45 protein-coding genes and 1 riboswitch (1 of these 46 only partly in view) are annotated in these 51254 nt (G+C 73.1%); of the genes, 14 read left to right on the top strand and 31 right to left on the bottom strand.

Annotated features, from left to right (window positions below; translation table 11 throughout):
* Positions 1–166 precede the first annotated feature (166 nt).
* Positions 167–1102, top strand: a complete 936-nt coding sequence (locus CCO04_RS14920) for an alpha/beta fold hydrolase (protein ID WP_215814905.1) — start codon at positions 167–169, stop codon at positions 1100–1102.
* The gene (locus tag CCO04_RS14915; RefSeq protein WP_215814904.1) at positions 1099–2277 is read left to right on the top strand and encodes a sorbosone dehydrogenase family protein; all 1179 of its coding nucleotides are present in this window, start codon (positions 1099–1101) and stop codon (positions 2275–2277) included. Before CCO04_RS14920 ends, CCO04_RS14915 begins: the two co-directional genes overlap by 4 nt.
* Here the strand turns inward: CCO04_RS14915 and CCO04_RS14910 are convergent.
* The 6 genes from CCO04_RS14910 to CCO04_RS14885 all read right to left on the bottom strand — a co-directional run bounded on the left by CCO04_RS14910 (position 2264) and on the right by CCO04_RS14885 (position 9387).
* Positions 2264–3073 (bottom strand): ECF transporter S component, encoded by an 810-nt coding sequence (locus tag CCO04_RS14910; RefSeq protein WP_374197008.1) that lies wholly within the window; start codon positions 3071–3073, stop codon positions 2264–2266. The two genes, CCO04_RS14915 and CCO04_RS14910, sit on opposite strands and share 14 nt — an antisense overlap.
* Positions 3070–4674 (bottom strand): ABC transporter ATP-binding protein, encoded by a 1605-nt coding sequence (locus tag CCO04_RS14905; protein ID WP_215814903.1) that lies wholly within the window; start codon positions 4672–4674, stop codon positions 3070–3072. The genes CCO04_RS14910 and CCO04_RS14905 overlap by 4 nt, the downstream gene beginning before the upstream one ends.
* Positions 4671–5771 carry an energy-coupling factor transporter transmembrane component T gene (locus CCO04_RS14900; protein WP_215814902.1) on the bottom strand — a complete coding sequence of 367 codons (1101 nt, stop codon included), beginning with the start codon at positions 5769–5771 and terminating at the stop codon, positions 4671–4673. Before CCO04_RS14900 ends, CCO04_RS14905 begins: the two co-directional genes overlap by 4 nt.
* A gap of 17 nt (positions 5772–5788) precedes the next feature.
* Complete coding sequence (locus CCO04_RS14895) at positions 5789–6655, bottom strand: hypothetical protein (protein ID WP_215814901.1); 867 nt, start codon at positions 6653–6655, stop codon at positions 5789–5791.
* A gap of 1 nt (position 6656) precedes the next feature.
* Positions 6657–8189, bottom strand: coding sequence for a hypothetical protein (locus tag CCO04_RS14890; protein WP_215814900.1), 1533 nt, complete (start codon positions 8187–8189; stop codon positions 6657–6659).
* A 94-nt stretch (positions 8190–8283) separates the two neighbouring features.
* Positions 8284–8357, bottom strand: a riboswitch (cobalamin riboswitch).
* Between the two features lie 97 nt (positions 8358–8454).
* A complete protein-coding gene (locus CCO04_RS14885; protein ID WP_215814899.1) occupies positions 8455–9387 on the bottom strand; it encodes a hypothetical protein in 933 nt (310 codons plus the stop codon).
* Positions 9388–9564: 177 nt separating this feature from the next.
* On the opposite strand from CCO04_RS14885, the gene CCO04_RS14880 reads away from it, so the two are divergent.
* A complete protein-coding gene (locus CCO04_RS14880) occupies positions 9565–10134 on the top strand; it encodes an SH3 domain-containing protein (protein WP_215814898.1) in 570 nt (189 codons plus the stop codon).
* A 65-nt stretch (positions 10135–10199) separates the two neighbouring features.
* On the opposite strand, the gene gatB is transcribed toward CCO04_RS14880, so the two are convergent.
* Genes gatB through gatC form a run of 3 tightly spaced genes read right to left on the bottom strand, consistent with a single transcriptional unit; the run spans position 10200 to position 13506 of the window.
* Positions 10200–11693, bottom strand: coding sequence for an Asp-tRNA(Asn)/Glu-tRNA(Gln) amidotransferase subunit GatB (gene gatB, locus CCO04_RS14875; protein WP_215814897.1), 1494 nt, complete (start codon positions 11691–11693; stop codon positions 10200–10202).
* Positions 11690–13210 (bottom strand): Asp-tRNA(Asn)/Glu-tRNA(Gln) amidotransferase subunit GatA, encoded by a 1521-nt coding sequence (gene gatA / locus CCO04_RS14870; protein WP_215814896.1) that lies wholly within the window; start codon positions 13208–13210, stop codon positions 11690–11692. Before gatA ends, gatB begins: the two co-directional genes overlap by 4 nt.
* Positions 13207–13506, bottom strand: a complete 300-nt coding sequence (gene gatC / locus CCO04_RS14865) for an Asp-tRNA(Asn)/Glu-tRNA(Gln) amidotransferase subunit GatC (protein WP_215814895.1) — start codon at positions 13504–13506, stop codon at positions 13207–13209. The genes gatA and gatC overlap by 4 nt, the downstream gene beginning before the upstream one ends.
* Before the next feature lie 43 nt (positions 13507–13549).
* Here gatC and CCO04_RS14860 point away from each other — a divergent pair, with 43 nt between their 5' ends.
* Positions 13550–14011 (top strand): hypothetical protein, encoded by a 462-nt coding sequence (locus CCO04_RS14860; RefSeq protein WP_215814894.1) that lies wholly within the window; start codon positions 13550–13552, stop codon positions 14009–14011.
* On the opposite strand, the gene CCO04_RS29830 is transcribed toward CCO04_RS14860, so the two are convergent.
* Genes CCO04_RS29830 through ligA form a run of 3 tightly spaced genes read right to left on the bottom strand, consistent with a single transcriptional unit; the run spans position 14001 to position 19278 of the window.
* Complete coding sequence (locus CCO04_RS29830; RefSeq protein WP_215814893.1) at positions 14001–16109, bottom strand: protein kinase; 2109 nt, start codon at positions 16107–16109, stop codon at positions 14001–14003. The two genes, CCO04_RS14860 and CCO04_RS29830, sit on opposite strands and share 11 nt — an antisense overlap.
* Before the next feature lie 21 nt (positions 16110–16130).
* Positions 16131–17153, bottom strand: a complete 1023-nt coding sequence (locus CCO04_RS14850) for a S9 family peptidase (RefSeq protein WP_215814892.1) — start codon at positions 17151–17153, stop codon at positions 16131–16133.
* 4 nt (positions 17154–17157) lie between these two features.
* Positions 17158–19278, bottom strand: coding sequence for an NAD-dependent DNA ligase LigA (ligA, locus tag CCO04_RS14845; protein ID WP_374197007.1), 2121 nt, complete (start codon positions 19276–19278; stop codon positions 17158–17160).
* 126 nt (positions 19279–19404) lie between these two features.
* Here ligA and CCO04_RS14840 point away from each other — a divergent pair, with 126 nt between their 5' ends.
* Entirely contained in the window at positions 19405–20007 is a 603-nt protein-coding gene (locus tag CCO04_RS14840) for a TetR/AcrR family transcriptional regulator (protein ID WP_215814890.1), read from the top strand.
* 28 nt (positions 20008–20035) lie between these two features.
* On the top strand, positions 20036–21616 hold the full coding sequence (locus CCO04_RS14835) for an MFS transporter (RefSeq protein WP_308281229.1): 1581 nt from the start codon (positions 20036–20038) through the stop codon (positions 21614–21616).
* A gap of 3 nt (positions 21617–21619) precedes the next feature.
* Here CCO04_RS14835 and CCO04_RS14830 read toward each other — a convergent pair whose 3' ends face one another.
* The 3 genes from CCO04_RS14830 to CCO04_RS14820 are packed head-to-tail and all read right to left on the bottom strand — an operon-like array spanning position 21620 to position 24933.
* On the bottom strand, positions 21620–22627 hold the full coding sequence (locus tag CCO04_RS14830; RefSeq protein WP_215814889.1) for a methionine synthase: 1008 nt from the start codon (positions 22625–22627) through the stop codon (positions 21620–21622).
* On the bottom strand, positions 22624–23739 hold the full coding sequence (gene mnmA / locus CCO04_RS14825; protein WP_215814888.1) for a tRNA 2-thiouridine(34) synthase MnmA: 1116 nt from the start codon (positions 23737–23739) through the stop codon (positions 22624–22626). Before mnmA ends, CCO04_RS14830 begins: the two co-directional genes overlap by 4 nt.
* 18 nt (positions 23740–23757) lie before the next feature.
* Positions 23758–24933, bottom strand: coding sequence for a cysteine desulfurase family protein (locus tag CCO04_RS14820; protein WP_215814887.1), 1176 nt, complete (start codon positions 24931–24933; stop codon positions 23758–23760).
* A 61-nt stretch (positions 24934–24994) separates the two neighbouring features.
* Between CCO04_RS14820 and ppk2 the strand changes: the two genes are divergently transcribed.
* Complete coding sequence (ppk2, locus tag CCO04_RS14815) at positions 24995–25885, top strand: polyphosphate kinase 2 (protein ID WP_215814886.1); 891 nt, start codon at positions 24995–24997, stop codon at positions 25883–25885.
* A gap of 18 nt (positions 25886–25903) precedes the next feature.
* On the opposite strand, the gene proB is transcribed toward ppk2, so the two are convergent.
* The 7 genes from proB to CCO04_RS14780 all read right to left on the bottom strand — a co-directional run bounded on the left by proB (position 25904) and on the right by CCO04_RS14780 (position 34924).
* Positions 25904–27019: a glutamate 5-kinase gene (gene proB, locus CCO04_RS14810; RefSeq protein ID WP_215814885.1), complete on the bottom strand. Its 1116-nt coding sequence runs from the start codon at positions 27017–27019 to the stop codon at positions 25904–25906.
* The gene (obgE, locus tag CCO04_RS14805; RefSeq protein ID WP_215814884.1) at positions 27012–28571 is read right to left on the bottom strand and encodes a GTPase ObgE; all 1560 of its coding nucleotides are present in this window, start codon (positions 28569–28571) and stop codon (positions 27012–27014) included. Before obgE ends, proB begins: the two co-directional genes overlap by 8 nt.
* A gap of 85 nt (positions 28572–28656) precedes the next feature.
* Entirely contained in the window at positions 28657–28911 is a 255-nt protein-coding gene (gene rpmA, locus CCO04_RS14800) for a 50S ribosomal protein L27 (protein ID WP_215814883.1), read from the bottom strand.
* A 34-nt stretch (positions 28912–28945) separates the two neighbouring features.
* Positions 28946–29248 carry a 50S ribosomal protein L21 gene (rplU, locus tag CCO04_RS14795; RefSeq protein ID WP_215814882.1) on the bottom strand — a complete coding sequence of 101 codons (303 nt, stop codon included), beginning with the start codon at positions 29246–29248 and terminating at the stop codon, positions 28946–28948.
* 187 nt (positions 29249–29435) lie between these two features.
* Entirely contained in the window at positions 29436–32651 is a 3216-nt protein-coding gene (locus tag CCO04_RS14790) for an Rne/Rng family ribonuclease (protein ID WP_215814881.1), read from the bottom strand.
* 301 nt (positions 32652–32952) lie between these two features.
* Positions 32953–33672: a TIGR03936 family radical SAM-associated protein gene (locus CCO04_RS14785; protein WP_215814880.1), complete on the bottom strand. Its 720-nt coding sequence runs from the start codon at positions 33670–33672 to the stop codon at positions 32953–32955.
* A 16-nt stretch (positions 33673–33688) separates the two neighbouring features.
* A complete protein-coding gene (locus CCO04_RS14780; protein ID WP_308281226.1) occupies positions 33689–34924 on the bottom strand; it encodes a winged helix DNA-binding domain-containing protein in 1236 nt (411 codons plus the stop codon).
* A 31-nt stretch (positions 34925–34955) separates the two neighbouring features.
* On the opposite strand from CCO04_RS14780, the gene CCO04_RS14775 reads away from it, so the two are divergent.
* The 3 genes from CCO04_RS14775 to CCO04_RS14765 are packed head-to-tail and all read left to right on the top strand — an operon-like array spanning position 34956 to position 37091.
* A complete protein-coding gene (locus CCO04_RS14775; RefSeq protein WP_215814879.1) occupies positions 34956–35654 on the top strand; it encodes a DUF4190 domain-containing protein in 699 nt (232 codons plus the stop codon).
* Between the two features lie 4 nt (positions 35655–35658).
* Positions 35659–36348 (top strand): hypothetical protein, encoded by a 690-nt coding sequence (locus tag CCO04_RS14770; protein ID WP_215814878.1) that lies wholly within the window; start codon positions 35659–35661, stop codon positions 36346–36348.
* On the top strand, positions 36345–37091 hold the full coding sequence (locus tag CCO04_RS14765) for a hypothetical protein (RefSeq protein ID WP_215814877.1): 747 nt from the start codon (positions 36345–36347) through the stop codon (positions 37089–37091). Before CCO04_RS14770 ends, CCO04_RS14765 begins: the two co-directional genes overlap by 4 nt.
* 8 nt (positions 37092–37099) lie before the next feature.
* Here the strand turns inward: CCO04_RS14765 and CCO04_RS14760 are convergent, their stop codons facing one another.
* The 3 genes from CCO04_RS14760 to CCO04_RS14750 form a co-directional block, all read right to left on the bottom strand.
* A complete protein-coding gene (locus CCO04_RS14760) occupies positions 37100–37639 on the bottom strand; it encodes an ATP-binding protein (RefSeq protein ID WP_215814876.1) in 540 nt (179 codons plus the stop codon).
* A gap of 53 nt (positions 37640–37692) precedes the next feature.
* Positions 37693–38922 carry a glycoside hydrolase family 16 protein gene (locus CCO04_RS14755; protein WP_215814875.1) on the bottom strand — a complete coding sequence of 410 codons (1230 nt, stop codon included), beginning with the start codon at positions 38920–38922 and terminating at the stop codon, positions 37693–37695.
* 152 nt (positions 38923–39074) lie between these two features.
* A complete protein-coding gene (locus CCO04_RS14750; RefSeq protein ID WP_215814874.1) occupies positions 39075–39326 on the bottom strand; it encodes a hypothetical protein in 252 nt (83 codons plus the stop codon).
* Positions 39327–39460: 134 nt separating this feature from the next.
* Between CCO04_RS14750 and CCO04_RS14745 the strand changes: the two genes are divergently transcribed.
* Positions 39461–41761: a zinc-dependent metalloprotease family protein gene (locus CCO04_RS14745; RefSeq protein WP_215814873.1), complete on the top strand. Its 2301-nt coding sequence runs from the start codon at positions 39461–39463 to the stop codon at positions 41759–41761.
* 21 nt (positions 41762–41782) lie between these two features.
* Here CCO04_RS14745 and CCO04_RS14740 read toward each other — a convergent pair whose 3' ends face one another.
* A complete protein-coding gene (locus CCO04_RS14740) occupies positions 41783–43735 on the bottom strand; it encodes a TIGR03960 family B12-binding radical SAM protein (RefSeq protein ID WP_215814872.1) in 1953 nt (650 codons plus the stop codon).
* A gap of 71 nt (positions 43736–43806) precedes the next feature.
* On the opposite strand from CCO04_RS14740, the gene CCO04_RS14735 reads away from it, so the two are divergent.
* Genes CCO04_RS14735 through CCO04_RS14725 form a run of 3 tightly spaced genes read left to right on the top strand, consistent with a single transcriptional unit; the run spans position 43807 to position 46730 of the window.
* Positions 43807–44925 carry a calcium:proton antiporter gene (locus CCO04_RS14735; RefSeq protein ID WP_215814871.1) on the top strand — a complete coding sequence of 373 codons (1119 nt, stop codon included), beginning with the start codon at positions 43807–43809 and terminating at the stop codon, positions 44923–44925.
* Positions 44922–45812, top strand: coding sequence for a hypothetical protein (locus tag CCO04_RS14730; RefSeq protein WP_215814870.1), 891 nt, complete (start codon positions 44922–44924; stop codon positions 45810–45812). Before CCO04_RS14735 ends, CCO04_RS14730 begins: the two co-directional genes overlap by 4 nt.
* A 24-nt stretch (positions 45813–45836) precedes the next feature.
* Positions 45837–46730, top strand: coding sequence for a hypothetical protein (locus CCO04_RS14725; RefSeq protein WP_215814869.1), 894 nt, complete (start codon positions 45837–45839; stop codon positions 46728–46730).
* Between the two features lie 31 nt (positions 46731–46761).
* Here CCO04_RS14725 and CCO04_RS14720 read toward each other — a convergent pair whose 3' ends face one another.
* The 5 genes from CCO04_RS14720 to mrdA all read right to left on the bottom strand — a co-directional run.
* On the bottom strand, positions 46762–48405 hold the full coding sequence (locus CCO04_RS14720) for a copper resistance protein CopC (RefSeq protein WP_215814868.1): 1644 nt from the start codon (positions 48403–48405) through the stop codon (positions 46762–46764).
* Positions 48406–48414: 9 nt separating this feature from the next.
* The gene (locus CCO04_RS14715) at positions 48415–49155 is read right to left on the bottom strand and encodes a YcnI family protein (protein WP_215814867.1); all 741 of its coding nucleotides are present in this window, start codon (positions 49153–49155) and stop codon (positions 48415–48417) included.
* Positions 49156–49229: 74 nt separating this feature from the next.
* On the bottom strand, positions 49230–49775 hold the full coding sequence (locus tag CCO04_RS14710) for a hypothetical protein (RefSeq protein WP_215814866.1): 546 nt from the start codon (positions 49773–49775) through the stop codon (positions 49230–49232).
* A 61-nt stretch (positions 49776–49836) separates the two neighbouring features.
* The gene (gene rodA, locus CCO04_RS14705) at positions 49837–51060 is read right to left on the bottom strand and encodes a rod shape-determining protein RodA (RefSeq protein ID WP_257751962.1); all 1224 of its coding nucleotides are present in this window, start codon (positions 51058–51060) and stop codon (positions 49837–49839) included.
* On the bottom strand, positions 51057–51254 hold the 3' portion of the coding sequence (gene mrdA / locus CCO04_RS14700; RefSeq protein WP_215814865.1) for a penicillin-binding protein 2. Its footprint extends 1932 nt past the window's final position; only the last 198 of its 2130 coding nucleotides appear in the window; its start codon lies beyond the right edge, outside the window; its stop codon occupies positions 51057–51059. The genes rodA and mrdA overlap by 4 nt, the downstream gene beginning before the upstream one ends.

Genomic DNA, 51254 nt, shown 5'->3' with positions numbered 1-51254 from the left:
CTCGCGGTCGTCGGGGAGTCCCTCGCCCCCGTCCAGTGGGCCGCCATCGCCTGCGTCGTCGTGGCCAGCGTCGGCGCCACCCGGGCGACCCGCCGGATGGTCCATCCGGACGCCGCAGCGGGGTGAGTACGCCGGTCCGGCGTCCGCGTCGTGCAGAATCGACGCCATGTCGACCTCCGCTCCCCGGCCCGAGCAGCGCGTCCGGCCCGCGTCGATCGCGTTCCGCGACATCCTGTCGGACGACGGGACGCACGTGCGCGCCTGGACCAACGACCCCGACGGGGTGATCGACGGGCCCACCGTCGTCCTCTGCAACGGCCTGGGCACCAACCCCTACCTCTGGCCGTGGCTGCTCGACCCCGAGTGCGGCGTCCGGGTGGTCTCGTGGAACCACCGCGGCGTCGGCGGCTCCGAGCGGCCCGCCGACAAGCGGCACGTCGAGATCGAGCACTTCGTCCAGGACGGCCTGTCCGTGATGGACCACTTCGGCATCGACAGCGCCGTCCTCATGGGCTGGTCGATGGGCGTCAACACCGCCTTCGAGCTGACCTACCGCCACCCCGAGCGGGTGCGCGGCATCTTCGCGATGTGCGGGGTCCCCGGCGACACCTTCGCCACCATGCTCGGCCCGCTCCACCTGCCGCGGCTGCTCGCCCGCGCCGTCACCGTCAACGCCTGCCGCGTCGCCAAGCACACCGGCTGGGCGGTCAACCCGATCGTGCGCAACCTCCCGATGACCCCGGCCGTGGTCCGGCTGCTCGGGCGGACCGGCTTCATGTTCCCGATGGCCGATCCCGAGGCCGCCGCGGTCGGCCTCCAGGAGTTCCTCACCACGCCCGTCGACTGGTACGCCCACCTGGCGATCAGCACCTCGCGCCACCCGCGGGTCCGGCTGAGCAAGATCCAGGTCCCCACGATGTTCGTCTCCGCGACGTACGACGTCCTGGCCGGTGCCCGCGACATGGCCAGCGCCGCGCGCCGGCTCACCGACAACGGCCAGGACAGCGCCTACGTCGAGCTGCGCGGCTCCCACTTCGTCCAGCTCGAGCAGCCCGACCGGGTGCACCGGCTGCTGCTCGAGTTCCTGGAGCACGTCGCGTGACCCGCCGCCCCCGTACCGCCGCCGGGATCGCCGGCGCCGCCGTCCTCGCCCTCGTCGCCGCCGGCTGCAGCCAGGGCGGCAACGAGAGCAAGGTCGACGTCGTCAGCACCGCGAGCGCCGCCCCGACCGGCTCGGTCGTCGACGGCAAGGTGATCTTCACCGTCGACGGCGTCCCCGACGTGGTCGCGACCGTGGCCAGCGGCCTGGACACCCCGTGGGGCCTGGACTTCCTGCCCGACGGGCGTGCGATCGTCACCGAGCGCACCGGCCGGGTCCTGCTCGTCACCGCGCCCGAGGTGAGCGACGGCGAGCCGACCGACCAGGAGGGCGAGGTCGTCGAGGCCGGCCGGATCGCCGAGGCCCAGGCCTCCGGTGAGGCCGGCCTGCTCGGCGTCGCCGTGTCCCCCACCTTCGCCGAGGACGGGCTCGTCTACCTCTACGTCTGCACCGAGGACGACAACCGCGTCGTGCGCGCCACCCTCGACGGCGACCGGCTCGGCACCCCCGAGCCCGTCCTCACCGGCATCCCGACCGGCACCCGCCACGACGGCGGCCGGCTCGCGTTCGGCAGCGACGGCTACCTCTACGTGTCGACCGGCGAGACCGGCGACACCGACCTCGCGCGCGACAAGAAGTCCCTGGCCGGCAAGATCCTGCGGATCACCCCCGACGGTGAGCCCGCCCCCGACAACCCGTTCGGCGACGCGGTGTGGTCGTGGGGCCACCGCAACGTCGAGGGCCTCGCCTTCGACGACCAGGGCTCGCTGTGGGCCTCGGAGTTCGGCGACCAGACCTCCGACGAGCTCAACCGGATCCTCCCCGGCGCCGACTACGGCTGGCCGCTCGCCGAGGGCGACGAGGGCCCCGACCGGTTCACCCGGCCGGCGCTGACCTGGCTCACCGACGAGGCCTCCCCCGCCGGACTGGCGTTCTCCGGCGGCTACCTGTGGATGGCCGCGCTGCGCGGCGAGCGGCTGTGGCGGATCAAGGTCGCCGGCGGCGAGGCGAGCGAGCCGACGGCCTACTTCACCGGCAAGGGCGACGAGGCGTCGTACGGGCGGCTGCGGACGGTCGTCCGGGCCCCCGACGGACGGCTCTGGCTCACCACCAGCAACCGCGACGGCCGGGGCGACCCGGGCGCCGACGACGACCGCATCCTGCTCATCGAGCCGTAGCGGCGGGCCCCTCGACCCGGGCCCGCCGGGCCGCGCGGCGCAGCGTGGTGAGCACCGCCGGGCCGAGCAGCGCGAGCGCGAGCGCGTTGGTGATCGCCCGGCCGGTGTCCCAGCCGCCGGTCGAGGTCAGCAGCGTGTAGACCACGAAGTGGTGCAGGTTGTCGAGCAGCGGCGCCCCGGGGACGTACGACAGCTCGGTCGAGTCCTGCCCCGGCACCTGTACGCCGGCCATGAACGGCCAGCCCTGGAGGTTCATCAGCAGGCCGTAGAGGTAGGCCGCGACGATGCCGTAGACCACGAGCATCGCGATCTCGCGGCGTCCGGTGACGCGCCGCGGGAGCAGGCCCGCGCCCATGCCGACCCAGGCCGCGACGAGCATCTGGAACGGCAGCCAGGGCCCCACCCCGGCGGTCATCAGGGCCGAGGCGAACAGGGACGTGCAGCCGAGCACGAACCCGAAGCCGGCGCCGAACACCCGGCCCCCGAGGATCAGCAGGAAGAAGACCAGCTCGAGGCCCGCCGTACCGGCGCTGAGGAGGCGGAGCACGGCGTTGACCGCGCTGAGGACGCCGAGGATGGCGAGCACCCGGGCGTCCATGCCGCCCTCGCTGAGCTCGGCCAGGACGACGGCGAGGATCACCGGCAGCAGTCCGAGGAAGAGGAACGGCGGGTCGACCCGCTGGGCGCTCGGGTCGACGTCGAGGAGCAGCGGCCACGACAGCATGAGCAGGCCGATCACCGACGTGACGCCGAGGACCAGCGTGGAGCGCAGGCTGAGCGGGACCGCGGTGCTCACAGCGCGGCCGCCACGTCGTCGACGCTGAGCCAGCCCGGGCCCAGCACCTTGGTCACCTGGGGCGCGAACGACGGCGACTCCGCGACCCCGCGGGCGACCGGGCCAGCCGAGACGACCTCGCCCTCGGCGAGCACGACCAGGTCGTCGGCCACCTGGGCGACGAACTCGACGTCGTGGGTGGCGACGAGGACGGCGCGCTCGTGGCCGGGCTCGCGGGCCAGGTCGCGCAGCAGCCCGGCGAGGGCATGCTTGGCCGGGTAGTCCAGGCCGCGGGTCGGCTCGTCGAGCAGCAGCACCGGCGGCCGCGCGGTGAGCACGATCGAGACCGCCAGCGCGAGGCGCTGGCCCTCGGAGAGGTCCCGCGGGTGCTGCTCGGGATCGATGCCGGGAGCGAGCCGGTCGAGCAGGCCCGCGCAGGTGCCCGTGGGCTGGCGCGCGGAGGCGTCGGCGGCGGCGCACTCCTCGGCGACGGTCTCGAGGTAGAGCAGGTCGGCCGGGCTCTGCGGGACCAGCCCGGTCGTCGCCCGGCGCTGCTCCGGCTTGAGGCTCGCCGGCGCCTGGCCGGCGACCTCGACGCTGCCGCCCGTCGGCGTGTGCCGGCCCTGCAGCGTCCACATCAGCGTGGACTTGCCCGCGCCGTTGCGGCCCATCAGCGCGGTGACGGTGCCGGGGCGCAGGGTGAGGTCGACCTCGCGGACGGCGGCGGTCCGGCCGTGCGCGACCACGAGACGCCGTACGTCGACGAGGGGGTCGGCGCCGTCGCCGGGCCGCGGACGCGTCGGGGGCTCGCCGAGACGCTCGCGCAGCGCGGGCGCCCGGCGCCGGGCGTCACGGACGGTGAGCGGCAGCGGGTCCCAGCCGGCCAGCCGGCCCAGCTCGACGATCGGCGGCGCGATCGGCGCCGCACGCAGCACCTCGGCCGGGTCGCCCACCTCGACCGTGCCGCCGCGGCGCAGCAGGCACAGCCGGTCGGCGAACGGCACCACCCGCTCGAGCCGGTGCTCGGCGACGAGCACCGAGACCCCCAGGTCGTGGACCAGCCGGGTCAGCGTGGCCAGGACGTCCTCGGCCGCCGTGGGGTCGAGCGCCGAGGTCGGCTCGTCGAGCACGAGCAGCCGCGGGTGCGCGGTGAGCACCGAGCCGATCGCCACCCGCTGCTGCTGGCCGCCCGAGAGCGTGCGCAGGTCGCGGTGGCGCAGGTCGGCGATGCCGAGCAGGTCGAGGGTCTCCTCGACCCGGCGGCGCATCGTCGCGGCCGGGAGGCCGAGCTGCTCCATGCCGAAGGCGAGCTCCTCCTCGACCGTGTCGGTGACGAACCAGGCTGCGGGGTTCTGGCCGACGTACCCGATCGCGTGGGCCCGCTCGCGGGCCGGGAGGTCCACGATGCTCACGCCGTCGAGGAGCACGTCGCCGGTCAGCGTCCCCCCGGTGTAGGACGGCACGAGACCCGCGACCGCGCCCAGCAGGGTCGACTTGCCGACGCCGGTGGGGCCGGCCAGCACGACCAGCTCGCCGTTGTCGATGGTGAGGTCCACGGCGTCGAGGACCGCGGGGGCCGGCGGGTCGTCGTACCGGAAGGTGAGGGCGCGCAGCTCGATCATCCGACCGGCACCGCCTCACGCCGCGCCACGGTCAGCGGCAGCGGCGCCGCCCACACCGGCACCACCGCGACGAGCGCGGCCACGACGGCCAGCAGGGACAGGCCGGGCGCGGTCAGGACACCGGGGTGCGCGACCTGGGGATCCCAGCGCTGGACGGCCCACATCCCCGCACCTGCGGCGATCCCGGACGCCGCGACGAGCACCTCGGGCAGTCGCCAGCGGTCCGGGCGGTAGCGCGTGCGCCCCACCCGGCGCCCCGCGAGCACGAACCCACCGAGCGCGACGAGCATGCCCAGCGCCAGCATCGGCACCGCCAGCACGCGCGGCGCCGAGCTGTCGAGGAAGGCGTAGACACCCACGCACACCCCCACCAGACCGGCCAGGATCAGCGCCCCGGTCGCCCGCCGCTGCCCCGGCGTCAGGTCACCGGTGCGGCCGTAGCCGCGCGCGTCCATGCCGGCGGCCAGCGCGAGCGAGCGGTCGAAGGAGTCCTCGAGGATCGGCACCAGCAGCCGTCGTACGCCACGGATGCGGCGGAACCGCCCCTCCGGCCCACCCCGCAACTGCTGCGCGGCCCGCACCCGCCGCGCGCTGTCGGCCAGCTGGGGGACGACGCTGATCGCGACCGTCATCGCCGTCCCGATCTCGTAGAGGGCGGGCGGCAGCGACTTCATCAGCCGCTTGGGGTTGGCCAGCGCATTGGCGGAGCCCACCGCGATCAGCAGCGTCGCCAGCCGCAGCCCCTCGTAGGTCGCCGCCAGCAGCTCCTCCCGCGTGAACGGCCCCAGCAGCGAGATCCCCGCCGCCCAGTCCGGCAGCGGGATCGACGGCAACGTGAACAGCACGTGCCCGGGCACATCGCCGCCGAGCACGATCCGGAACACGATCCGGACCACCAGCGTGATCGCCCCGAGCCAGACGTAGAGCCGGAACGACCGCGCCCAGGGCTGGTCGGAGCGGCAGGTGAGGACAACGAGGGTCATCGTGGCGAGGAGGCCGAGGAGCAGCAGCGGGTTCGTCGTGCAGGAGGACGCCACGGCCAGCCCCACCGCCCACGTCCACCACGCCACGGGATGCAGGTCCCGCGACAGCCTCATCGCCGTACCGCCACGGGTCAGCCCCGGCGGCGCAGGATCGGCACGGCCGCGGCGCCACCCAGCACGACGACCGCGAGGACCGCCCCGAGCCAGACGGGGAAACCGCCGCCGTCCCCGGAGTCAACCGTGTCCGCTGATGCGTCGTCCGGGCCGGAGGTGATGTCGTCGACCGACGGGACGTCGGTCTGGCCCGGGTCGGTCGGCACGGGCGCGTCGGTCGCCGGGCTCGACGCCGACGCCGAGGACGTCGGAGCGGTCGGCGTCGCGGACGACGACGGCGTCGCGGTGCTGCTGCTGGTCGCCGTCGGCGTGCTCGCGCCGCTCGGGGTGGGCGTGGCCCTGGTGCCCGGCTTGGTGGGCTTGGGAGCAGGCTTGGGCGTCGGCTTCTTGGACGGTCGGGGCGGCGCCGGTGCGGTGCGCTTGGGATCGGCGTTCGGCGGGGCGGCCTGGCCGGCACCCTCGTGCCACGCGAAGGCGACCACGCCGCCCTCGGGCACGCGGAGGCTGCCCGCGCCCCGGGTGGCGTAGGTCCAGCGGCTGGACGTGCCGTCGGACCACCACAGGCTCCAGTACGCGTCGGTGCGCGCGCAGTCACCGTCGGCCGGGCGGCCGTTGATCTTGCACACGAAACCGGTCATCCCCGGCGCCGAGCTGTACTCCAGGCGGTAGCCCGCGTCCGCGAAGTTGTTGACCGCAGGGATGCCGCCGTCGCGGTCGCAGCCCGCGCTGATACCGCCGCCGAGGGCGTTCGGATCGACGACGACGCTGATCCCCGACGTCCCGGCGCAGGCGGCCGCCGACGCGGGCGACGCCGGGAGCAGCGCGAAGGTGGCCGCGACGAGAACCGTCGCGGCCACCGCGCGCAGGGAGGCGGTGAGCCGCATGTCAGACGACCCGGACCGTGGCCTTGCCCTTGCGGTTGGCGAACTGCCCGACCGCGGTGACCTTGGCCTTGCCCTTCTTCTTGCCGACCTTGACCTGGACCTTGAGCTTGCCGGCCGCGGTCGCCGTGCGGACGACCTTCTTGGTGCCGACGGTGACGGTCACCCGCTCACCGGCCGCGAGGCCGCTGACGGTGACGGTGACGGTGAGCTTCTTGCGCGCCTTGACGCGAGCCGGGTGCTTGACCTTGAGCGTGGCCGCACCGAGCGCCTTGACCGTGACGGAAGCGTTGCCGCCGGCGTAGCGGACGGTCGCGACGTTGTTACGCGTCACGGCCGGGAGCGCCACGGTGAGGTTGCCGCCGCCGACGGTCCACTGGGTCCCGCCGATGCCGGTGAGGCATGCCGTCTGGCCCGAGCGCAGGCCGGCGACCTTCAACGTGGCGGGCTTGCCCGCGGCGACATAGCCGGTCGGGCCGGTGACCGCGGCGGTCGTGGCCGGTCGCGCCGCGAGGTGCTTGAGCGAACGCAGCGCCTGCGACCCGCTGAGGATCCACATGCCGCGATCGGCCGCCGTGATGCCGTCGGCGATGCCGTCCTTGATGCTGGCGTCGTCGTAGGCGAGCGCCCCTGCCTCGCCCGGGATCGGGCCCGACGCGCACTCGGGGATGGCGACGACCTGGTGGTCGGCCACCCACGCGGCAGCCTTGGCCGCGGAGGCCGTCTCACCGACCACACCGAGAGCCCATCCCGCCATACCGGTGCTGTTGGCGTTGGGGTTGCCGAAGTTGGAGAAGCTGCCGTCGGCGGCCTGCTGGGCCTTGAGGTACGCGACCGCGGACGTCAGCTCGGCCTGGATACCGGTGACGTCACGCTGGTTCCACAGGGCCACGATGACGAGCGCGGTCGTGTCCGGGTCGGCAGCGCAGGTAGCGCCGCTGCCGAATCCCCAGCCACCGGTGGGGCACTTGAGGCTGTTGATCAGGTAGTCCGTCGCATCGGCGGCGGTCGCGTCGTGACCGACGGCGTCGAGGGCCAGGGACGCCCAGACCTGCTCGTAGGCGTTGACGCCGGCGAAGAGCGCGCCGTCGCCGCCGAGCGCGTCCTCGACGCGAGCCGTCAGGTCGATTCCCGCGGGAGGGGTCGCGCCGACGGTCGCGTAGAAGTAGGCAGCCTTGGCCGCCTCGTCCGCCTTCGCGGGCACTGCGGTCGCACCGACGTACGCCTCGAGGTTGGCATCCACTCCGTCCGTGACGGTGCCGATGACGGCCGACGCGGGGTCGGTCTCCTCGAGGGAGAGGCCGAGGTCGATGGTCGAACCGATGTCGGTCGCCTGCTGGCCCTGCCAGTCGAGGTAGGTGAACGCACCGTTGGCGTCGAGCTGCGCGGCCAGCCAGGACGCGGCGGCCGCCGCCTCCGGGTTGACCGGGGCCGCGTGCGCCTGCGGCGCCGGCCCCCCGACGAGCAGACCGGTCGCGACGAGCGCGCCGCCGGTGGCGGCTGCGGCCGCACGGCGAGCCAGGGTTCGGATGAGCATGGGTTGCCTTCCCGCTGCACAGCGGGCAGTCCCAGGAGGCCTGTGACCCCGCTGCTTTCCACGACAGCGTTGTGTGTCAGGACGCCCCGTGCCAGGTACTCCGGCTCGCCGCTCCCCCGAGGGGCGGCCTACGGCTGCGGGTCAGCGCCGGACTCGGACCGGCTTCCCCCGCCACGGGCGTGTTCTTGATGTGTCCGGGGCAGCGTACCTCCGTACGACGCCCCCGACCGCATCCGACCGCTCCCACCCGGGCGGGGTACGACGCTCAGACCCCGAGGTTGACGAGCAGGTTCGTGAAGTGGGTGGGTGCGGCGTCCGGGACGCCGCTCTGGAGCACCCAGTTGGTGGTCACGCAGGCGGTCTTGGTCGCCTTGACGGTGATGGTCAGGTTGCGCTTGCCGGCCTTGGCCAGGGTCGGGGTGCGGTAGGTCCCGGCGAGGACGGCGGCGGTGATGTCGGTCCGGCCGTCCTTGACGGCCAGGGTGTAGCCGCAGGCGGCGTCGGCCATCGAGAAGGCGACGGCGGCCGGGGTGGCGGTGTTGTTCTGGAGGGTCGCGGTGAAGGTCGCGGTGCCGTTGGCGGCGAGCGTCGGGGCGGTGAGGACCTGGTACTCCTGGCCGTTGCCGACGGTGGGCTGGCCGCCCTGCTTGACGACGAGGTCGGCGGCGGTGGTACCGGTGGCGGGTGCGGCCTGCTCGGCGTCGAGGTAGACGTAGTCGAGGATCGCGCCGTCGGTGCTGTAGAGCAGGACCACCGAGTTGTGCCGGTACGCCGGGTCCCCGGTCGGGACGGTGATCTTCACGGTGAGCGTGTGGCCGGCCTTGCTGGCCAGGGCCTTGGTCACGAAGCCGCCGGTGGAGGCGGCGAGCGGCGTGACGTTGAGGGTGCCGTCGAAGGTCTGGGCCTTGGCGGTGGTGAGGTCCTTGACCAGGACCCGGTACTGCGCGAGGTCGACGCCGCTGTTGCGGACCTGGACGCTGAACGACAGGGTCGCGCCCTCCTTGCCGACCTGGCTGACGAGCGGGGCGCGGGTGAAGGCGGAGCTCGCCGGGCCGCGGACGAGCAGCTCGCCGGCGTGGCTCGGTGCGGCGATCACGGCGTGGGCCGGAGCGGCCCCCGTGACGAGCCCGGTCAACAGCAGAGCGGCGGTCGCGAGGACCACCGGAACGAGTCGGCGCAGCGTACGGAACAGCCCCATGTGTCACTCCCCATGAACGGCGGACCACCACGGCGGCGGACCCGTCGGGCGCGACCCTAGACCGGACCGGTCCTGGTGCACATGACCCGAAAGGACTGTTCGCGGCGCAACTTTCCGCGCGAGCCGCGCATCACAGCAGGCGAACAGCTTCGTCGTTCCTCTCGGAAAGGACCCACCATGTCCGCACCCGCACGCACCCTCGGCCGCTCGCTGGCCGCCCTGCTCCTCGCCGCCGGCGCCGGCGTCCTCGCCCTGCCCGGCACCGCCGACGCCGCGCCCGCCACGACCCAGGCCCAGGGCCGGGTCGTCGCCCGGACCGGTCTGGTCGAGCGCACCGCCCCCAGCAGCCACGCCGCGACGACGGGGCGCAGCCACCGCCGGGGCGCCGTCCTCACCCTCGAGTGCAAGCTCAACGGGACGGCGGTCGACGGCAACGGCCGCTGGTACAAGATCCGTGGCCGCGACGGCTGGGTCAGTGCCCGCTACGTCGCCAACATCGGCGCCGCGCCCGTCGACTGCACGGCCGGCGACTGGGCCTACGAGGTCAGCGTCGGGACCGTCATCCGACAGGGTCCGAGCACGAAGGACCGCCGGATCGGCAGCTTGGCCCGCGGAACCGAGGTGGACACCCGCTGGATCGCCCGCCGCGGCGGCGCGGTCGCCGGCCACCGGGGCTGGGTCGCGGTCAACACCCCCAGCGGCAACCGCGGCTGGATCTCGCTCACCAACCTCCGCAAGGTCGCCTGAGAAAGACGAACCGCCCGCCCCGCGCGACGAGCGCGGGGCGGGCGGTGCGGCGAGGGAACGGACCCTCAGGACAGCTTCTCGAGCACCAGCTCGCGCACGCGGCCGGCGTCGGCCTGGCCGCGCATCTCCTTCATCACCGCGCCGATGAGAGCGCCCGCCGCGGCGAGCTTGCCGTCGCGGATCTTGTCGGCGATGTCGGGGTTCTCGGCGATCGCCTTGTCGACGGCCGCGGAGAGCGCACCCTCGTCGGAGACGACGGCGAGCCCGCGGGCCGCGATGATCTCCTCGGGCGTGCCCTCGCCGGCGAGCAGGCCGTCGAAGACCTGGCGGGCCAGCTTATCGTTGATCGTCTTGGCCTCGACGAGCGCCTGGACGGCGGCGACCTGGGCCGGGGTGACCGCGAGCTCGCCGAGCTCGACACCGGCGTCGTTGGCCCGGCGGGCCAGCTCGGTCAGCCACCACTTGCGCGCGGCCTGGGGCGCGGCGCCGGCGGCGACGGTCTCCTCGACGAGGGCGAGCGCGCCCGCACCGATCGTGTCGCGCATCTCGAGGTCGGTGAAGCCCCACTCGCCCTGGAGCCGGGTCCGCTTGGCGGCGGGGTTCTCCGGCAGGGTGGCGCGCAGCTCCTCGACCCACTCCCGCGAGGGGGCGACCGGCACCAGGTCCGGCTCGGGGAAGTAGCGGTAGTCCTCGGCGTCGGACTTCTCGCGACCCGACGACGTGGTGCCGTCGTTCTCGTGGAAGTGCCGGGTCTCCTGGAGCACCGACCCGCCCGCCCCGAGGATGCCGGCGTGCCGGGACATCTCGTAGCGGACCGCGCGCTCGACCGAGCGCAGCGAGTTGACGTTCTTGGTCTCCGACCGGGTGCCCAGCGCCGTCGAGCCCTTCGGCGCGAGCGAGAGGTTCACGTCGGCCCGGATCGAGCCCTGGTCCATCCGGGCGTCGGAGACGCCGAGGGCGACGATCAGGTCGCGGATCGCGGAGACGTAGGCCTTGGCGACCAGCGGCGCCTTGTCGCCCGTACCGAGGATCGGCTTGGTGACGATCTCGATCAGGGGGATCCCGGCCCGGTTGTAGTCGACCAGCGAGTAGTCCGCGCCGTGGATGCGGCCGTCGGAGCCGCCGACGTGGCTGGACTTGCCGGTGTCCTCCTCCATGTGGGCGCGCTCGATCTCGATGCGGAAGGTCTCGCCCTCCACGTCGACGTCGAGGTAGCCCTCGAAGGCGATCGGCTCGTCGTACTGGGAGGTCTGGAAGTTCTTCGGCATGTCCGGGTAGAAGTAGTTCTTCCGGGCGAACCGGCACCACTCGGCGATCTCGCAGTTGAGCGCCAGACCGATCCGGATGGCCGACTCGACGGCCTTGCCGTTGACGACCGGCATCGCGCCGGGGAGGCCCAGGCAGGTCGGGCAGACCTGGGTGTTGGGCTCACCGCCGAACACGGCCGGGCAGCCGCAGAACATCTTGGTGTTGGTGTTGAGCTCGACGTGGATCTCGAGGCCGAGCGCCGGGTCGTAGCTCGCCACGACCTCGTCGAAGTCGATCAGGACGTCGCTCATGCCTGCACCTCCGGCAGCTTGTCGAGGATCGGACCGCCCCAGCGCAGCGTGAGCGCTGCCTCGACGGCCGCACCGACCCGGTAGAGCCGGTCGTCGGCGAGGGCCGGGGCGAGCACCTGGAGGCCGACCGGGAGGCCGTCCTCGGCGGCGAGACCGGCCGGCACCGAGATGCCGGGGACGCCGGCCAGGTTGGCCGGGATCGTGGCGAGGTCCTGGAGGTACATCGCCAGCGGGTCGTCCAGCTTGTCGCCCAGGGGGAACGCGGTGGTCGGCGCGGTCGGCGAGACCAGCACGTCGACGTTCTCGAAGGCGGCCGCGAAGTCGCGCGAGATGAGCGTGCGGACCTTCTGGGCCTGGCCGTAGTAGGCGTCGTAGTAGCCGCTCGACAGCGCGTAGGTGCCGATCATGATGCGGCGCTTGACCTCGTCGCCGAAGCCCGCGTCGCGCGAGGCCTTCATGACCGCCTCGGCGCTGGGGTCGCCCTCGGGTACGACGCGCAGGCCGTAGCGCATGGCGTCGAACTTGGCGAGGTTGGAGGAGCACTCCGCCGGCAGGATCAGGTAGTAGGTCGCCATCGCGTGCACGAACGCCGGGCACGAGATCTCGGTGACCTCGGCCCCCATCTCCCTGAGCAGGTCGACGGACTCGGCGAACCGCTCCATCACGCCCGGCTGCCAGCCGTCGCCGGCCAGCTCCTTGATGACCCCCACGCGCAGGCCCGCGAGGTTGCCCTGGGCGCCCTCGCGTGCCGCGGCGACGTAGGAGCCGACGGGGGTGTCGACCGAGGTCGAGTCGAGCGGGTCATGCCCGCCGATCAGCTCGTGCAGCAGCGCGGAGTCGAGGACGGTCCGGGTGACCGGGCCGACCTGGTCGAGGCTGTTGGCGAGCGCGACGAGGCCGTAGCGCGAGACGCCGCCGTAGGTCGGCTTCACGCCGACCGTGCCGGTGACCGCGCCGGGCTGGCGGATCGAGCCGCCGGTGTCGGTACCGAGGGCCAGCGGCGCCTCGAAGGCCGCCACCGCCGCGGCCGAGCCGCCGCCGGAGCCGCCCGGGATCCGGGTCTGGTCCCACGGGTTGCGTGTCGGGCCGTACGCCGAGTGCTCGGTCGAGGAGCCCATCGCGAACTCGTCCATGTTGGTCTTGCCGAGGATCGGCAGACCGGCGTCCTTGATCTTGCGGACCACCGTCGCGTCGTACGGCGGGACCCAGCCCTCGAGGATCCGCGAGCCGCACGTCGTGGGCAGGCCCTGCGTGGCCAGCACGTCCTTGACCGCGATCGGTACGCCGTCGAGCAGGTGCCGTGCCTGACCCGCGGCCCGCCGCGCGTCGGACTCGGCCGCCTGCGCCAGCGCGCCCTCGGCGTCGACGTGGAGGAAGGCGTGCACGCCGGCCTCGGCCGAGCCGTCGACGGCCGCGATCCGGTCGAGGTGCGCCCGGGTGACCTCGACGGAGGTCGTCTCACCGCTGGCCAGCGCGTCGGCCAGCTCGGCGGCGGTCTTCTTGATCAGCTCACTCACTGCTCGTCCCCCAGGATCCGCGGGACCCGGAACCGCTGCTCCTCGGCCTCCGGCGCGCCGGACAGCGCCTGCTCGGCGGTGAGGCCGGGCACGACGACGTCCTCGCGGAAGACGTTGGTCAGCGGGATCGGGTGCGAGGTCGGCGGCACGTCGTCGCCGGCCACACCGCTGATGGAAGCGACCGCCTCGAGGATCACGTTGAGCTGGGGCGCCAGGTGGTCCAGCTCGGCGTCGTCGAGGTCGATCCGGGCGAGATCGGCCAGGTGGGCCACCTCGTCGCGGGTGAGTTGAGACATGCCCGCGATTCTAGGTGGAGATGCGGTCCCTAGACTGCGCCGGGTGCACGCCCCTGTCCCCCACCCGCGCCGGCTCCCCCAGCGCGTGGTCGTGGCCGCGGCCCCGGGCGAGCAGCTGAGCGCCTACCTGGACCGGCTCGCGGAGGTCCTCGACCTGCCGCTGGTGCCCCTCGCGGACCTCGCCGGTCCGGCCGAGGTGGACCGGCTGGCGGCGTTCGACGGCTGGGTCACCACGGGCGAGGAGGCGTGGGCGCGCCCGGCGCTGCTGGAGCGCGCGGACCTCGTCGCGCTCGTCGACCTGGTCGGCCCGGAGACCTTCACCGGCCGGGTACGACGCACGCTGCGCCGGCTCCGTACCGACGCCCGCGAGCGGGACCGTGAGCGCGAGCGGGAGACCGACCTGGCCTGGGTCGAGGGGCTGGCGCTGACCCACCCGGGGCTGGCCGTCGTCCGGCTGCCCGACCCGGCGGCCGCCGAGACCTGGCTGCGCGCGCTCAGCGCGTGATGCCGACCAGGGTCGCGTTCTCCGCGCCCGGCACGGTCGGCGCCGCCGCGCCGTCGGTCGGCACCGCCTCGACCCGCCCGTCGGCGTAGGCCCACAGCCGGACCTGGCCGTCGTCGCGGTCGAGGACGACGAGGCCGGTGCTGCCCTTGCCCTGGACGTCGCCGGCGACCAGGGCCAGCCGGGTCAGCGGCCGGTCGATCCGGGCGGCCTGCGTGCCGTCGCCGGGAGCCTGGAACCCGGTGCCGTCGGACAGCAGCGGCACGAGCTCGGTGCCGCCGTCGACGCTGCGCGCCACCAGGATGTCGGCCCGGTCGTCCCCGTCGAGGTAGCCCACGACGTAGCGGCTGTCGGCGAACGCCCAGTCCGGCCGGTCGATCCACTTGACCGGGTCCGCGAATCCACCGCCGCTCTTCTCGGCCAGGAACACCTGGACGTCCACCCGCTGCTGGTCCGGTGTCCCCATCTCGATCAGGTCGGCCCGGCCGTCCCCGTCGACATCGCCGGCGCCGAGCCGCATCCGGGTGGGATCCCAGTGGGCCCGGGTGACCCAGAGCGCCGGCGCCCGGAACCCGTCGTCCTCGGCGAGCAGCACGTCGACCCGGATCCCGTCGCTGTCGCCCTGGAGCACGGCGAGGTCGGTGCTCCCGCTGTGGTCGAAGTCCCCCGAGGTCACCGTGAACCGCTCGGGCAGGTCGAGACCGCCGATCCACCGCTGCGGCGCCGCGAACCCGGAGCCGGTCGAGAGCGCGACCCGGACCTCGCCCTGGGCCTGGTCCACGATCGCCAGGTCGATGCGCCCGTCGCCGTTGACGTCGCCGCGCACCACCTTGTCCCCCTCGTACGCCGTCCCGGCCCACTCCTGGGGAGCCGCGAGGCGGCCGCCGCCCTCGGAGAGCAGGACCTGGGCGGTGCCTCCGGTCAGCACGATGAGGTCGTCGCCGTGCGCCTTGTCGACGTTCGATCCGGTCACCGGCCGGCCCGACGTGCTCGCCCCGGGATCACGCGCCACCGGGTCGTTCCCGGTGCCGTCGCCCCGGTTGCCCAGGTAGACGCCCACGCCGATCCCCACGGCGACCACCGCGAGCGCGGCCAGCCCGGCGAGCAGCGGCGTCCGGCGCGACCGTGATCCTGACCGCGGCTCGCCCTCGGGGTCCTCCCGGGTGAGCACGGGCGTCGCCCCCGCGACCGGCAGCGGCGACGGGGCCGACGGGGCAGGCGGAGGCGGCGGGGCGTCCACCGGCGCCGTCGCCGGCGCCGGGACCGGGGTGGCCGCCGCGGCCAGGCTCCGCAGCTCGGCCGCGGCCTGCGCGGCACTCGCCGGCCGTAGGGCCGGGTCCTTGGCCATCGCCCGGCGCAGGAACTCGTTGATCCGGTCGTCGGCGCCCCGGCCTCCCGGCAGCTGCGGGACCGGCGCCTCCTCGTGCTGCTGGGCGAGCTGCACCAGCCCGCCCTCGTACGGCGCCCGCCCGGTCAGCAGGAACCACAGCAGGCAGCCGAGCGCGTAGATGTCGCTGGCCGGCGTCGCGGGTGCGCCGCGGAAGCGCTCCGGCGCGAGGTAGGCGTAGGTGCCGGCGACCACGCCGCTGCTGGTCAGCGAGGAGTCGTCGTCCCGGGCGATCCCGAAGTCGCAGAGGTAGGCGTGGACCTGCCCCTGGCCCGGCCGGAGCAGCACGTTGTGCGGCTTGACGTCGCGGTGCACGACGCCGACGGCGTGGGCGTCGGCGAGCGCGGCCGCCACCTGGCTCGCGATCCCGAGCGCCACCTCGGGCGCGGGCACGCCCTTGGCCGCGACCCGGGCCGCGAGGTCGCCGCCGGGCACGAACTGGGTGGCGAGGTAGAGGCAGCCGTCCTGCTCGCCGTGGCTGTAGACCTGGATGATGTGCGGGCTGTCGCTGCGCGCCAGCACCGTGGCCTCGCGGGCGAACCGGGCCCGGAACTCGGGCTCCTCGGCCAGCTGGATCGCCAGCACCTTGAGCGCGACCCGGCGGCCCAGGCCCTCCTCGAGCGCCTCGAAGACGATGCCCATGCCGCCCGCACCGAGCTCGCGGGTGATCCGGTAGGGGCCGAGGCGGTCGCCGACGCCCGGGATACGAGGCACGGGAACCACCCTAGTGGCGCTTCAGCCCGCCGACAGGTGCCTTCGGAGGAACCGATCGGTGCGGGTCATCGACAGCGCCCACTGCGGACCGAAGGCGTGCTGCTCGCCCGGATAGGTCCGCAGCGTCACGTCGACCCCGGCCGCCCGCAGCGACCGGGCGGTCGCGCGGCTCCAGGCGATCGGGCAGGTGGCGTCGGCGGTCCCGTGGTGGATGAGGACCGGCTCGGTGATGTCCGTGAAGTAGGTCCGGGCGCTGATCCCCCGCCAGAACGCCGGGGCCTCGCGCGGCGCGCCGTAGCGGCGCAGGATCCGGCGCGCCGCGTCCCCGCGACCTGCGTCGCCCCGGATGAAGTGGTCGAAGTTGTCGACGGCGTCCGAGCTCACGGGCGCGAACACCACCGCCGCGTCGACCAGTCCGGGCCGGACGGCGAGCGCGTTGTAGACGATCCCGCCGCCCATCGAGCGACCCACGAGCGCGACCCGCTCGTCGTCGACCGGTCCGGCCCAGGACCGCAGGGCCGCGACCGCGTTGACGACGTCCTCGGTGTAGCCCATCCGCATGTCGAGGCCGCCGCTGCGGTCGGGGCTGGAGCCCGCGTGGCCGCGGTAGTCGACGTGCAGCGCGACGTACCCCCGGTCGCCGAACCACGCCCGCTCCCGCGTCATCCCCTGGCCGTTGACGTAGACGGCGGGGTCGATGTAGCCGTGCGCCAGGACGACCGCCGGGAACGGCCCCGCGCCCTCCGGTACGGCGAGCCGCCCCGAGATCGTGAGGCCGCCGCTGCGGTAGGTGACGGCGTACTGCCGGTGCTGGGGCGTCCGCGCCACCTCGGCACCCAGCCGCAGCCCGCCCCCGCGCAGGTCCGCGGCGCGCAGCGCCGGGAGCGAGACCGGGTGCGGCGGGTCCACCGCGGGCGCCGTCGCGGAGGCGCTCGGCGTCGCGCTCGTCACCGGCGTCGTCGTCGACGCGCCCCTCGGCTCGTCGGCCCCCGAGCACGCCGCACCCAGCAGCGCCACCAGGACCAGCGGGATCCACCGCCTCATGGGCTCATTCTGCCTCGGGCGGCAGACCCTCCGGGCCCTGGTCGAGCAGCACCTTGAAGAGGTCCTCGGTCAGCACCCGGACGCCGAGCTGCTCGGCCTTCTCGGCCTTGGACCCGGCGTTCTCGCCGACCACGACGTAGTCGGTCTTCTTCGACACCGACCCCGCGGCCTTGCCGCCGCGCGACAGGATCGCCTCCTTGGCCGAGTCCCGGGAGAACTCCTCGAGCGAGCCGGTGACCACGATGGTCAGGCCCTCGAGCGTGCGGGCCACGGACTCGTCGCGCTCGTCGGCCATCGCCACCCCGTCGCGCTCCCACGCGTCGACGATCGCGGTGTGCCACGGGACGCCGAACCACTCGATGACCGCGGCGGCGATGGTCGGGCCGACGCCCTCGGCGGCGGCGAGCGCCTCCTCGGTGGCCTCGCGGATCGCGGTCATCGAGCCGAACTCGGTGGCCAGCGCACGGGCCGCGGTGGGGCCGACGTGGCGGATCGAGAGCGCCACGAGCACCCGCCAGAGCGGGACCTTGGCCTTGCGCTCGCCGAGGTTGTCGAGGAGCTTGCGGCCGTTGGCCGAGAGCTGAAGGCCCTCCTCGTCCTTCTTGGGCGCGCGGGTGAAGAGCGCGGTGGAGCGCAGCTGGTCCTCGGTGAGCGAGAAGATGTCGCCCTCGTTGGTGATCGCGCCCGACTCGAGCAGCGCGACGGCCGCCTCGTACCCGAGGCCCTCGATGTCGAAGGCACCGCGCCCGGCGACGTGGAAGACCCGCTCGCGCACCTGGGCCGGGCAGTGCTCGTGGTTGGGGCAGCGGCGGTCCTTGTCGCCCTCCTTCTGCTCGACCAGGGTCGTGCCGCAGGAGGGGCAGTCGGTCGGCATCACCCAGGCCGGCAGGCCCTCGGGGCGCAGCGCGAGCACCGGCCCGACGATCTCGGGGATGACGTCGCCGGCCTTGCGCAGGATCACGGTGTCACCGGGGCGGACGTCCTTGCGGGCCACCTCGTAGCCGTTGTGCAGCGTGGCCATCTCGACCGTGGAGCCGGCCACCTTGACCGGCCGCATCACGCCGTACGGCGTCACCCGGCCGGTGCGCCCGGTGTTGACCTCGATGCCGAGCAGCTCGGTGTTGACCTCCTCGGGCGGGTACTTGTAGGCGATCGCCCAGCGCGGTGCCCGGCTGGTCGAGCCGAGCCGGCGCTGCAGCGCGACGTCGTCGACCTTGACCACGACACCGTCGATCTCGTAGGGCACCAGGCTGTGCCGCTTCTCGCCCGCGTTGGCGATGTAGCCCTCGACGTCGGCCAGCGCCGGCAGCACCTTGACCTGCTCGGAGACCGGCAGCCCCCAGGCCGCGAGGGCGCGGTAGGCCTCGGACTGCGCGCTCGGCTCGAAGCCCTCGCGCGCGCCGATGCCGTGGCAGACCATGCCGAGTGCGCGGGTCGCGGTGACCCGCGGGTCCTTCTGGCGCAGCGAGCCGGCCGCGGCGTTGCGCGGGTTGGCGAAGGCGGGCTTGCCGGCCTCGATCATCGCCACGTTGAGCGCCTCGAAGGCCTCGACGGGCAGGAACACCTCGCCGCGCACCTCGACCAGCGCCGGCACCGGGAACTCGTCGGTCCCGCTCAGCCGGTGCGGCACCGAGGCGATCGTCTTGACGTTGGGGGTCACGTCCTCGCCGGTGCGCCCGTCGCCGCGGGTCAGCGCCCGCACCAGCCGGCCCTGCTCGTAGAGCAGGTTGATCGCCAGGCCGTCGACCTTGAGCTCGCACAGCAGCGCCGGCTCGCTGATCCCGTCCCGGCCGAGCCGGGCGTACCAGGCCCCCAGCTCCTCGTAGGAGAAGGCGTTGTCGAGGCTCTCCATCCGCTGCAGGTGGTCGACCGCGGTGAACTCCGTCGACACCGCGCCCCCGACCTTCTGGGTCGGCGAGTCGGGGGTGCGCAGCTCGGCGTACTGCTCCTCGAGCTCCTCGAGCCGCCGCATCCGCGCGTCGAAGTCGGCGTCGGAGAGCGTCGGGTCGTCGAGCACGTAGTAGCGCCAGCGCGCCTCCTCGATCTCGTCGGTGATCGTGGCGTGCTCCTCCCGGGCCTCGGGCGGTACGACGGGGAGGTCGGCGGCGTCGCTCATGGCGCGCATTCTTCCGCGTCGCGCCGACACTGTCGCGGGCGGCTCGCGGCGTCACGCCGTCCCGCTGCCGGTGTCGCGCGGATCACAGCGGTCTCCTGGTTGCCATGATTGAAACGAAACCGTACCGTTTCATCCATGGTCCCTCGACTCAGCCGCCGTGAGGCGACGACCCGTCCCCGCGTCGAGGGCAACCGCGAGCAGGAGATCCTCGACGCGACCCTCGCGGTCCTCGTCGACATGGGGTACGACCGGCTCACCATGGACGCCGTGGCCACCAAGGCCAAGGCGTCCAAGGCCACGCTCTACCGCCGTTGGGAGGGCAAGGCCGCCCTGGTGATCGATGCGCTCATGTCGCAGAAGACACCGCTCGAGGTCCCGACCGACACCGGCAGCCTGCGCGGTGACCTGCTGGCCGTCTTCTGCGGTTCCGGTGGCCTGACCGACGACCACCAGACCTCGATCCTCGGCAGCGTCGTCACGGCCATCGGCCGTGACGCCGAGTTCGCGGCCGCCTTCCGCGAGCGCTTCGTCGGCCCCAAGGTCGACGTGGCCCGCCAGATCTACCAGCGCGCGCACGATCGGGGCGAGCTGCGCGACGACCTCGACCTGGAGATCCTCTCCGCCGCCCTCCCGGGCATCGTCCTGCACCGCATGTTCCTGCTCGGCGAGCCCGCTACCCCTGACCTGATCGCCCGCGTCGTCGACCAGGTGATCCTCCCTGCCGCCACCCGCGGCTGAATCTCTCCTCACACCCGAAGGAACCCTCGTGACCGACATCAAGTCCTCGGACGCGCCGGATGACATGTCGGCGTCGCAACCCGACGCCGTCGACGGCCCGTCCTCCCCCGGCCACCTCGGCTGGGCGCTCGTGCTGATCTGCATGGCGCAGCTGATGGTGGTGCTCGACAGCACCATCGCCAACATCGCCCTGCCCTACATCGGCACCGACCTGAAGATCGACCCGTCCAACCTGTCCTGGGTCGTCACCGGGTACGCCCTGGCCTTCGGCGGCCTGCTCCTGCTCGGCGGCCGGCTGGGCGACCTCTTCGGCCGCCGCCGCGTCTTCATGGCCGGCGTCGCGCTGTTCGCGATCGCCTCCGCCCTGGGCGGTGTCGCCCAGAACGAGGCGATGCTGCTCGGCTCCCGTGGCCTCCAGGGCCTCGGTGCGGCGCTCGCCTCGCCGACCGCGCTCGCGCTCATCACCACGACCTTCCCGGCCGGTCCCCAGCGCAACCGCGCGTTCTCGGTCTTCGCCGCCATGTCCGGCATCGGTGCCGCGATCGGCCTGGTCCTCGGTGGCTGGCTGACCGACCTCGACCCCGCCTGGGGCTGGCGCCTGACCTTCCTGATCAACGTCCCGATCGGCCTCCTCGCGGCGTACTTCGCCCCGAAGCTGCTGCCCGACACCGACCACCACGCCGGTTCGCTCGACCTGCCCGGCGCCATCCTCGGCACCGGCGGTCTGCTGGCCCTGGTCTACGGCATCACCCGCACCAGCAACGTCGACCCCGACACGATCACCGCGCTCAACCCGCACGGCACCAGCTACGGCTGGGGTGACCCGGTCGCCGTCACCGCGATGGTGCTGGGCGTCCTCGCCCTGGTCGCGTTCATCTTCGTCGAGCGCCGCGTCTCCAACCCGCTGATGCCGCTGTCGATCTTCGCCAACCGCAACCGCGCGGTCGCCTTCGTCTCGATGATGATCACGCCCGCGGCGATGTTCGCGATGTTCTTCTTCCTCTCGCTCTACGTCCAGAACGTGATGGGCTACTCCCCGCTCAAGACCGGCTTCGCCTTCCTGCCCTTCGCGGTCGGCATGGTCTTCGGTGCGACGGCGTCGTCCAAGCTCGTCGCCAAGGTCGACCCGCGCGTCCTGGCCGGCACCGGCACGATCCTCGCCGGCATCGCGCTGTTCTTCTTCTCCCGGATCGAGTTCGGCAGCGAGAACTACTGGACCGACATCGCGCCGTTCGTCGTCCTCATGTCGATCGGCATGGGCCTGACCTTCGTCCCGATGACGCTGGTCGCCGTCCACGGCGTCCGCACCCAGGACGCCGGTATCGGCTCCGGTGTCCTCAACACCATGCAGCAGGTCGGTGGCGCGCTCGGTCTCGCCACGCTCTCGGCGGTCGCGTCGCACTTCACCACCGAGAAGCTCGCCGACCTCGCGACCGGCAACCCGACCAACCCGGCCAACGGCCTGATCGCGTTCGCCGACGGTGCCACGCACGCCTTCCTCGTCGGCGCGTTCATGATCTGGACCGCGTCGCTGATCGTGTGGCTGCTGCTCAGCGTCAAGCACACCGAGCTCGCCACGGACGCGCCCGAGGGCGTCCACGTCGGCTGAGGTCTAGCCGCCCAGCGAACGGGCCACCGAGCGAACGAGCTCGGTGGCCCGTCGTGCGTCCCGGGCGGTGCTCCCCGCCAGTCCGCAGGCGGGCGTGACGACCAGCCCGCCGCCGACGACCTCCGGGTCGAGGCCGAGCATGTCGAGCCAGCGCAGCACCCGCTCGACGACCTCCTTGTCGCCGGGCAGCTCCCCCGCCGTCGGTACGACGCCCAGCGCGATCGTGTCGCCCGCCTCGAGCGCCTCGGCGGCCGCGTCGTGCCCGTCGGCGTCGAGGAGCGCGAGGTCGAGCATCACGCCGCGCGCCCCGGCCCCCCGCAGCAGCCCGATCGGTACGCCGGGCGCGCAGCAGTGCACCCACGGCTCCGCACCGGCGTCACGGATCGCGTCGAGCACCCAGCCCAGCGCCTCGCTGGCCTCGGGCGGGTGGATCATCCGGTGCTTGCCGAAGCCCGACGCCGTCGGGATCGCGGCGGCCAGCACGGCCGGGAGCGCCGGCTCGTCGAGCTGGACCACGAGCGACGCGGCCGCGGGCAGCCGGCGGCGCAGGTCCGCGACGTGGTCGGTGACCGCGACGGCCAGGGCCTGGGCGAGCTCGCGGCGCGCGCCGTGGTCGGCGAGCAGCTTGTCGCCGCGCGGGCGCTCGACCGTGGCGGCCAGCGTCCAGGGGCCGGTCAGCTGGGTCTTGAAGGCGCCGGTGTGGCCGGCCGCCTGCTCCTCGACGGCGTCGAGGTCCTGGGCCAGCAGGCTGCGGGCGCGCCGCTGGTCGAGGGGCGGGGCTCCGGCCGAGCCGGTCAGCCGCCAGCCGGCGGGCTGGAGGTCGGCGTCGAGCTCGGCGACCAGGCCGAGGGTGCGGCCGATCATGCCGGCCGGGGCGCCGCGGCCGGGCACCTCGGGCACGTAGCCGATCCCGTGCTCGTCGGCGGCCACCTCGCCCAGGACGACGGCCAGCGCCTCGTCGAGGTCGCGCTGCTCGGTGCCCGGGAACGAACCGATCCCGGTCGCCCTCACGTGCCGACCCGGTGGGTCGCGGTGATGGTGGCGGAGCCGACGACCCGGGTGCCGTCGTACACGACGACGGCCTGGCCGGGGGCGATCCCCTCGGCGTGGTCGAGCAGGTCGACGACGAGCCCGTCCTCCCCCACCCGGACCACGGCCCGGTGCTCCGCGCCGTGCGCCCGCAGCTGCACGCTCACCGCTTCGCCCGCCAGGACCGTGCCGGCCGGGAGCGCGGCACCGCACCAGCGGACCCGGTCCCCGCGCACCTGGTCGACCGCGAGCCGCTCGCGCGGACCCACCGTGACCGTGCCCGAGACCGGCTCGATGTCGAGCACGTAGCGCGCCCGTCCGTCGGGCGCGGGGTGCCCGAGCCGCAGTCCCTTGCGCTGCCCGATCGTGTAGGCATAGGTGCCGGCGTGGTGACCCACGACCTCGCCGGTCTCGTCGTCGCGGATCTCGCCGCCCTGGTTGGGCGCGCGGTCGCCGAGCTTCTCGCGCAGCCAGCCGGCGTTGTCGCCGTCGGCGACGAAGCAGATGTCGTGGCTGTCGGGCTTGTCCGCGACGAGCAGCCCGCGCGCGGCGGCCTCGGCGCGCACCTGCGGCTTCGCGGTGTCGCCGAGCGGGAACAGCGAGTGGCGCAGCTGCTGCTCGTCGAGGACGCCGAGCACGTAGGACTGGTCCTTGGCCGCGTCGACCGCGCGGTGCAGCTCGATCGCGCCGTCGGACGACGTACGGACGGTCGCGTAGTGGCCGGTCGCGACGGCGTCGAAGCCCAGCGCCAGCGCCTTGTCGAGGACGGCGGCGAACTTGATCTTCTCGTTGCAGCGCAGGCACGGGTTGGGGGTCTGCCCGGCGGCGTAGGTGTCCATGAAGTCCTCGACCACATCGGTGTGGAAGCGGTCGGAGAGGTCCCAGACGTAGAACGGGATGCCGATCACGTCGGCCGCACGGCGGGCGTCGTTGGCGTCCTCGATGGTGCAGCAGCCCCGGGCGCCGGTGCGGTAGGACTTCGGGTTGCGCGAGAGTGCGAGGTGGATGCCGGTCACCTCGTGGCCGGCCTCGGCGGCGCGCGCGGCGGCGACGGCGGAGTCCACTCCCCCGGACATGGCGGCGACGACCTTCACCGGATCACCTGCCCGAGGTCAGACATGGGCCGCACGCGCGCGCTCGACGCACGGGCCGATCGCCTCGGCGACGGCCGCGACGTCGGCCTCGGTGCTGGTGTGGCCCAGGCTGAACCGCAGCGAGCTGCGCGCCTCGTCGCTGGAGCGGCCCATCCCGAGCAGCACGTGCGAGGGCTGCGGGACGCCGGCCGAGCAGGCCGAGCCGGTCGAGCACTCGATGCCACGGGCGTCGAGGAGCATGAGCAGCGAGTCGCCCTCGCAGCCGGGGAAGCTCAGGTGGACGTTGCCGGGCAGCCGGTCGACGGGGTCGCCGTTGAGGACGGCGTCCGGCACCGCCCGTCGTACGGCGGCCACGAGGTCGTCACGCAGACCCGCGAGCCGCGCGGCGTGGTCGGCCTGCTGCTTGACCGCGAGCTCGACCGCGGCCGCGAAGCCGGCGATCGCCGGGACGTCGAGGGTGCCGCTGCGCACGTCACGCTCCTGGCCGCCGCCGTGCAGCTGGGGGGTCAGCGCCACCTCACGCCGTACGACGAGCGCGCCGACGCCCTGGGGCCCGCCGACCTTGTGCCCCGACAGCGAGAGCGCGTCGACGCCCGAGGCGGCGAAGTCGACCGGCGTCGCCCCGACCGCCTGGACGGCGTCGGTGTGCACCGGGATGCCGTGCTCGGCGGCGATCGCGACCACCTGGTCGAGCGGCTGGAGCGTGCCGACCTCGTTGTTGGCCCACATCACCGTGATCAGGGCGACCGAGGCCGGGTCGCGCTCGACCGAGGCGCGCAGCGCGTCGACGCGCAGCCGTCCGTCGTCGTCGACCGGCAGCAGCTCGACGTCGGCGCCCTCGTGCTCGGCGAGCCACTCCAGCGGGTCGAGCACGGCGTGGTGCTCGACCGCGGTCGAGAGCACCCGGGTGCGCCGCGGGTCGCCGTCGCGCCGGGACCAGAACAGCCCCTTGACGGCCAGGTTGTCGGCCTCGGTGCCGCCGGAGGTGAAGACCACCTCGCCGGGCCGGCAGCCGAGCGCCTGGGCGACGGTCTCGCGGGACTCCTCGATCACGCGGCGCGCGCGACGTCCGGAGGCGTGCAGCGAGCTGGCGTTGCCGACCTCACGCAGGTGGGCGGTCATCGCCTCCACCGCGACGTCGGTCATCGGCGTCGTCGCGGCGTGGTCGAGGTAGACCGTGCGAACGTCGTTCATGGCGTCTCCAAGGTTAGAGGACGGACACCTCCCGTTCACGCGGGCTCCCTAGCCTCCGACCATGCTTCACGACGTCCGGGCCTACATCGACCGTCTCGGCATCGACGGGCACACCATCGGCGACGACCACGACGACGACCCGGTGCTCATCGACCCGCACGGCAAGGCCGTCGACACCTGGCGCGAGAACTACCCCTACGACGAGCGGCTGCCCCGCGCGGAGTACGACGAGCAGAAGTACCTGCTGCAGGTCGAGCTGCTCAAGTTCCAGGCCTGGGCGCAGGCCACCGGCACCCAGCACGTCATCGTCTTCGAGGGCCGCGACGCCGCCGGCAAGGGCGGCACGATCAAGCGGTTCATGGAGCACCTCAACCCCCGCCACGCCCGTGTCGTCGCGCTGACCAAGCCGAGCGACCGCGAGCAGGGACAGTGGTACTTCCAGCGCTACGTCCAGCAGCTGCCCACCGCCGGCGAGATCGCCCTGTTCGACCGCAGCTGGTACAACCGCGCGGTCGTCGAGCGGGTGATGGACTTCTGCACCGACGAGCAGTACGACACCTTCATGAGGCACGTGCCGTACTTCGAGGAGATGCTCGTCGAGTCCGGCATCACCCTCACCAAGTTCTGGTTCTCGGTGACCCGCTCCGAGCAGCGCACCCGGTTCATCATCCGCCAGGTCGACCCGGTGCGGCAGTGGAAGCTCTCCCCCATGGACCTGGAGTCGCTCGACCGCTGGGCGGCCTACACGGCCGCCAAGGAGGCGATGTTCCGGCGCACCGACACCGACGTCGTGCCCTGGACCACCATCAAGTCCAACGACAAGAAGCGCGCCCGGATCAACGCGATGCGCCACTTCCTCGCCCGCTTCGAGTACGACGGCAAGGACCACGCCGTGGTCGGCCGGCCCGACCCGCTCATCGTGCAGCGCGGGATCGACGCCGTCGGCGACTGAGTCGCGGTCAGCGCTCGCTCAGAGCACGACGAGGTCGTCGCGGTGGATGATCTCGCGCTCGTACGCCGCACCGAGCTCGCGCTTGAGCTCGCGCGAGGAGCGGCCCAGCAGGTTCGGCACCTCGGCGGCGTCGAAGTTGACCAGGCCGCGGCCCACGACGGTGCCGTCGGGGTCGAGCAGGTTGACCGGGTCACCGGCCGCGAAGTCGCCCTGGACGCCGGTGACGCCCGCGGCGAGCAGCGACGCGCGCCGCTCGACGACCGCCCGCACCGCGCCGGCGTCGAGCACCAGCGCCCCCTTGGCCTCGGTCGCGTGGCGCAGCCACAGCAGCCGGGTGGGCCGGCGCTTGCCGGTGGGGTGGAAGAGCGTGCCCACGGGCTCGCCCGCGAGCGCCGCGCCGGCCTGGTCGGCCGAGGTGAGGACGACGGGGATGCCGGAGCCGGTGGCGATCGCGGCCGCGTCGACCTTGGTCACCATCCCACCGGTGCCGACGCCGGCCGACCCGGCGGAGCCCACGACGACGTCGGCGAGGTCGGCGTCGGTGCGCACGTCGGTGACCAGCCGGGCACCGGGGCGGCTCGGCGGGCCGTCGTACAGGCCGTCGACGTCGGAGAGCAGCACCAGCAGGTCGGCGTGGACCAGGTGCGCGACGAGCGCCGCGAGCCGGTCGTTGTCGCCGAAGCGGATCTCGGTGGTGGCGACCGTGTCGTTCTCGTTGACGATCGGGATGACGCCGAGCTCGAGCAGCTGGGCGAACGTCTGGTGGGCGTTGCGGTAGTGCGAGCGCCGGGTGACGTCGTCGAGGGTGAGCAGCACCTGGCCGGCGATGAGGCCGTGCCGGGCGAGCTCCTCGGTGTAGCGGTGCACGAGCAGGCCCTGCCCGACGCTGGCCGCGGCCTGCTGGGCGGCGAGCCCGCGCGGACGGCGCTTGAGGCCCAGCGGGGCCAGGCCGGCCGCGATCGCACCCGAGGAGACGAGCACGACCTCGGCGCCCCGCTCGCGCGCGGCCGCCAGGACGTCGACCAGCGTGCTGACCTGCGCGGGGTCGATGCCTCCGGAGGCGGTGGTCAGCGACGACGAGCCGACCTTGACGACGATGCGACGGGCGGCCGTGACGGCCTCCCGCTCACTCACCGGGATCGTCCTCGAGCCAGTCGTCCTCGTCGGTCGGCGGCTTGACGTCCGGGTCCTGGTCGGAGCCGATCTCGTAGGAGGTCGGTCCGTAGACCTCGGGCTTGTCGATCCGGCGGGCCACGTCGGCGCGGGTCTCGTTCTCGCCGCGGTCGTCCATGTTCTCCTGGATCTCGCGCCGGCGCGAAGCAGCCGGCCGCTCCGCGTGGAAGCGGTCGTCCTCGCCGCGGCGGGACAGGTTCTCAGCGCCCGCGTCGATGCCCGGCTTGAAGTCGAAGACCACCGAGTTGTCGGTGGGCCCGATGAGGACGGCGTCGCCCTCCTCGGCCCCGAGCTGGACCAGCTTGGCCTCGACGCCCAGCCGGTTGAGCCGGTCGGCGAGGTAGCCGACCGCCTCGTCGTTGCTGAAGTCGGTCTGGCGTACCCAGCGCTCCGGCTTGGTGCCGCGCACCCGCCAGCCCGCGCCGGTGCGCTTGATGGTGAAGCCGTCGTCGTCGATGGCCTTGGGCCGTACGACGATCCGCGCGGGGATCTCGGCGGCCTGGGCACGCCGGGCCTCGTTGACGATCTCGGCCATGGCGTAGATCAGCTCGCGGGTGCCCTCACCGGACACGGCGGAGATCTCGAAGACCCGCAGGCCGCGCTCGCGCAGCTCCTCGACGACCAGCTCGGCGATGCCGCGACCGTCGGGGACGTCGACCTTGTTGAGGGCCACCAGGCGCGGGCGGTCGTCGAGGCCGCCGTACCGGCGCAGCTCGTCCTCGATCACGTCGAGGTCGTCGGCCGGGTTGCGGCCCGGCTCCAGCGTCGCGGTGTCGAGCACGTGGACCAGCGCCGCGCAGCGCTCGATGTGGCGCAGGAAGTCGTGGCCCAGGCCGCGGCCCTCGGCCGCGCCCTCGATCAGGCCGGGCACGTCGGCGACGGTGAAGACGGTCTCGCCGGCGGTGACCACGCCCAGGTTCGGGACCAGCGTGGTGAAGGGGTAGTCGGCGATCTTGGGCCGGGCCCGCGAGATCGCCGCGATCAGGCTGGACTTGCCGGCACTCGGGAAGCCGACCAGGCCGACGTCCGCGACCACCTTGAGCTCGAGGACGACCTCGAGCTCGTCCCCGGGCTCGCCGAGCAGCGCGAAGCCCGGCGCCTTGCGCGACTTCGACGCCAGCGAGGCGTTGCCGAGGCCACCGCGCCCACCCTGGGCGACGACCAGCTCGGTCCCGGGACCGACCAGGTCCGCGATCACCTCGCCGTTGCGGTGCTTGACCACCGTGCCGGCCGGGACAGGCAGCACCAGGTCGGCACCGTGGGCGCCGTTGCGCCGGTCACCGGCCCCGTGCCCGCCGTGCTCGGCACGGCGCTGGGGGCTGTGGTGGTACTCCAGCAGCGTGGTCACGTCGGGGTCGACCCGCAGCACGACCGATCCACCCGGCCCGCCGTTGCCGCCGTCGGGACCACCGAGCGGCTTGAACTTCTCGCGGTGGACCGACGCGACGCCGTTGCCGCCGCGACCGGCGGACACGGACAGGACCACGCGGTCGACGAAGGTGGGAACGGCCATGGGATCAGTCTTTCAGTAGAAAATGGACGAAGGGCGTCCCGGCAACCGGGACGCCCTTCGAAGCCTCAGGTCGAGTGAGCGTCGCTCACTCACCCGGGACGATGTTGACGACCTTGCGGCCGCGCTTCTTGCCGAACTCCACCGCACCGGGGATCAGCGCGAACAGCGTGTCGTCGCCGCCGCGGCCGACACCGGCGCCCGGGTGGAAGTGGGTGCCACGCTGGCGGACGATGATCTCGCCGGCGTTGACGACCTGGCCGCCGAAGCGCTTCACGCCGAGGCGCTGGGCGTTGGAGTCGCGGCCGTTCTTGGTGGACGCCGCGCCCTTCTTGTGTGCCATGTTTCAGTCCTTGGGGTGTCGAGCTGACCGGGGGTCAGAGCTTGATGTCGGTGACCTTGACCTGGGTGTACTTCTGACGGTGACCCTGGCGCTTCTTGTAGCCGGTCTTGTTCTTGTACTTCTGGATGATGATCTTCGGGCCCTTGGTCGCGCCGAGGACCTCGACCGTCACCGCGGCCTTGTCCAGACCGGTGCTCGTCACCTTGTCGCCGTCGACAGCGAGGACGACCGGAAGGGTCAGGGTCTCACCGGCGGGCGTGGAGACCTTGTCGATCTCGATGACGTCGCCGACAGCGACCTTCTCCTGCTTCGATCCTGCGCGCACGATCGCGTACACCACCGGGCTCCTTCTGGTTCAACGTCTAGGTCTACGGCACACTGCGGAATCCCTCGTCGCGAGCCACGTCGCGAGATGCCGGGTGCCAGCAGAACGGAACGCCTCGGCGGCGCACCGACGAACAATGTTACGGGCCGGGCCGGGATCCGCCAAAACGCGGCTCCCGGACCGGGCCCGTCGGGGTGGGTCAGCGCTTGCGCGCGCCCTTCTTCTTGATCGGGACGTGCTCCACGTGGGGCTCGGGCTCCGGGGTGGGCTCCGGGGCGGGCTCAGGCGTCGCCTCGGGCTCGGGCTCGGGGGTGGGCTCCGCGGCCACCGGCGGACCGGCGGGGCGGGAGGCCGCCCGGCGCCGGGTACGGGTCACGACCGTGGTCGTGGCCACCGGCGCGGGCTCCGGCTCGGGCTCGGGCTCGGGCGTCACCTCGGGCGTCACCTCGGGCTCCGGGGTCACCTCGGGCGTCTGCTCGGCCTCGGGCTCCGCCTCGACCGGCGTGCTCGCCTCGACCTCGACGGCGGCCTCGACGACGGCCTCGACGACGGCCTCGATCGGCTCCGGCTCCTGCTCGTGACCCTGCTCGTGGTCCTGGTCCTCGGCGGGCTTGGCCATCGCGGCGACGTCCTTCGGGGACGGGACCACGGCCTTCGGCGCCTCCGCAGCCGCGCCGCCACCCTGACCGCCGCCCTGGCCGCCGCCCTGGCCGCCCTTGCTCTTGCGCCGACGGCTGCCGCGACGCGACTCGTCCTCGCCGCCCCCGGCACCGGCGTTCCCGCCGCCACCAGCGTTGCCGCCGCCGCCCGCGTTCCCGCCGCCACCACCGCCGCCGCGCTTCGGCTCGACCGGGAGGTCGTGCACGAGCAGGCCGCGGCCCTGGCAGTGGGTGCAGGTCTCGCTGAAGGCCTCGAGCAGACCCGTACCGATCCGCTTGCGGGTCATCTGGACCAGGCCGAGCGAGGTGACCTCGGCGACCTGGTGGCGGGTCCGGTCGCGACCCAGGCACTCCACCAGGCGGCGCAGCACGAGGTCGCGGTTGGACTCGAGCACCATGTCGATGAAGTCGACGACGATGATGCCGCCGATGTCGCGCAGCCGCAGCTGGCGCACGATCTCCTCGGCGGCCTCGAGGTTGTTCTTGGTCACCGTCTCCTCGAGGTTGCCCCCGGAGCCGGTGAACTTGCCGGTGTTGACGTCGACGACGGTCATCGCCTCGGTCCGGTCGATGATCAGCGAGCCGCCCGAGGGGAGCCAGACCTTGCGGTCGAGACCCTTGGCGATCTGCTCGTCGATCCGGTACGTCGCGAAGAGGTCCGGGACGCCGTCGCCGGCCTCGTGGTGCTCGAGGCGCTCGGCGAGGTCGGGCGCGACGTGCTCGACGTACTCCTTGACGGTCTCCCAGGCCTCGTCACCCTGGACGACGAGCTTGGCGAAGTCCTCGGTGAACAGGTCCCGGACGACCTTGAGGGTCAGGTCCGGCTCGCCGTAGAGCAGCTGCGGGGCGTTGCCCTTGGCCACGCGCGCCTCGATGTCCTCCCAGCGCGCCTTGAGCCGCTCGACGTCGCGGGTCAGCTCGTCCTCGGAGGCACCCTCGGCCGCGGTCCGCACGATGACGCCGGCGGTGTCCGGGACGATCTCCTTGAGCAGCGCCTTGAGCCGCGCGCGCTCGGTGTCGGGGAGCTTGCGCGAGATCCCGGACGTCGTGCCGTCGGGCACGTAGACCAGGAACCGGCCGGCCAGGCTGATCTGGCTGGTGAGACGGGCGCCCTTGTGGCCGATCGGGTCCTTGCTGACCTGGACCAGGATGGTCTGGCCGGACTGCAGGACCGACTCGATCTTGCGGGGCTGGCCGTCCTTGTGGCCGAGCGCGGACCAGTTGACCTCGCCGGCGTACAGGACGGCGTTGCGGCCCTTGCCGATGTCGATGAAGGCGGCCTCCATCGACGGCAGGACGTTCTGGACCCGGCCCAGGTAGACGTTGCCGATGAGCGAGGTCTGCGACTCGCGGGCGACGTAGTGCTCGACGAGGACCTTGTCCTCGAGGACGGCGATCTGGGTGAGGTCCTTGCGCTGGCGCACCGCCATGACCCGCTCCACCGACTCGCGGCGGGCCAGGAACTCGGCCTCGCTCACGATCGGCGCGCGGCGCCGTCCGGCCTCGCGGCCCTCGCGGCGGCGCTGCTTCTTGGCCTCGAGGCGGGTCGAGCCGGAGATCGAGGTGATCTCGTCGTCGGCCGAGCGCGGCTTGCGGACCCGGGTGACGGTGTTCTCCGGGTCGTCGCCACCCTCGGCGTCGGACCCGGCCTCGCCGGCCCGGCGGCGCCGGCGGCGCCGGCGCGAGGACGTCGAACCGCCGCCCTCGCCCTGGGCGCCGTTGTCGCCGTCGTTGTCGCCCTCGCCCTCGGCGTCGCTGTCGGTCTCACCCTCGCCGGCGCCGTCGCTCTCGCCATCGGTCTGGCCGGCCTTGGACTGGGTCCGCTGCCGCGGCTTCGCCTTGGCCCGGTTCCGGGACTGACCGGCGCCGCCGGCCTCGCCCGCCGCGTCGTCGCCAGACTCGGCCCCGGACTCGGCAGCCTCGGCGTCACCGTCGCCCGCGGTGCCTTGGTCGGCGTCCTGGTCGCCGTCGGAGTCGGAGTCGGAGTCGGAGTCGGAGTCGGTGTTCGCTCCGGCCGGCTTGCGGCGGCGGCGACCGCCCCGGCGGCGACGGCGGCGGGGAGCGCCGGAGGCGGCGTCCTCGTCGGAGTCGTCCTCGGCGTCAGTGTCGGCGTCGGCGTCGGCGTCGGCGGGCTCAGCCTCGGTCACCTCGGTCGCCGGCTCGGTCTCGGTGCCGGTCTCAGCGGCAGGCGCCTCGGCCGCCACCTCAGCCTCGTCCTCGCCCTCAGCCTGCTCCTCCACCGGGGCCTCGGCCTCGGTCTCGGCCTTGGTTCCGGCCTCGACCACCGGAGCCTGGAACAGCGGAGCGACGGCCGCGCGCGCGGCGGGCGCGGCCGGCGTCTCGACGATCTCCTCCTCCGGCGTCAGCATGAGCTGCTCGGAGGTCGGCGCGGCCTCGGTCGCGGCGGCAGCGGCCGCCACCTTCTTCGCCTTCGCCTTGGCCGTGGCCGCCGTCGTGGTCTTCTTGGCCGCGGTCTTCTTCGCGGCGGCCGTCTTCTTGGCGGCCGCGGTCGTGGACTTCTTGGCAGCCGCCGTGGTGGTCTTCTTCGCGGCAGCCGTCTTCTTGGCAGCCGCCGTCGTGGTCTTCTTGGCCGCGGTCTTCTTCGCAGCGGCCGTCTTCTTGGCGGCCGCCGTCGTGGTCTTCTTGGCGGCCGTCTTCTTCGCGGCAGCCTTCTTGGCCGGCTTCGCCGGCTTCTCCGCCGCCCCGGTCTCGGTCTCGGTAGGGGCGGTGGTGGCGTCCGTGGGCGCGTCGGTCATGGCGCTACTCCTCCACCCGGCGCTTCCGCGTCGGGGTGTCATCGGGGCTCGCGCGACGCGCGGCACCGTAAGCCTTCGGGGGACGACACCCTCCGCGGAGCGTCACTGGAGGCGGGCCGCTCGCCTGCCGCGGTCGCGGGGTGCGTCGCGTCGGGCGGTCGTACCGTCTCCACCGTGCCGGCCGGTCAGTTTCCTGCCGTCCGGCGAGAACGTCGTCAGATCGCACCGCGCGCTGTCCGGTGGGACGCGCACGGGGGTGGATCTGTGGCGAGTATCGCACACGGCCCTCAGGCCGGTGGCATCACCGGGCAGCCAGCGGGTCGCCGACGGTGCCGGCCTCCCGGTCGAGCACGCCCTGGGCGAGGCGGGTCAGCAGCACCGTCCCCGGTACGGCGAGCCCGCCGACCTCGCGCAGTCCGGTCAGCACGTCGTCCGGCCGTACGGCGGGCACCGCGTGCTCCAGCAGCAGGTCCAGCTCGCCGCTCTCGGCGACCCCCAGCCGGACGACGGCGGCGCGGCAGTCGAAGCTGCGCATCCCCTTCTTCGTCATCCGCTCCACGGTCACCGACTCCGTCGCCAGGAAGCCCTCGACCGCGGCGCGCACCTCCGCGACGGGGACGCCGCCGAGGTCGATCAGCCAGTGGCTGGCGGTGAGCAGGTCGGAGAGCGAGCCGGCGGCGGTGTCCGCCGCGTCGACGATGGTGACCACGTCGAGCCCGTCGGGCAGGACGGCGTCGAGCGCGGCGCCGATCTCGGCGGGCTCGCGGACCTCGGCGAGACCCAGCTCGACGTACTCCGACTCGCTGGCGGCACCGGTCGGCGAGGCGCCGGCGTAGGAGATCCGCGGGTGCGGGTGGAAGCCGGACGAGTAGGCCATCGGGATCCGGGCCCGGACGACCGCGCGCTCGATGGCGCGGCTGACGTCGCGGTGGCTGGTGAAGCGCAGCCGGCCGCGCTTGGCGTACCGGATCCGCAGCTTCTGGACCGGCGGTGCCTGCTGCTCGGGCTGCTGACGACTCACGGACCGAAATCCTAGGTCAGGGAAGGAGTGCGTTCCGCATCTGCGGTGACGCGTAGACGTTGGTGATCCGCACCCCGTCGAGCCACGCCCCGAGCCGGGCCGCCTCGGCGTCGAGCGCCGCGCTCGCCTCGGACCCGACGTCCTCGCGCAGGATGACGCGCACCTCCCCCGCCTCGTCCTGCACCCAGCAGCCCACCACGCGGCCGTCCCACCAGGCCGTGTTGCCGGCATTCCCGTTGCTGTCGAAGAGGTACGGCGTGTGCGCGGCGTCGAGGTAGAAGGAGCGCTCCTTCCAGCCCATCACGGTCGGGTCCAGGGTCGGCAGCAGCGCGGCCCAGGACGCGACCTCGGCCTCCACACCGCCACCACCACCGCCACCGCCGTCGAGGTCGGCAACGTCGTCCGGCAGCACCCACCCGGTCCCACCGCCGTCCAGCGCGACGGCGACCGCGGAGACATCGGCCAGCGCCCGCCGCACGATCGTCTTGGTCGCGCCGAGCCACCACACGATGTCGGCCTCGGTGCCGGGCCCGAAGGTCCAGAGCCAGCGCCGGACCAGCTCGGCATAGCCCGCAGCCGGGTCCGGCGGCGTCACGGTCCCCGCGCCGTCGCCCCCGCCCTCGCCGAGCCAGGCCTCCGTCGTCGTCCAGGCCGGCTTGTTCAGCCTCCAGTGCCCGGCGTTCTCGGCCCGCAGCACCCGCGCCTCGGCGCCGAGCATCGTCAGCACCTGCGGCGCGACGGGGACCTCGACCGCCCACTTCGACCCGGGTGCCCCGCGCATGACCTTGGTCGCCAGCAGCGGCACCTCCTCGCGCAATTGCGCGGTGGTACGGGCCTTTCCGTCCCCCAGCACCTCGACGATCGCGCCCTCGACCTCGGCGAGCCACGCCTCCGGGTCGTCGGCGCAGCCGCTCCCGTGCAGGTCCTTGAGCACCTGCGTCCGCTGCTGGCCGGCCACGCGCGCCGCCGCGCTCCCCCACACCGCGGGCAGCAGGTCGCGCGGGAAGGCGAACAGCGTGCGGCGCATCGCGAGCTGCTTCACGATGCTGCGCTCGTCGTACAGCGCGCGCTCGACGTCGTCGAGCGCGAGGTCCGCGACCCGCGCCCACAGCGCCAGGTGGACGGTCGCCGCCTCGGTCGCGTGGAGCGCCGTCATCGCCTCGGCCGCGGCTCCCACGCTCGGGTAGGGGCGGGCTAGACCGTGGCGCAGCGCGAGCCGGCGCCGGCGAGATACATCGGGGAACGGCAGCACATGGCCATGATTCCGCACTAGTCTGACCGCCGTGAGCGATCCGTACGGCAACAACCCCCAGAACCCCAACCCCTACGGCGCGCCCCAGGGCGGCGGCTACGGTCCCCCGCCGGGTGCGTACCCGGGTGCCCCGGGTGGGTACGACGCCACGCCTCCGGCCAAGACCGACGGCGTCTCCGTGGCGTCCTTCGTCCTCAGCCTGCTCTGCTGCACGGGTCTGATCGGCCTGATCCTCGGTTTCGTGGGCCTGTCGCGCACCAAGGGCGGCAAGCGCAAGGGCCGCGGCTTCGCGATCGCCGGTATCGCCATCGGCCTCGTGTCGGTGCTCGTCGGCGCCGGCCTCGTGGTCGCGCTCGCCACCGGCGTCTTCGGCACGCCGATCAACGACCTCAAGGACGGCCAGTGCATCACCGGCAACGGCCTCGACAAGACCTCGGACGAGGGCGTCAGCGGCATCAAGGTCGTCGAGTGCAGCGAGAAGCACGACGCCCAGGTGATCGCCACCAAGAAGCTCTCCTCGTCCGAGGCCAAGGCCTACGACTTCGGCAACCAGCAGCAGATCGCCGAGCACTGCGCGCCGATGCTCAACCCCGGTGAGCAGGCCCTGATCCTCGACCCGAAGTACTTCGTCATCGCGCTGACCCAGGACAAGAAGCCCGCCTCGGGCGACAAGGTCGTGTGCGTGCTCACCCTCGCCGACGGCGGCTCGCTGGACAAGAAGCTGCCCTGACGCCATGAGCAACCCGTACGGCGGGGAGTACCCGCCGTACCAGCCCGCGCCGAACCCGTACGACAACAGCGCGTACGGGTCGGCGCGGACGCCGTTCGACGGCGTCTCGCTGGCCGCACTCATCTGCTCGGCGACGTGCTGCGCAGCGCCGGTCGGCGTCGCGCTCGGCATCGCCGGCCTGGTGCGGACCGGCGGTGGCCGCCGTACCGGACGGTGGGCGGCGGTGACCGGACTGGTGCTCGGCACCGTCCTGACCCTCGCCATGGCCGGCTTCCTCGTGTTCGCGATCGTGCTCGGCTCGCAGTCGGTCCAGGAGGACGACGCCCGGGCCGGGCAGTGCGTCGACGTCAACAGCCTCGACATCGTCGAGAAGGCCGACTGCGACGAGCCTCACGACGGCGAGATCATCTGGGCCGGCCGGTTCAGCGGCGAGCTGCTCGAGAGCTTCGACAGCCGCTCGACGCAGGACTTCTGCGCCGCGCTGCCGGGGCTGCGTACGACGTACCGCTCGGCGGTCGAGGGCGACGAGTACGAGGCCTCGGTCTCGGTCGACGCCTTCGACGAGGACGAGCCGGACACCGGTGACTGGTTCTTCTGCTACCTCACCCGCGGCGACGGCGACCGGCTCAATGGCCCCGTCGGCTCAGATGGATCGGACGGCTCCGGCGGTTCAGGCGGATCGACCGGCGCATGAGCCAGCCGCCTCCCCCGGGCGACCCGCTGCCGTACTACGGCGGCCCTCCCCCTGCCTACGGCGGTCCGCCGGCGGCACTGCCGCCGGGCACCGACAAGGGCCTGGGCTGGACCGGCTTCGCGCTCGCCCTCGTCGTGTGCGTGCCCTGCCTGCCGATCGTCGGCCTGGTGATCGCGATCGTCGCGCTCGCCCGCCGCCGCTTCCAGCCCCGCTGGGTCGCCGCGCTCACCGTCGTCCTCGGCCTCGCCGCGACCGCGCTCCAGGTGGCCATGGTGCCGCCCATCCTCGACGGCATCCGCGACAGCGTGAACGACAGCATCGACGCCTCCACCGAGGAGGCCCGGCGCAGCGGCGAACCGTCCGAGGTCCCGACGCTCAAGCTCCGCGCCGGCGACTGCTTCAACGACCCGAACCTGCGGCGAGCCGACGCCGACGAGCAGGTGGAGTCCGGCACGGTCACCCTCCTGCCGTGCACCCGCAAGCACGACCTCGAGATCTACGCGACCCTGCGCGTGCCGGGCGGGAAGTTCCCCGGGCAGGCCGCGATCGAGCGGCGCACCACGGAGTGCATCAAGAGGTTCCGGAAGTTCGTCGGCGTGCCGTACCCGGACTCCCAGTTCGAGGTCTACTACTACTACCCGACCAAGCTGAGCTGGCGGTTGTTCGACGACCACGCCATCCAGTGCGCCGTCGGGCACCCCGAGCGCCGGGTCACCGGGTCGCTGCGCGACCGGAAGCGCTGAGCCGGGGCTCAACCGAGCGCCGCGACCAGGGCCTCGTACGTCGCCGTGGGGCTGCCGCCCGTGTCGACCCGGAGGACGTCGGGGTCGCGGGCGGCGCTCCGCTCCAGCCGGTCCGCGAGCTCCTCGACCGCCGCCGCGCCGCCCGCCCGCTCGATCTCCGCGTGCACCACGGCGTGGAGCGGATCCGCCGCCGGCCGGGCGTGCAGCCGGTCGGCCGCGATGCCGCGCGGGGCCTGCAGCAGCACGTGCACGTAGGCGTGCCCGGCGTCGACGGCGACGCTGCGGAAGCGGGCGCGCTCGTCCTCGTCGGCCAGCATCTGCGGCAGCACGACGTCTCGGCCCTCGGCGAGGTGGGCCGCGATCATCGCCTGCGCGACCGGGCGGATCACCGCACCGGCGCCGGCGAAGTCGTCCTCCCAACCGCCGACGAAGCAGCGGAGCCGGTCGATGTCGCAGGCGAGCACTCCCGGGTGCTCCGCGGCATACCGCTGCGCGAGCGTGCTCTTGCCGACGCCCGGGGCGCCGTTGAGGTGAAGGAGCCGAGCCACCCTGCCGAGCCTAGGCGGCGGCAGGGTGGCCCGGCAGGGTCAGGACGGGCGGGCTACTGCCAGACCCGCACGTAGTCGATCTCGGTCGTGCCGACGTTCGGGGTGTCCCCCGGCGTCAGCGTGTACTCGTTGAGCGTCTCGGAGTTGCCGAACGCCTGCATGAGGATCAGGTAGAAGCCCTTGTTGAAGGGGCCTCCCGAGATGGCGAGGTCGGTGCACGGGGTCGGGTTGTCGTTGACCCACGTGGTCAGGCGGGTCGAGGACCACAGGAACTTGTAGGTGTTGAACCCGCCGACGGTGCCGCCGGTGGTGGGGTCGATATTGCAGCCGGGGCTCTTCCACCCGCCGGTCGTCGTACCGGACAGCTGGTGCATGGCGGGGGCGTTGAGGTTGCCCGCCGCGCTGTAGAACTCGGCGAAGTCCATCTCGCCCGACAGCGGCCAGAAGCCGTACCGGTCGGTGGTCGGCCACAGGTAGAAGGTCTCCTGCAGGCCCTTGGCCGTGTCGGTCGGGTATGCCGGCGTGGCCGGCGGCGTCACCGCGCGACCCTCGGTGCTGCCGTGCAGGGACGGCAGCTTGGCGCGGATCTCGTAGTACCCGAACGTCTGCTGCAGCGTCGGCTGCGTCCCGTCCGAGGAGTTGTGCCAGACCGTCGCGCCGAACTTGCGCGAGGACTTGCTCGGGTTCGCCGGGCACGCGGTCGCGCTCGCCTTGACGCTGGCGGTCAGGTGCAGGCTGCCGCCGTCGACCTTGACGTTGCCGGTGCTCTCGTCACCGAAGCACGCCTTCTCGGTCTTGGGCTGGGTCATCAGCCCCTGCTTGGCCACCCGCCAGTACGTCGTGTCGAGCGTCGTGCCCGAGAACTCGTCGCTGAACGTGCACTGCCAGCTGCCCCCGCCCGGACGCGCGACGCCCGGCGTCGCGCTCGCGCAGCCGTAGACGCCCGGGACGGCGTACGGCGTGGGGTCGGTGACCACGTTGAGGGTCGTCACCGCCGACGTACCGGCGGTGTGGTTGGCGTTGGCCGCGACCTTGACCCGGTACTGGTAGTTGCCGAGCAGACCCTGCTTGACGGCGAACTGCGCCTGCAGGTCGGAGTCCAGGGTCGCGGAGTCGACGAGCGACCAGAGCAGGCCGAGCGCCTTGTGCTCGAGCTGCACCGTCTCGCCCACCAGTCCGGGATCGACGGTGACGGTGAAGGTGGACGTGTCGTTCTGGCCGACGGGGTTGGGCGCGGCGACGATGCCGAGCGTGGGTGCGGGAGGGGTCGCCTGAGCGATCATCGGTGCGACAACTGCCGCGGCGCCGAGAACCAGGGCAAGCGCTGCGAGGCTGATCAGCCTTCGGGGGTGCGTCGTCATGGGCTGAATGTGCACCCGCGCCGTCCCGGTTGTCATGACACGTCGGCGCTATGGCGGTGAGGGTTCACCAAGTGCTACGGGTGCTTGGTCGGGTCCGCTGGCTCCGCCGCCGGCGCCGACGCGGGGACCTCCCGCTCCCCCGTCCGCACCCAGTGCCGCCAGCCCGGCGACAGCAACCGGCCCGCGTTGAGCACGAACAGCAGCGCCGCGAGGACCCGCAGCCAGTCCAGGTCCGAGGTGAGCGCGCCGATGGCGAGCACGGTCAGCAGGACCAGCCGTGGGGCGGCCCGGACGGCGACCATCGCCGGCGCGGCAGCATCAGCCATCAGAGGCCGCTCGGCAGGAGCAGAGGCAAGGAGACCAGTCGCACGCCGTCACCCTACGGGTCGCACGCCTGACCGAGGATGGCGGACTTCCCGAAAGCACTGCGTCGCGGCGGCCGACCCGACAGACTCGCCTGATGCTCCCCGTGCGGCTCGTCGCCGCGGTGTCGTCGTCCTTCCTCCTCCTCGGTTCGCTCGCCACCGGCACCCCGGCCGCGTCTGCCGCGTCTGCCGCATCCGCCGCGTCCCCCGACGCGGGGCCCGGTCTGCACGGTAGGGCCGCGATCAGCCAGCTCGACGACGAGCTTCCCGCGATCGCCCGCCGGTCCGGGCTGAGCGGGCGCGAGCTGCGCCGGATCCTGTCGACCGACGACTCCGCGCACGTGACGTCGGGTGGCCGGCTCGTGTACGCCGACACGTTCCCGGAGGCGCCCGCCGGCGCCCGCGTCCAGGCCGCCGACGCACCGCTGCCTGAGGCGTCGACCTTCACGCTGCACAGCCGGCCGGGCTCGAAGCACACGATCTTCCTGGACTTCGACGGCGCCGAGGTCAGCAACACCTACTGGAACCTCCAGGCCGGCATCCCGAACGGCCACTACGACGGGTTCTCGATCGACGAGGACCTGTCCACCTTCAGCAGCGCGGAGCACGCCTACATCCAGGAGAACTGGCGGATCCTCGCCGAGGTCTTCGCGGCGTTCGACGTCGACGTCACCACCGAGGACCCCGGTCCCGCGGCGTACGACCGCGACGGCGTCGCCGACGACACCTACGGCGACCACGTCCTCTACAGCGACGACCCGGACTCACGGCCGATCTGCGCAGGCTGCGCCGGGATCGCCGTCTTCGGGGCCTTCGCCGACCCGTCCGAGGAGGGCACCAACACCCTGGAGCCGGTCTGGGTGCGCAAGCAGTCGAACGCCTTCCTCGCCGCGACCGTCGCCGCCCACGAGATCGGGCACACCCTGGGCCTGAACCATGATGGAGTCACCACCGCCTCGACCGAGCAGTCCCGGGAGTACTACGGCGGCCAGGGGGCGTGGACTCCCATCATGGGTTCGGGATTCCACGGGATCTTCCAGTTCAGCAACGGCGACTACGCCAACGCGACCAACAAGCAGGACGACTTCGCGACCATGGTCACCACCGGCCTCCCGCTGCTGCCTGACGACGCCGGGAACACCGCCGCCGCCGCGACGAGCCTCGGCGCCCGGACCGACTACACCGTCGACGGTGTCATCACGAGTCGCGACGTCGACTACTACAAAGTCGGCCCGTGCACAGCGGCTCCTTCGGTGGAGGCCCTCGGCAACGGCGACGCCAGCGCTCTCGACCTGCGAGTCGACCTGCGCCGGGCGGACGACACCCTGGTCGCCTACTCCGACCCTCCCTCGGCGGAGGTCATCGTGGGCGGGTTCGCCCACCGGACGGCGACCGGCATGGACGCGACCAGGATCTCGCCCAGTGGCGGGGCGGGGACCTACTACGTCAAGGTTCGCGGCGTCGGGAACGGCAATCCGCTCACGACCGGCTACTCCGACTACGGGAGCGTCGGCACCTACACGCTGTCGGTCGACGGCTGCGCCGCCGCGAACGGCACCACGCCGAACGCCCCTGCCTCGATCGACCTGACCACCAGCAAGGGCTCGGGCACGCTGACCTGGTCGGCCCCGGCGACCGGCCCGGCACCGACGGGCTACCGGATCAGCGGGATCGCCGGTGGACCGGTCGAGGTCCCTGCCGGCATCACCACGAAGGCGATCACCGTGCCGGGCGGGTACGACGTCAACGTGGCCGTCGCCGCGCTGAACGCCGCCGGGGCCGGAGAACCCACCACGCTGCGCCGGCACATCGCGTCCTGGGTGCCCGCCGCGGCACCCGCCCTCACGGTGACCACCAGCGGACTCCGGGCCACGATCACCTGGACGCCCGCTGCGAACCCGGGCAACGCCTACCTGCGCCACTGGCTGCTGACCGTCGATGGCCTGCTCTACCCGCAGATCAGCCCCACACGGACCTACACGACCGCGTTCTCGGCGTACGGCACCCACACCGTCAGGCTGGAGCCCGAGATGGAGGCCGAACTCCCCGGTACGGCGCCTGCTCGCACGATCGAGGTCCTGGTCGCGGTCAAGCCGTCGGCACCGAGGATCGGCACCGCGTCGTCAGGCGCGGCCGGAGGGAAGGCCAACGCGACCGCACGCTGGGCGGCTCCCACGACCAGCGGCGGCGCTGCCATCACGTCCTACAAGGTCACCGCGTCGAAGATCGTGAGAGGCAAGGTGGTCAGGACGAGGGTCTCCGCCGCGCTGTCGGCCCATGCTCGTTCCTACGCGTTCCGGCTCACCAAGGGCTCCTACCGGTTCCGCGTCGTCGCCTACAACGTGAAGGGGGCGTCGCCGGCTTCGGCGTACTCCAGGACCGTCGTCGCGCGATAGGGCTCGGCAGGACCGGGTGGCTCAGACCACGCTCAGCGGCAGGAGCTTCTGCCCGGTCGGGCCGACCTGGATCTCGGTGCCCATCTCGGGGCACACGCCGCAGTCGTAGCAGGGGGTCCAGCGGCAGTCCTCGACCTCGACGTCGGACTCGCCGGAGGCGACCGCGAGGGCGTCCTCCCAGTCGGCCCACAGCCAGTCCTTGTCGAGGCCGGAGTCGAGGTGGTCCCAGGGCAGGACCTCGTCGTAGGAGCGCTCGCGGGTGGTGAACCAGTCGAGGTCGACGCCGGTGCCCTCGAGGGCGACGGACGCCGAGGCGGCCCAGCGCTCGAAGGAGAAGTGCTCGGACCAGCCGTCGAAGCGGCCGCCGTCGCGCCAGACCTGCTCGATGATGCGGCCGACGCGGCGGTCGCCGCGGGAGAGCAGGCCTTCGATGATGCCGGGCTGGCCGTCGTGGTAGCGGAAGCCGATGGCCTTGCCGTAGCGGCGGTCGGCGCGGACCGTGTCGCGCAGGGCCTGGAGGCGGGAGTCGGTGGTCGCGGAGTCGAGCTGGGCCGCCCACTGGAAGGGGGTGTGCGGCTTGGGCACGAAGCCGCCGATCGAGACCGTGCAGCGGATGTCGTTGCGGCCGGAGACCTCGCGGCCGGTCGCGATGACGCGCTTGGCGAGCTCGGCGATCTGGAGGACGTCCTCGTCGGTCTCGGTGGGCAGGCCGCACATGAAGTAGAGCTTCACCTGCCGCCACCCGTGCGAGTACGCCGTCGCGACGGTCCGGATCAGGTCGTCCTCGGTGACCATCTTGTTGATCACCTTGCGCATCCGCTCGCTGCCGCCCTCGGGCGCGAAGGTCAGCCCGGAGCGGCGGCCGTTGCGGGAGAACTCGTTGGCGAGGGTGATGTTGAAGGCGTCGACGCGCGTGGAGGGCAGCGAGAGCGAGACGTTGGAGCCGTCGTAGCGGTCGGCGAGGCCGGCCGCGACGTCGCCGATCTCGGTGTGGTCGGCCGAGCTCAGGGAGAGCAGGCCGACCTCCTCGAAGCCGGTCTTGCGGATGCCGTTCTCGACCATCGCGCCGATGGTCTCGATGGAGCGCTCGCGCACCGGGCGGGTGATCATGCCAGCCTGGCAGAAGCGGCAGCCGCGGGTGCAGCCGCGGAAGATCTCGACCGAGAACCGCTCGTGCACCGTCTCGGCCAGCGGCACGAGGGGGTTGCGCGGGTAGGGCCACTGGTCGAGGTCCATGAGCGTGTGCTTGCGGACGCGGTCGGGCGCCTCCGGGTGGTTCGGTACGACGGCCGCGATCTCGCCGCTGCCGGCGTCGTAGGAGACGTCGTAGAAGCGGGGCACGTAGACCGCGCCCGACACGGCGAGCCGGCGCAGCAGCTCGAGCCGTCCCCCGGGCCGCCCCTCGCCCTTCCACTCCCGGACCAGCTCGGAGATCTTGAGGACGACCTCCTCGCCGTCACCGAGGACGGCGGCGTCGACGAAGTCGGCGATCGGCTCGGGGTTGAAGGCGGCGTGGCCGCCGGCGATGACCACGGGGTGGTCCTCGGTGCGGTCGACGGCGTGCAGCGGGATGCCGGCCAGGTCGAGCGCGGTGAGCAGGTTGGTGTAGCCGAGCTCGGTCGAGAAGCTCACGCCGAACAGGTCGAACGCGCCGACCGGGCGGTGGCTGTCGACGGTGAACTGCGGGATCTGCTGCTCGCGGAGCAGCTTCTCCATGTCCGGCCAGACGGCGTAGGTGCGCTCGGCGAGGATCCACTCGCGCTCGTTGAGCACCTCGTAGAGGATCTGGACACCCTGGTTGGGCAGGCCGACCTCGTAGGCGTCGGGGTACATGAGCACCCAGCGGACCTCGGCGGCGTCCCACTCCTTGGTGACCATGTTGAGCTCGCCGCCGACGTACTGGATCGGCTTGGACACCGAGAGCAGGTGGGGCTCCAGCCGGGGGAAGACAGACGCGACGGACTCGACGGACATGAGGTCGATTCTACGGTCCGCCACCCGTGCGCCCGTCATCGTCGCTGGGGGCCTTTTGTAGGATTCCGGCCATGAGCGCCTCCACCTCAGGAAGACTCGGGTGGACGGTCATCGCCCCACCCGTGGCCGCAGTCGTGCTGGCGATCAGCTGGGGCAGCCATCCTGCGCCCTTCGCGGCGAGCCTGATCGGTGTCGCGCTCATCGCCGCGGTGCTGGCCGCGGTCCACCACGCCGAGGTGGTCGCGCACAAGGTCGGCGAGCCCTTCGGGTCGCTGCTCCTGGCCGTCGCGGTGACGGTCATCGAGGTCGGCCTGATCGTGATGCTCATGGTGTCCGGCAGCGGCGAGACCTCGACGTTGGCCCGGGACACGGTCTTCGCGGCGGTGATGATCACCGTCAACGGCATCGTCGGCCTGGCGCTCGTGGTGGGCGCGGTGCGCCACCACCTGGCGACCTTCAACCCCGAGGGCACCGGCTCCGCGCTGGCGACCGTGATCACGCTCGCGGGCCTGACGCTCGTCGTACCGACCTTCACGACCAGCGAGTCCGGCCCGGTGCTGACCGGCGGCCAGCTGACGTTCGCGGCGCTCGCCTCGCTCGTTCTCTACGGCTCGTTCGTGTTCACCCAGACCGTGCGGCACCGCGACTTCTTCCTGCCCAACACGACGTCCACGCCGGGCGGCTGGACGGCCGACAACGACGCCGACGGCGACGACCACGCCGATCCGCCGACCAACCGCGAGACCTGGATCTCGGTGGGTCTGCTGGTCCTGTCGCTGGTCACCGTGGTCGGCCTGGCCAAGGTCGAGTCCTACTCGATCGAGGACGCCGTCGACTGGCTCGGCTTCCCCCACGCCGTGGTCGGCGTGGTGATCGCGATGCTCGTCCTGGCGCCCGAGACCATCGCCGCGGTCCGCGCGGCCTCGCGCCAGCGGGTCCAGATCAGCCTCAACCTGGCCTACGGCTCGGCGATGGCATCGATCGGTCTCACGATCCCGGCGATCGCGATCGCCTCGATCTGGCTCGAAGGCGACCTCGCGCTCGGCCTCGAGCCGCTCCAGCTCGTGCTGCTCGCGCTGTCCTCCCTGGTCGGCATCCTCACCGTCGTCCCGGGCCGCGCCAAGCCGCTCAACGGCGTCGTGCACCTGCTCCTGCTGGCCGCGTTCCTGCTGCTCACGGTGTCGCCGTGACCGCTCGCCGCTCGCTCGTCGCGGCCGGCACCGCCGCGCTCCTGGCGCTGGCGCTGGCCGGCTGCGGCTCCGGCGACGAGCCGGGCGCCGGCGGCGGGAGCGACGGCGACCGGATCGTGCTCACCCCCGCCAAGGACGGCGGCAAGGGCGTCACCCCCGTCGGCAACCCCGTCGGCGACGGCACCACCGCCGAAGTGCGCGGCTACCGGATGACCGACGTCCGGCTCCCCGCGGCCGGCGACGGCCCCGGCGAGGTCTCCTTCCGGATCCTCGACAAGGGCGGCCGGCCCCTCACGACCTACACCGAGGAGCAGACCAAGCTCCTGCACCTGTACGTCGTGCGCGACGACCTCGCCGAGTTCCGCCACCTGCACCCGGTGCTCGGCGACGACGGCACCTGGCGCGGCCAGGTCGACCTCGGCGCCCCGGGTCGCTGGCGCGTGGTCGCGGAGTTCATCCCCCAGGGCTCCTCGGTCCCCCTCGTCCTCGGCACGACGCTCACCGTGCCCGGCGCGTGGGAGCCCGTCGGCGTCCCCCGCGGCCCCAGCGCCGAGACCGGCGACGACGGCGTGGTCAAGGTGCGCCTGCTCGGCCCCGGCGAGGTCAGCACCAACGGGCGGCTCCGCCTGTCGGTGACCACCGAGAACGACGACCCGGTCACCCTCGGCAGCTATCTCGGCGCGACCGCGCACCTGACCGGCTTCGCGATCGGCACCCGTGGCTTCGTGCACGTCCACCCCTACGGCGCGCCGGAGACCCAGAAGGACGGCACCGTGCTGACCTTCCACACGGTGTTCACCGAGCCGGGCGACTACCGGATGTTCGTGCAGGTGCGCGTCGACGGACTGCTGCACCAGCTCGCGGTCACGGTTCCCGTGAGCGGTTAGGACCGTGCTTTAGGCTCCCTGAGCATGACCGGCCTCCGCACCAAGCTCGTTCGCACGTCCATCGCGGCCACGCTCTCCTCGGCGCTGCTGCTCTCCGGCTGCGGCGGGGGTGACGACGGCAAGGACGCCGGGAAGAAGGACTCCCAGGAGACCAGCAGCACGACCTCGTCGCCGTCCGGCGGCGCGTCGGCGTCCGACGGCGCCGGCACCGACGGCGGGAGCAGCGCCGGGACCGGGAACGGGACCGGCTCGCTCGACAAGGCGACCTTCTTCAAGACGATCGCCGACGCCCAGAAGCAGGCGGGCTCCTACAAGGCGACGGGCACCACGAGCGTGCAGGGCACCTCGGTGACCACCATCAGCGAGGCCCGCTACGACGGCGACAAGCTGCTCGCCCACGCCAAGACGAGCCCGAAGTCCGGCCAGCAGTACGAGTCGGTGCTCGCCGGCGGCGTCATCTACCTCCAGGGCGCCGGGCTGCCCGTACCCGCCGGCAAGTGGCTGAAGTTCGACCCCAAGGACAAGTCCAACGCGTCCAGCCCGCTGGCCCCGATCCTCGCGCTGGCCGACCCGCAGAAGCAGCTCGCGGTCTTCGGCTCCCCCAAGGCGCTGACCCTCGTGGGCGAGGAGAACGTCGAGGGCGTCGACACCAGCCACTACCGGGTGACCGTCGACTCCGCCGCGTTCGCCAAGAACGCCGGCCTGCCCGCCGACGCCGGCAAGCTGCTGCCGCCCGAGCTCACCATCGACCTGTGGCTCGACGGCGACGACCGGCCGATCAAGATGCGCCAGGAGTTCGAGATCCAGGGCGCCAAGTCGACCACCGAGCAGGTCTACACCGACTACGGCGCCGACGTGAAGATCGACGTCCCCGCCGACAAGGACACGGTCACCCCGAGCCAGGCCGGCATCGCCTGACCCGACCCGGACCGCCCCGGTCTCACCCGGGCTACTTGACGTCGAGGTCGACGGTCGTCACCGGGCTGGTGAACTCGTCGACCCGGATGCTCACCTGGAGCTGCCAGGCACCGGCCGTCGGGAACACCACGTCGGCGGTGTAGGTACCGGCTCCGGTGGGCGTCAGCGGCACCTCGCCGAGGTCGACCTCGGACGAGCGCAGCACGGCGGCCGGGGCGTCGTACAGGTCGAGGGGGTCACCGGCCAGGTTCTGCACCTGGACCAGGAGCCGGCGCTGCAGCCCCGGGCCGGGGTCGAGCACCGCGAGCACCTTGAGGTCCTCGCCCGCGACCCCGGTCACCACGCCGGTGTCGGCGGTCCGAGCGGCGGCCGGCGGCTCGCCGGCGGGCGGCTTCTGGGTGAGGAAGCCGGTCACGCCGAGCACCGCGACGAGCACGGCGGCCTCGGCGACCACGGCGCGGCGCACGAGGGCCGCCCCCTGCCGGCGTACGTCGTGGCCGCTGTCGCCGGTGACCCGCGGCAGCAGCCGGTACCGGTTGACCGCGGCGATCGCCGCGACGACGAGCACCAGGGCGACCTTGACCAGCAGCAGCCGCCCGTAGGTCTCGCCGAACAGGCGCGACCAGGAGCCGACGATCCGCCAGCCCAGCAGCACGCCCGACAACGCGAGCGCGGCCAGCAGGACCGCGGCGAGGGTGGAGAAGCGGCTGAGCAGCAGCGCCGCGTCCTTCGGGCGCCCCGCGACCGAGCGCAGGGTCAGCGCCAGGCCGGTCAGGCCGCCGAGCCACACCGCACCGGCCGAGAGGTGCAGGGCGTCGGTGACGACCAGCAGCGCGCTCGGCTCGTAGGCCCGGGTGTGGCCGACCAGCGCCGGTGACCAGACCGCGAGCGCGGTGACCAGGTCGACGACGAGCGAGGAGCGCTGCTGACCGGAGGCCCAGGCCGCGACGGCCAGGCCGAACGCCTGGAGCGCCAGCACCTGCAGGTCCTGCTGCACCAGCCCCGGATCGAGGGCCGCCGGGTCGACGACCCCGCCCAGGCCGGAGCCGAGCTGGTAGGCCCCCGCGAGCGGTACGGCGGCCGCGGCCGCGAGGACCGCCACCAGGGCGCTCCCCCGCAGCACGCGGACCAGGCGCCGTCGTACGTCCTCGGCGAGGCGGACGCCCCGCACCGTCCAGGACAGGAAGATCGCGAGACCGCCGGCGAGCAGCAGCGCGACGTAGTCGATCCCGTGCACGATCGCCTGGACGGTCGGCAGCGCGCCCGGATCGGTGCTCACCGACCCGGGCGGCACCACCTTGGGGCTCGGCGCGCCGACGTGGAAGGTCAGCGAGCCGGCGATGGGGTGACCGTCGGCCGACACCACGCGCCAGGTGATGACGTAGGTGCCCTGGGCGAGGTCGCCGGGCAGCTCGCCCCGCACCTCGACGCCGGAGGCCTGGGGGTCGAGGTCGACCCGCTTGCCCGCGGCGTCGAAGGCGAGCAGGCCGTCCGGGACCAGCTGCACGGGCTCGTCGAAGGTGAACGTCACCTCGGACGGCGCCTCGGGCAGCACCGCCCCCTCAGCGGGGTCGGTGGAGACGAGCGTGGCGTGTGCCGACGCCGAGGTCGCCGTACCGAGCACCGTCAGGACGGCGACCAGGACAGCGATGAGCAACGCCGGCACACGACGCATCGTCGTACCTCAGGCCTTGCGGGTGCGCGCGAGCGCGACGCCGCCGAGCGCGAGCCCACCGAGGCCGGCGACGAGGCCGCCGATGGCGAGGCCGTTGCCGCCGTCGTCGTCGCCCTTGTCGGACTTGTCGGCCTTGGCGTCGCCCTCGTCGGACTTGTCGGACTTGTCGCCCTCGGCCTCGGCGCCACCGTGGTGGTCACCCTCCGCGCTGGCCGCGGTGATGGTCACCGACGGTGCGGGGTGGGCGAGCTCCTCGGGGTCCTGGCCCTCGGCGGCGGTCTCGTTCCAGTTGGTCGAGCCCTTCTCGCAGGTCTGGACGACGGGGAAGGTGAGCGTCTCGCCCTCCTTCTCCGGCAGCTGGAGCGAGAGCGCCAGCGTGTCGCGGTAGCCGTCGGCCAGCGGCGTCTTGGCGGTGTAGACGACCTGGCTGACGCGCTCGGTGACCTCGTTGCCGTGGGCGTCCTTGATCGGCGGGTCGAGCTTGGCCTGGACCTTCTCCACGGTCCAGTTCGGGTTGACCGTGGGGGTGACCTGGGGGACGTCCTCGGGCATCGCGATGGCGACCTTGGTGGTCGGCGAGCCCTCGCAGCCGTGGGGGACGCTGAACGTCAGCACGGCGTACCCACCGGCGGCGGTGGTGTCCGGGGTGACGCTGACGTGGGCGCTCGCCGTACCGGCGGTGAGGGCGACGAGGCCCAGCGCGGCGGTCGCGGCGCCGACGGCGGGCAGGGTGAAGCGGCGGATCTGCATGTGATGTCTCTCTTCGTTGACTCAGGTGTTCGGAGGGTGGGCAGCGCGCGCCGCCCGCCTCCGGGGCCCCGGAGTCAGACGAGCGCGACGGTGGCCGCCACCGGCGGCCCGCGGGTGGGCGCGAGCGCCCGGTGCCCTCGCCGCGCGCGCACCACCACGACCCGGACCACCCGCTGCGGCCGCAGCCGCGGCACGGGGAGCCGGCCGGGATCGGTCCACCCGAGGAGCACCTCGACCGCGCGGCGCCGCAGCGACCACATCGCCCCCGTGACGAGGGCGGCGACCAGGTGCGCCGCCAGCATCGCCGGGGTGAGCCCGAGGAACGCCGCCATCGCGTGCTCGTGCCCGTGCATCCCGGGCGAGAGCGCCACCAGCCACGCGTGGCCGAGCAGCTGGACCGCGACCAGCACCGGCAGCATCACCCGGATGCTCGCCCGCTGGTGCAGCACGAGGCTCCCGGCGCCGTAGACGAGGAGGGCGACGAGGCCCAGCCACCACAGCGCCGGCACCTCGCCCCCGGCCGCGACGTGGGCCAGGACGAGCGCGGTCACGCTCTCGAGACTGCCGAGCAGCGCCGGTACGGCCACGCGACGGCGCGGCGTACGGCGGACGGTCAGCACGGGCCCATCTTGCCGGAGATCCGGTGAAGGTCCGAAGTCGCGGTCCGCTCGCGGACGCGCCTCACGACCGGACGAGCACCCGCTGCTGCGGCGCGAGCCGCGAGGCCGGCGCGGACAGCGTGCGCAGGTGGATGTTCTGGAGCAGCCCGATCGCGAGCATCCCCGCGAACATCGACGAGCCACCGTAGGAGACGAACGGCAGAGGGACGCCGGTGACGGGCATGATCCCGAGGCACATGCCGATGTTCTGGAAGGCCTGGAAGCCGAACCAGCAGGCGATGCCGGCGGCGGCGATGCGGCCGAAGACGTCGTCGGTACGGGCGGCGATGCGCAGGGCGCGCCAGAGGATGACGCCGAGCAGGAGCACGATCAGGGCGGCGCCCACGAGGCCGAGCTCCTCGCCGGCGACGGTGAACACGAAGTCGGTGTGCTGCTCGGGCACGAATCCCGACTGGGTCTGCGAGCCCTGGAAGAGGCCCTGGCCGAAGAGGCCGCCGTTGCCGACGGCGATGCGGGCCTGCTCGACGTTGTAGCCGGCGCCCTTGGGGTCGAGGGCGGGGTTGGTGAACGCCAGGAAGCGGTCGACCTGGTACTCCTTCAGCATCCCGCTGAGGACGGCGAAGGCGGCGGCGCCGATGCCGCCGACGGTGAGGACGCCGAGCCAGCGGCGGTCGGCGCCGGAGGCGGCGATGACGCCGAAGACGGTGGCCGTGAGGACGAGCATGGTGCCGAGGTCGGGCTGGGCCAGGATGAGGACGGCGGGCAGGCCGGCGACGAGCAGCATGAGCAGGACGTCGACATTGCCGACCCGGTCGCGCCAGCGCCGGTCGCTGCGCTCGGCGACGACGAGGGCCATGCCGACGATGACGGCGAGCTTGGCGAGCTCGGAGGGCTGGAAGGACATCCCGCCGAGCATCAGCCAGGAGCGCGAGCCGTTGACGGTCGTGCCCATCACCAGGACGAGGAGCAGGCCGACGACGGCGACGAGGTAGCCGATGGGCGCGAGGATCCGCACCCAGCGGTGGTCGGTGACGACGACGAGCGCCATCAGGCCCAGGCCGATGACCACGTTGACCACCTGCTTGAGCAGGAAGGCGCGGGTGTCGCCGCCGGTGAGGTCGTCGCGCTCGAGGGTGGCCGACCAGACCAGCACGCAGCCGAGCACCGAGAGCAGCAGGACGGCGGCGAGGAGGACCCGGTCGATCTCGGCCCAGCGCAGGAAGGAGACGCGGCGTGAGGCCGTCGTGCGCTGCGGCCGGGTGCCGGCCTGGATCCGGTTGCTCACTGGTCGTCCCCCTTGCTCCGCCCGGGCGGCAGGATCGAGCCGTCGTCGCCGAAGACCGGCAGGTTGCGCGGCGGCGTGGTGCCCGGGATGGCGGCCTTGTCGGGCTTCACCTGGTCGCCGTCGACGCCGTAGAGCGCCTCCCAGATGGCGCGGATGCCGTCACCGGTCGAGCCCGAGCCGGTACCGCCCTGGCT

This window comes from Pimelobacter sp. 30-1, assembly GCF_018831735.1.
In the GTDB taxonomy this organism is placed as follows: Bacteria; Actinomycetota; Actinomycetes; order Propionibacteriales; family Nocardioidaceae; genus Nocardioides.
The sequence above is the reverse complement of the archived record's forward strand: the minus strand, read 5'-3'. Positions and strand labels throughout refer to the sequence as shown.

Bases quoted from the DNA above. Each gene is read 5' to 3' on its own strand.
- CCO04_RS14920 (WP_215814905.1), top strand. From the start codon at position 167: ATGTCGACCTCCGCTCCCCGGCCCGAGCAGCGCGTCCGGCCCGCGTCG.
- CCO04_RS14905 (WP_215814903.1), bottom strand. From the start codon at position 4,674: ATGATCGAGCTGCGCGCCCTCACCTTCCGGTACGACGACCCGCCGGCC.
- CCO04_RS14900 (WP_215814902.1), bottom strand. From the start codon at position 5,771: ATGAGGCTGTCGCGGGACCTGCATCCCGTGGCGTGGTGGACGTGGGCG.
- CCO04_RS14895 (WP_215814901.1), bottom strand. From the start codon at position 6,655: ATGCGGCTCACCGCCTCCCTGCGCGCGGTGGCCGCGACGGTTCTCGTC.
- CCO04_RS14890 (WP_215814900.1), bottom strand. From the start codon at position 8,189: ATGCTCATCCGAACCCTGGCTCGCCGTGCGGCCGCAGCCGCCACCGGC.
- CCO04_RS14885 (WP_215814899.1), bottom strand. From the start codon at position 9,387: ATGGGGCTGTTCCGTACGCTGCGCCGACTCGTTCCGGTGGTCCTCGCG.
- CCO04_RS14880 (WP_215814898.1), top strand. From the start codon at position 9,565: ATGTCCGCACCCGCACGCACCCTCGGCCGCTCGCTGGCCGCCCTGCTC.
- gatB (WP_215814897.1), bottom strand. From the start codon at position 11,693: ATGAGCGACGTCCTGATCGACTTCGACGAGGTCGTGGCGAGCTACGAC.
- gatC (WP_215814895.1), bottom strand. From the start codon at position 13,506: ATGTCTCAACTCACCCGCGACGAGGTGGCCCACCTGGCCGATCTCGCC.
- CCO04_RS14850 (WP_215814892.1), bottom strand. From the start codon at position 17,153: ATGAGGCGGTGGATCCCGCTGGTCCTGGTGGCGCTGCTGGGTGCGGCG.
- ligA (WP_374197007.1), bottom strand. From the start codon at position 19,278: ATGCGCGCCATGAGCGACGCCGCCGACCTCCCCGTCGTACCGCCCGAG.
- CCO04_RS14840 (WP_215814890.1), top strand. From the start codon at position 19,405: ATGGTCCCTCGACTCAGCCGCCGTGAGGCGACGACCCGTCCCCGCGTC.
- CCO04_RS14820 (WP_215814887.1), bottom strand. From the start codon at position 24,933: ATGAACGACGTTCGCACGGTCTACCTCGACCACGCCGCGACGACGCCG.
- ppk2 (WP_215814886.1), top strand. From the start codon at position 24,995: ATGCTTCACGACGTCCGGGCCTACATCGACCGTCTCGGCATCGACGGG.
- obgE (WP_215814884.1), bottom strand. From the start codon at position 28,571: ATGGCCGTTCCCACCTTCGTCGACCGCGTGGTCCTGTCCGTGTCCGCC.
- rpmA (WP_215814883.1), bottom strand. From the start codon at position 28,911: ATGGCACACAAGAAGGGCGCGGCGTCCACCAAGAACGGCCGCGACTCC.
- CCO04_RS14790 (WP_215814881.1), bottom strand. From the start codon at position 32,651: ATGACCGACGCGCCCACGGACGCCACCACCGCCCCTACCGAGACCGAG.
- CCO04_RS14770 (WP_215814878.1), top strand. From the start codon at position 35,659: ATGAGCAACCCGTACGGCGGGGAGTACCCGCCGTACCAGCCCGCGCCG.
- CCO04_RS14765 (WP_215814877.1), top strand. From the start codon at position 36,345: ATGAGCCAGCCGCCTCCCCCGGGCGACCCGCTGCCGTACTACGGCGGC.
- CCO04_RS14755 (WP_215814875.1), bottom strand. From the start codon at position 38,922: ATGATCGCTCAGGCGACCCCTCCCGCACCCACGCTCGGCATCGTCGCC.
- CCO04_RS14750 (WP_215814874.1), bottom strand. From the start codon at position 39,326: ATGGCTGATGCTGCCGCGCCGGCGATGGTCGCCGTCCGGGCCGCCCCA.
- CCO04_RS14745 (WP_215814873.1), top strand. From the start codon at position 39,461: ATGCTCCCCGTGCGGCTCGTCGCCGCGGTGTCGTCGTCCTTCCTCCTC.
- CCO04_RS14740 (WP_215814872.1), bottom strand. From the start codon at position 43,735: ATGTCCGTCGAGTCCGTCGCGTCTGTCTTCCCCCGGCTGGAGCCCCAC.
- CCO04_RS14735 (WP_215814871.1), top strand. From the start codon at position 43,807: ATGAGCGCCTCCACCTCAGGAAGACTCGGGTGGACGGTCATCGCCCCA.
- CCO04_RS14725 (WP_215814869.1), top strand. From the start codon at position 45,837: ATGACCGGCCTCCGCACCAAGCTCGTTCGCACGTCCATCGCGGCCACG.
- CCO04_RS14720 (WP_215814868.1), bottom strand. From the start codon at position 48,405: ATGCGTCGTGTGCCGGCGTTGCTCATCGCTGTCCTGGTCGCCGTCCTG.
- CCO04_RS14715 (WP_215814867.1), bottom strand. From the start codon at position 49,155: ATGCAGATCCGCCGCTTCACCCTGCCCGCCGTCGGCGCCGCGACCGCC.